The sequence below is a fragment of the Lacipirellulaceae bacterium genome (assembly GCA_040218535.1).
Classification (GTDB): domain Bacteria; phylum Planctomycetota; class Planctomycetia; order Pirellulales; family Lacipirellulaceae; genus Adhaeretor.
In genome coordinates, this window is the sequence record JAVJRG010000008.1 from 345,866 (window position 1) to 392,604 (window position 46,739).

General features: G+C 54.4%; 29 protein-coding genes and 1 tRNA gene (1 of these 30 cut by a window edge). 23 read left to right on the top strand and 7 right to left on the bottom strand.

Translation table 11 applies throughout. From position 1 onward, the window contains the following. Window positions 1-191 carry the final stretch of a DMT family transporter gene (locus RIB44_10895; GenBank protein MEQ8617091.1) on the top strand. 754 nt of this gene lie to the left of the window's left edge, so the window shows 191 of its 945 coding nt (coding positions 755-945); the start codon falls outside the window, past its left edge; it ends in the stop codon at window positions 189-191. Between the two features lie 43 nt (window positions 192-234). On the opposite strand, the gene RIB44_10900 is transcribed toward RIB44_10895, so the two are convergent. Next, window positions 235-672 (bottom strand): VOC family protein, encoded by a 438-nt coding sequence (locus RIB44_10900; protein ID MEQ8617092.1) that lies wholly within the window; start codon window positions 670-672, stop codon window positions 235-237. Window positions 673-965: 293 nt separating this feature from the next. Between RIB44_10900 and RIB44_10905 the strand changes: the two genes are divergently transcribed. The 16 genes from RIB44_10905 (at window position 966) to RIB44_10980 (ending at window position 28,861) form a co-directional block, all read left to right on the top strand. After that, window positions 966-6,005, top strand: a complete 5,040-nt coding sequence (locus RIB44_10905) for a DUF5060 domain-containing protein (protein MEQ8617093.1) — start codon at window positions 966-968, stop codon at window positions 6,003-6,005. 47 nt (window positions 6,006-6,052) lie between these two features. After that, on the top strand, window positions 6,053-7,651 hold the full coding sequence (locus RIB44_10910) for an alpha-L-fucosidase (GenBank protein ID MEQ8617094.1): 1,599 nt from the start codon (window positions 6,053-6,055) through the stop codon (window positions 7,649-7,651). 44 nt (window positions 7,652-7,695) lie between these two features. Next, complete coding sequence (locus RIB44_10915; protein ID MEQ8617095.1) at window positions 7,696-9,612, top strand: FAD-dependent oxidoreductase; 1,917 nt, start codon at window positions 7,696-7,698, stop codon at window positions 9,610-9,612. Further along, window positions 9,609-11,333 carry an FMN-binding protein gene (locus RIB44_10920; GenBank protein MEQ8617096.1) on the top strand — a complete coding sequence of 575 codons (1,725 nt, stop codon included), beginning with the start codon at window positions 9,609-9,611 and terminating at the stop codon, window positions 11,331-11,333. Before RIB44_10915 ends, RIB44_10920 begins: the two co-directional genes overlap by 4 nt. Before the next feature lie 8 nt (window positions 11,334-11,341). Continuing rightward, window positions 11,342-12,859: a sulfatase gene (locus RIB44_10925; protein MEQ8617097.1), complete on the top strand. Its 1,518-nt coding sequence runs from the start codon at window positions 11,342-11,344 to the stop codon at window positions 12,857-12,859. A 159-nt stretch (window positions 12,860-13,018) separates the two neighbouring features. Beyond that, complete coding sequence (locus tag RIB44_10930) at window positions 13,019-14,410, top strand: SLC13 family permease (protein ID MEQ8617098.1); 1,392 nt, start codon at window positions 13,019-13,021, stop codon at window positions 14,408-14,410. A gap of 27 nt (window positions 14,411-14,437) precedes the next feature. Then, complete coding sequence (locus tag RIB44_10935) at window positions 14,438-15,484, top strand: galactitol-1-phosphate 5-dehydrogenase (protein MEQ8617099.1); 1,047 nt, start codon at window positions 14,438-14,440, stop codon at window positions 15,482-15,484. 21 nt (window positions 15,485-15,505) lie between these two features. After that, window positions 15,506-16,297, top strand: a complete 792-nt coding sequence (locus RIB44_10940) for a glucose 1-dehydrogenase (GenBank protein ID MEQ8617100.1) — start codon at window positions 15,506-15,508, stop codon at window positions 16,295-16,297. Window positions 16,298-16,428: 131 nt separating this feature from the next. After that, window positions 16,429-16,512 (top strand) — tRNA-Leu (locus RIB44_10945). Window positions 16,513-16,702: 190 nt separating this feature from the next. Further along, window positions 16,703-17,929 carry a site-specific integrase gene (locus RIB44_10950; GenBank protein MEQ8617101.1) on the top strand — a complete coding sequence of 409 codons (1,227 nt, stop codon included), beginning with the start codon at window positions 16,703-16,705 and terminating at the stop codon, window positions 17,927-17,929. Window positions 17,930-17,975: 46 nt separating this feature from the next. Next, on the top strand, window positions 17,976-20,129 hold the full coding sequence (locus tag RIB44_10955; protein ID MEQ8617102.1) for a hypothetical protein: 2,154 nt from the start codon (window positions 17,976-17,978) through the stop codon (window positions 20,127-20,129). Between the two features lie 321 nt (window positions 20,130-20,450). Then, window positions 20,451-20,783, top strand: a complete 333-nt coding sequence (locus RIB44_10960) for a helix-turn-helix domain-containing protein (GenBank protein MEQ8617103.1) — start codon at window positions 20,451-20,453, stop codon at window positions 20,781-20,783. Between the two features lie 147 nt (window positions 20,784-20,930). Then, window positions 20,931-23,291, top strand: coding sequence for a DUF927 domain-containing protein (locus RIB44_10965; GenBank protein MEQ8617104.1), 2,361 nt, complete (start codon window positions 20,931-20,933; stop codon window positions 23,289-23,291). Between the two features lie 492 nt (window positions 23,292-23,783). Further along, complete coding sequence (locus tag RIB44_10970) at window positions 23,784-26,186, top strand: DNA polymerase (GenBank protein ID MEQ8617105.1); 2,403 nt, start codon at window positions 23,784-23,786, stop codon at window positions 26,184-26,186. A 432-nt stretch (window positions 26,187-26,618) separates the two neighbouring features. Further along, entirely contained in the window at window positions 26,619-27,323 is a 705-nt protein-coding gene (locus tag RIB44_10975; GenBank protein MEQ8617106.1) for a hypothetical protein, read from the top strand. Between the two features lie 320 nt (window positions 27,324-27,643). Beyond that, window positions 27,644-28,861 (top strand): DUF1444 family protein, encoded by a 1,218-nt coding sequence (locus RIB44_10980; GenBank protein ID MEQ8617107.1) that lies wholly within the window; start codon window positions 27,644-27,646, stop codon window positions 28,859-28,861. 96 nt (window positions 28,862-28,957) lie between these two features. Here RIB44_10980 and RIB44_10985 read toward each other — a convergent pair whose 3' ends face one another. The 3 genes from RIB44_10985 to RIB44_10995 form a co-directional block, all read right to left on the bottom strand. Beyond that, window positions 28,958-29,581, bottom strand: coding sequence for a CIA30 family protein (locus RIB44_10985; GenBank protein ID MEQ8617108.1), 624 nt, complete (start codon window positions 29,579-29,581; stop codon window positions 28,958-28,960). A gap of 138 nt (window positions 29,582-29,719) precedes the next feature. Continuing rightward, on the bottom strand, window positions 29,720-29,917 hold the full coding sequence (locus RIB44_10990; protein MEQ8617109.1) for a hypothetical protein: 198 nt from the start codon (window positions 29,915-29,917) through the stop codon (window positions 29,720-29,722). A gap of 259 nt (window positions 29,918-30,176) precedes the next feature. Then, window positions 30,177-30,857 (bottom strand): SOS response-associated peptidase, encoded by a 681-nt coding sequence (locus RIB44_10995; GenBank protein MEQ8617110.1) that lies wholly within the window; start codon window positions 30,855-30,857, stop codon window positions 30,177-30,179. Between the two features lie 53 nt (window positions 30,858-30,910). Here RIB44_10995 and RIB44_11000 point away from each other — a divergent pair, with 53 nt between their 5' ends. Continuing rightward, on the top strand, window positions 30,911-31,756 hold the full coding sequence (locus RIB44_11000) for an HNH endonuclease (GenBank protein MEQ8617111.1): 846 nt from the start codon (window positions 30,911-30,913) through the stop codon (window positions 31,754-31,756). A gap of 19 nt (window positions 31,757-31,775) precedes the next feature. Continuing rightward, entirely contained in the window at window positions 31,776-32,054 is a 279-nt protein-coding gene (locus tag RIB44_11005; GenBank protein MEQ8617112.1) for a hypothetical protein, read from the top strand. 437 nt (window positions 32,055-32,491) lie between these two features. Here RIB44_11005 and RIB44_11010 read toward each other — a convergent pair whose 3' ends face one another. Further along, on the bottom strand, window positions 32,492-33,271 hold the full coding sequence (locus RIB44_11010) for a LamG domain-containing protein (protein MEQ8617113.1): 780 nt from the start codon (window positions 33,269-33,271) through the stop codon (window positions 32,492-32,494). A 142-nt stretch (window positions 33,272-33,413) separates the two neighbouring features. Here RIB44_11010 and RIB44_11015 point away from each other — a divergent pair, with 142 nt between their 5' ends. The 4 genes from RIB44_11015 to RIB44_11030 all read left to right on the top strand — a co-directional run bounded on the left by RIB44_11015 (window position 33,414) and on the right by RIB44_11030 (window position 42,363). Beyond that, window positions 33,414-34,562, top strand: coding sequence for a S1/P1 nuclease (locus RIB44_11015; GenBank protein ID MEQ8617114.1), 1,149 nt, complete (start codon window positions 33,414-33,416; stop codon window positions 34,560-34,562). A 2,473-nt stretch (window positions 34,563-37,035) separates the two neighbouring features. Continuing rightward, on the top strand, window positions 37,036-38,463 hold the full coding sequence (locus RIB44_11020; protein ID MEQ8617115.1) for a hypothetical protein: 1,428 nt from the start codon (window positions 37,036-37,038) through the stop codon (window positions 38,461-38,463). A 52-nt stretch (window positions 38,464-38,515) separates the two neighbouring features. After that, window positions 38,516-39,931: a hypothetical protein gene (locus RIB44_11025; protein ID MEQ8617116.1), complete on the top strand. Its 1,416-nt coding sequence runs from the start codon at window positions 38,516-38,518 to the stop codon at window positions 39,929-39,931. Then, window positions 39,928-42,363, top strand: coding sequence for an ATP-binding cassette domain-containing protein (locus tag RIB44_11030; protein MEQ8617117.1), 2,436 nt, complete (start codon window positions 39,928-39,930; stop codon window positions 42,361-42,363). Before RIB44_11025 ends, RIB44_11030 begins: the two co-directional genes overlap by 4 nt. 148 nt (window positions 42,364-42,511) lie before the next feature. Here the strand turns inward: RIB44_11030 and RIB44_11035 are convergent, their stop codons facing one another. Next, window positions 42,512-43,333, bottom strand: coding sequence for a hypothetical protein (locus tag RIB44_11035; protein MEQ8617118.1), 822 nt, complete (start codon window positions 43,331-43,333; stop codon window positions 42,512-42,514). A 119-nt stretch (window positions 43,334-43,452) separates the two neighbouring features. Next, entirely contained in the window at window positions 43,453-45,969 is a 2,517-nt protein-coding gene (locus RIB44_11040; protein MEQ8617119.1) for an AAA family ATPase, read from the bottom strand. Window positions 45,970-46,739 lie beyond the last annotated feature (770 nt).

The window sequence follows — 46,739 nt, forward strand, 5'->3', positions numbered from 1 at the left end:
TGCTGCCGAGCTTCATGATCAACGAAGCCATCGTCCGCATCGGAGCGACCCGCACGACGGTCATTGGCTGCGTTGGGCCGGTGCTGACCATGCTGCTCGCGATTTCTGTGCTCAGCGAGCCCTCCTCGCCGCAGCACTTTGCGGGGATGGCGGTGGCGGTGGTTGGCGTGAGTTTGGTGGCGAAGAAGTAGAGTAACGAAGGTGATTTATGAGCCGTCAAGTTGTAGCCAATGATTAATCGAGATTATTGACGACTTCGTCAAAGGACAATTTCATGTTGATCGGTTGGAAGAAGGTGAGGCTGTAACCATCTGGGTCCTGCAAGGAAAACTCGCGGGCATTCCAGGGCTGATCTCTGGGGCCCGTGAAATTGACAACCCCTTTGGAGATCGCCTTTTCTGCAAATTTGTCAATGGAACGATTACCCATTGCAAAGTTTAGTGAAACGCCTACTCCCTTGCGTTCCTTTCCAGACTTTCCTTCGGGTAGCAACAAGAGATCGGCATACTTAGCCCAGCGCAAATGTGACAGAACCGGAACGCCTGCAGGCCCAGGCATTTCGAAGATCATCTCGAAAGCAAGCTTGTCGCGATACCACAGTGTTGATGCACTTATGTCATGCACCGACAACTTGGTAAAAGATGGCATCGGGTAGATCTCAGGTGTCGTCACAACTACGCCTTCTTGCTTGGGTGATAAATTCGAGCAGTGCTAAATAGCGACACAATAGCCAGATTGTTGGTTCGAATTATGTTTTCGAGATGAAGCTATAGGGCAATATTCACCCGCTCCTGAGACACTAAGGCCTAGTAGTGAGAATCACGACATTAGTTCACACAAGGGCCCAAAAATTGTATACAATGCATGAGTAGCTCTGAGTGCGGGGCTCAGCCGCATACGGAACAGAGCAAATCCCAGTCAGTAGCCACTCGGCTCCCCTTCTACTCTTTTGCATGTCTCGATCTATGTCTTTCCTTCGCATGAAGCACGCCGCCCGATCTCATCAGTCGGCGAACCTCTCTACGCAACTTCGTTTAGAGCAGCTTGAGCCGCGGCAGATGCTTGCCGGGGATGGGTTGGTTGGTGAGTACTTCAACGGTCAAGACCTTGACCAACCTGCCGGGATGCGGACCGATGCGACGGTCGACTTTGGCAACGATGCGCTGGGGGTTAATGCGTCGGGCATGGTCACCGGCGACGACATCTACTCCATTCGTTGGACCGGTTGGGTGCAGGTCGACACGGGCGGCCAGTGGCAGTTCACGACGTTCAGCAACGATGGCGTCAGGCTGTGGGTGGACGATACTCAAATCATCGACAACTGGACCACGCACACCAGCACGCGCGATGATGGGGCCATTACGCTCGACGCGGGCTGGCATCCAATTCGGTTGGAATATTTCCAGCAGGCCGGCACGTCGGACATGCGGCTTTTGTTCTCCGGTCCTGGTCAGAGCGAAATAATCATTCCGCAGTCGCACCTTTGCACGACACTGCCAGACACCGGCCAACCGATTGCCAACGCCGGGCCGGATCGTGTCGTGCTGCTGCCTGCGAATAGTGTGATTCTTGACGGTTCCGCGACCGACAACGGTTCGATCTCTACTTACGCTTGGTCCCAGCTGAGCGGACCCAGTACGTCGCAACTCGCCGGGGCGAATACTGAAGACCTTACGGCAAGCAACTTGGTTGAGGGTGTTTATCAGTTTCAACTGATGGTGACCGACAACGAGGCGAACACGGACACCGATACCGTCACTGTGAATGTGGTGCCGGAAACCGGCGGAGCCGTCATCACTGGCGAGTTAAAGCAGTGGCACAAGGTCACGCTCGACTTCGAAGGACCGACCACCAGCGAGACAGCCACCAACAATCCGTTCTTGAACTACCGGATGGATGTCACTTTTACGCACGCTGATTCAGGCGAACAATACGTGGTGCCCGGGTATTTTGGGGGTGATGGAAACGCGGCCAACACGGGTGCCAGTTCGGGCAATGTGTGGCGAGTTCACTTCGCACCCAGCGAAATTGGCGATTGGACGTATACCGCGTCGTTCCGCTCGGGGACGAACGTTGCCGTGAGCACCAATCCGCTAGCCGGTGCCAGTGGCGGTTTCTTCGACGGCGCCGGCGGAGCTTTTGCCGTTGCTGCGACGGACAAAACCGGTCGCGATCTGCGTGGTAAAGGTCGACTCGAATACGTGGGTGAGCGGTATCTGAAATTCGCCGGCAACGGTGAGTACTTCTTGAAGCAAGGGCCCGACGCCCCGGAGAATCTGCTCGCCTACGAGGATTTCGACAACACCACGAACGAAGGGGGCCGCCGCAAGTCGTACGCTGCCCATGCGGGCGACTGGAATCCGGGCGATCCTTCCTGGGATGGTGGAAAGGGAACCGAACTGATCGGGGCGGTCAATTACTTGGCTTCTGAGGGGCTTAACGCGTTCTCATTCCTGCCGATGAACATTGAGGGGGACGACAAGAACGTCTTCCCTTACATCTCGAAAGCTGCTGCGGACCGCACGCGCATGGATGTGTCGAAGCTGGACCAATGGGAAATCGTCTTCGAACACGCCACGCAGCAAGGTTTCTTCCTGCACTTCAAAACGCAGGAGACCGAGAACGACCAGCTACTCGATGGCGGTGCGTTAGGCAATCAGCGACGGCTGTACTATCGCGAGTTGATCGCCCGGTTCAGCCATCACTTGGCGTTGAACTGGAACCTGGGCGAAGAGAACACGAACACGACGCAGCAGCGGAAGGATTTCGCGCAGTTCTTCTACGACAACGATCCGTACAACCACCACATCGTGATTCACACGTTCCCGGGGCAGAAGGATGCGGTTTACGATCCGCTGTTGGGCAACGCGTCGAAGCTCACGGGTGCGTCACTCCAGACGAGCAACTCCAGCTTCACGCAAGTGCATGCGGACACGGTGAAGTGGGTGAACGATTCAGCTGCTGCTGGCAAGCCGTGGGCGATTGCAGTGGATGAGCCGGGTGATGCTCAAGCTGCTTTACGTCCCGATAACGACGCTGGAAATAGCCATGAGGATGGTCGCAAGAACGCCCTCTGGGGAACCCTCATGGGCGGTGGCTACGGCAACGAGTGGTACTTTGGGTACGGTCACGCTCATTCCGACCTCACTCTCGAAGACTTTCGCAGCCGGGACGATTGGTGGGACTACACACGCTACTCGCTAGATTTCTTCTACGACAACGAGATCCCGTTCTGGCGAATGCAGAATGATAACTCGATTAGCACGGCTTCGAACGACTACGGCTTCTATGAGCCGGGCGAAGTTTACGTTGCTTACCTGAAGAACGGCGGCACAACGAACATTGACTTGGCTGGTGCAAGTGGGCAATTCGAGGTGAAGTGGTTCGACCCACGCAACGGGGGCGACCTGCAGAACGGCTCGGTCACGACTGTAGCCGGTGGCACTTCCCAGAACGTCGGGCAAGCACCGGACACGACGGGACAAGACTGGGTCGTACTCGTTCGCAAGCCTTTGATCGTCGATCAAGGTCCCTTTGGCGGCACGCCTCATCAGGTTGCCGATGGAACAATTATCCAGTTCGAGGATTACGATGAGGGCGGCGAAGGCAAAGCCTATCACGACACAACGGCCACCGGATTTGGCAACCATGCTCGCGGGGGAAGTGTTGATGCGGGGCCTGCCACGGGGGCAGTGGGAGAACGAATCGGCTGGATTGATGATGGCGAGTGGCTGGAGTACACGGCTGACATTACCGCGGGGACCTACTACGCGACGGTGCGTTACTCTTCGATCGTCAATAACGCAGGCACCGTCCGACTACTATTAGGTGACGGGCCAGACGGAGAGAACTTCACCGAGCTGGCGACCTTCAATTTGCAATCCACGGGCGGTTTCACTCAGTGGGCTGATCTGTCGATTCCAGGGATCACGCTTGCCGAGGCTGATGGCAAGGTTCTACGAGTCGAGCTTGAAGGTTCGCTGTTTGAACTCGACTACTTCCAGTTCACCACAGCACCGCCGACGAATACGGCCCCAGACGTGACGATCGATAGCGTCACGCAGGTGGTAACTGAGAATCCCAGCGATGGGGTTTACCAGGAATCAGGCGGGTTGGTAATTATGGAGATGGAGAACACCACCTCGCCGTTGGGACTCTGGCAGCCGCAGACTGCGTACGCGAATTTTACGGGAGACGGGTACCTGCAATTTACAGGGAATGGCACCGCCAGTGGCCCGCCGAACTCGCCGTTGGAGTTCAAGTTTAAGATCAATCAGCCCGGTTTATACTACCTGCACTTGCGAGCCGCTCGCGACACCACCAACGGTCAGCCCAGCGATCACAGCAACGACGCTTACGTTCGGGTGGAGGGTAACTACGGGGCAGGCCCCAATGCCGGCAATACTCACGGTGACGATGCTCCGCTAAGCATGTTGATGAGCGACACGAAGTTCTTCGGCGGCACAGCGAATAGTTTTTCTTGGAACTCGGGCAATCGCCTCGATCCCGGCGGGCACGACAATAAGCGGGTCGCAGTTTACGATTTCCAAGCGGGTGAGGAGTACACGCTGGTTGTGTCGGGCCGCTCAAAGTTCTTTAGCGTCGATCGCATTATGTTCCGTCACGCGAGCGTTGCCACCGGCACGGCTCAGAGCTTAACCAATCCCGAGTCCTCTCAGTCGGGCGGAGAAGAAGTTGCCGAGCGGACCTTCGAGATTGAAGCGACCGTGACTGATGACGGGCGGACGAATTCTCCACCGATTTTGCAGTGGACGAAGCTATCAGGTCCTGGAACCGTTACCTTTGACGATCCCAATGCGGAAGACGTCACCGCTGAGTTCAGTGCCGACGGAAACTACGTCCTTCGCCTGACCGCCGACGATGGCGAGAATATCACAAGTGAAGATGTCGCCGTGGCCGTGCAAACTGTGGTCGAACCGCTTAGCTTCAACGCGATCGATGATGCCTATCTCGAGAACAATAACCCATTCAATGATGGTTTTCTCAAAGTTGAGAATGCCTCGCGTAATCGAACGAGTTATCTGAAGTTCGATGTTTCTGGCTTGGGTGGGAACGAGGTCACCAATGCGACCTTGCGTCTACAAGTGAACGGCGACGCGGGTTCTGGCGGAGTTACCGCTTACCTTGGCAGTCACAACTCTTGGACAGAAACGACGATTACCAATGCCAATAAGCCGACAGCCGGTGTCGCTCTGGATACCGTCAGTGGCTCGCACAGCATTGGCCAGACGCTTGAGTTTGACGTCACCGATGCCGTGAATGGCGACGGACAAGTGACCTTCGTCTTGCAATTGGCCTCCGGCGGCAATGACGTCTGGTTTAGTTCCAGCGAAGGAGCGGCTCCGCCGGAACTTCTGATTGAAGCGGCCCCCGTGTTGCCCGGACCGGGCGACTTTGACACCGACGACGACGTCGACGGATTCGACTTCCTTACTTGGCAGCGGGGGTACCCGAGCCCTTACAACAGCAATGATTTGGTTGACTGGCGAAACCACTACGGCGTGGCCGATTCGCCTGCCGATGGCTTCCAGTTCCTTGCTATGCAGCGTAGCTATGGGGAACCGTATGACGGAGAAGACATTTCCTCATGGCGAGACGGCTATGGCTCGACGGCGTCGCTAAGTCAGGTAAGTGCCCCAGCTTCATCGGAGACTCCAGCACCCCTCGCAATCGCTTCTGTTGTTGCCGCTGATAGCAGTGAGCTCGCTTGGCTTGCGCAGGCAGCTCTACGCGTCGATGTGCAAACGTCTGTCGGCACCTTAGAGCCACCTGGATCTGAACAACAGCTTAGCAGCCAGATACCGCTTGTTGTCGATTCGTTGTTCGGAGTCTCTGCTTCTGAATCTCAAGACGCTGCTATCGGCGCTGTGGACCATCGAGCCGCCGTTGATCTCGCTCTAGCCGATCTCGATGCCGATTCGCTCGATGCATCAAGCCTTCGAACAAACTCGTCCGAAGCTGAGAGCAAGTCGAGTTTGAAATAGGCTTTCCCACTGAAACGATCACTCCCTTTAACGCTTTTGAGGTATTCATGAGTTCCAGGCTCGTTGTCGTAGCACTCTGCACTGTCGCAATCGGCGGTCAGGCCTTTAGCAAAGCACCCCACGACCCCACCCAACCTCACCCACTCGTCGAGCCCGCTTTGGAGAAGGTGGAAGCAGGAATTGGCGAAGGTCCGTTTGAAGCAAACTGGAAGTCCCTAGAGAGCTACGAAATTCCTCAGTGGTACAAAGCTGCCAAGTTCGGAATCTTCATTCACTGGGGTGCGTACAGCGTGCCCGCTTTCGGTAGTGAATGGTATCCCAGGCAGATGTATATCAAGCACGAGCGACGTGGCGACAATTTCTACGAGCATCACCTGAAAAAATACGGACCGCACAAAGACTTCGGCTACAAAGACTTCATCCCGCAGTTCAAAGCGGAGAAGTTTGACGCCGCAGCCTGGGCCAAGCTGTTCAAGGAGACAGGCGCCCGTTATGTAATTCCGGTCGCTGAGCACCACGATGGCTTTCCGATGTACGACTGTGCGTACACACGTTGGGACTCGACGGAGATGGGGCCCAAACGCGACGTGATTCAAGAGCTTTCCGAAGCAGTTCGAGCGGAAGGCTTAAAGTTCGGAGTAAGTAGCCATCGAGCGTTCAATTGGATGTTCTACGTCCGCGACGAATCGTTCGACAACGCTGATCCGCAGTACGCCGATTTGTACGGCCGTCCGATGCCCTTCCTGTTTGAAGACGATGCGTGGGATTACAAGAAAACCTTTGTACCTCAAGACAAACAGTTCATGGACGATTGGCTGGCTAGAAGCTGTGAACTCGTTGACAAGTATCAGCCTGATGTAATCTGGTTCGACTTCGGCATCACCCCTGGCCGACAGGAAGCGACTTACGACGACAATCCTTTCGGCGAGCACTTGCAGAAGTTTGCAGCGTACTACTACAACCAGTCTTCGAAACAAGCCGACGGGCTTGGCATTATCAATTACAAATGGGGCGCTTTCCCCGAGACGGCCGCTGTGCTGGATAAAGAGCGGTCGAAGATGGCCGAGATTCGTAAGCCGTTCTGGCAGACCGACACGGCGGTGAGCGCCAGTTCCTGGGGTTATACGGAGAACCAACGCTATAAGAAGCCGGGGCGATTGATCAACGATCTGGTCGACATCGTCAGCAAGAACGGTTGCTTGCTTCTCAACGTCGGCCCACGTCCCGACGGGACGATCCCCGAGGAAGATCAAGCGATCCTCCGCGCTATCGGTGACTGGCTGAAGATCAACGGCGAGTCGATCTACGACACCACCTACTGGAAGACTTTTGGTGAAGGGCCAACCGGCGTCTCGACGGGACATGTCTCAGAGTCGAAGGACAAGCCTTTCACGGCTGAAGACCTTCGCTTTACCACGCGTGACGACATCCTCTATGTCACGGGGCTCGCTTGGCCTGAGGACAACAAAGTCACTGTGAAGACGCTGGCCAAAGGCAGCGAACACTATCCCGAGGAGATCGCGGAGATCGTTCTCTTGGGGTCTGATGCCAAACTGAAGTGGAGCCGCGACGAGTCTGGGCTTTCCATCGAGTTGCCTACGGAAAAGCCTTCAGAGTATGCTTATGTCTTGAAAGTGACCAAATAGTGAATCGTTTTTCGTGCGTCGCTTACCCGTTAGCTTGAATCCCCATGAGAAAATCCGTGTCGCCTTTAGCACAGAGACTCCTTAGTTGCGTTCTGATACTAGTCTCTACGGTCGCGCACGCGTCCGTGGCTCATGCCGCGGAAGATTCTCTGCTGGTTGAAGCAGAAGGCTTCGAGAAGCATGGCGGCTGGAAGCTTGATACTCAGTTCATCAACGTGATGGGTTCGCCCTATCTGTTGGCTCACGGACTAGGTCAGCCTGTCGAGAATGCTGCGACGAAGGTCGAGTTTCCCAGTGCTGGAAAGTATCGAGTTTTCGTCAGAACAAAAGATTGGGTTGCCAAGTGGAACGCGCCGGGTGCGCCTGGAAGGTTTCAATTGGTGGTCAATGGTCAGCCACTTGAACACACGTTCGGCGCTCAAGGTAAAGATTGGCACTGGGAATCTGGCGGTGAAGTTGAAATAACCGACACCTCGGCGACGATTGCTCTAAACGATCTGACCGGTTTCGACGGTCGCTGTGACGCAATCTTCTTCACCAAGGGCAATGAGGCTCCCCCCGAGGACTCGAAGATCCTTTCCGATTGGCGTCAGCAGCAACTAGAGCTTCCCGCCGAGCCGCAGGAAAAAGACGGTTATGATTTAGTCGTCGTCGGTGGCGGTTATTCGGGGATGGGGGCCGCGATCTCGGCTGCCCGTTTGGGTTGCAAAGTAGCACTGATCCAGAACCGCCCCGTGCTGGGTGGCAACGGCTCAAGTGAAGTCCGGGTTTGGTCACAAGGGTTAGTACGTCGCGGAAGATATCCCCGTGTTGGCGAAATCGTTGACGAGTTCAGCGAAAACGCGAAGAAATCGCCTGGCACTTACGAGGAGTTCGAAGACGCCAAGAAGGAGTCGATCGTTCGGGCTGAAGAGAACATCGACCTGTTCCTGAATCATCACGCCTATGAGGTTCAGACACAAGGAAATCGAATCACCGCGGTAACAACGCTCAACACAAAGACAAACGAGCGTACCAAATTCAGTGGTCGCAACTTTGTTGATTGCACTGGCCACGCAACCATTGGTTTTCTTGCCAAAGCGGATTGGGAAATGACCCCCAAAGGCCGCATGGGAATGAGCAATATGTGGGCCTGGGCTGAGTCTCAAGGGGAGAAGAGCTTTCCCGAGACACCTTGGGCCCTTCAGCTGACGATGGACGATTTTCCCTATCCTCGCGACCACCACGGACAATGGTTCTGGGAGGGGGGCTTTGATAAAGATCCAATCAACGAAGCCGAGGCAATCCGCGACTGGAATCTACGGGCCGTCTTCGGTGCTTTTAACGCGATGAAGAACGGCGACGGGGCCGAGGAACACAAGACCGCTTACATGACCTGGGTGGCGTATATCGGTGGGCCGCGCGAGTCGCGCCGCCTGCTCGGTGATGTGATTCTCACGCAGGAAGATATTGCCGAAAAGCGCGAGTTCAAGGACGGCTGCGTACCTAGCACGTGGAGCATTGACCTCCACTATCCGAAGAAGGAATACGCGAAGAAGTTTCCCGACAACCCGTTCATTTCGATTGCCGTGCACGATCGCAATATCGATCGGACCTATGGCTACCCCGTTCCGTACCGCTGCTTTTATTCTCGCAACATTGAGAACCTATTCATGGCAGGTCGGTGCATAAGCGTCACGCACGAGGCACTGGGTACGACTCGTGTGATGCGAACCTGCGGCATGATGGGTGAAGTAGTCGGCAAAGCGGCCACGGTCTGTGCGGCCCGGGATTGCACTCCTCGTGAAGTCTATGAACAGCATTGGGAGGAAATGGATCAACTACTCAAGCTTCCCGGTAAAGCGTATCGAGCCAGCTTCGATGACGACTTCACGGTTCCTGAGGATGCGATGCCCCTCGCGCCTGCCAAGGGGCGGACCTACGACGAACGGAAGACTGCAGCAGCGGCTAGTGAAGAATGACGAGCTCCGGTTCGCACCCTCGTCGCATCGCTCATCTGGGCTCTCCGCTTCGAAAATACGTGCTGCATGCAACGCGGGTAGCGATTTTCATCGCGATCATCTGGCTGATCCATGACCGGCATCAGCGACACATGGAGAATGTCGCCGGTGAGGCGGCGATACCCCTCGATCATCTGCAAGAGTATTTCCCTCAGGGCGTTATGGTTGCTGCGGATGCCGAAGGAAGTAGCCTACACTCTGTCATTTTGGATGAGAACGGCGAGATCGTGGGACGGTTTTTTGAGACCTCGCCAGAGGGCGACGACATTATCGGATTCTCTGGCCCAACCAACGCCCTAGTTGCGTTTGATGCTGAAGGCAAGATCTGTGATGTATCGATCCTCTCCAGTCAAGACACCCGCGACCACGTTAATCAGGTAAAGAACGACGAACACTTTCTGAAATCGTTTAATGGCATGACGCGGGAAGAGGCAGCCCAGTCCACTGAAGTGGACAGTGTCTCGGGGGCAACGCTGACGGCCCTTGCCATTCGACAGGCGATCATCAAGCGTCTGGGTGGAGGGCAACGTTCGTTGAAGTTTCCCGAGCCACTTTCCGTCAAGGATGTTCGCCCGTTCTTCCCAGAAGCGATCAGCGTTAGTGTCGATGAGGCTTCCAGAGTTTGGGAAGTCAAAAACGACCACGGTGACACTTTGGGAACCGTCTTGCGTACGGCTGATGCGGCAGAGAACATTATCGGCTATCAAGGACCTAGCGATTCGTTGATCGGATTAAGCACGGAAGGAAAAGTCATCGGGCTGGCGATTCGCAAGTCCTACGATAACCAGCCTTACGTGGACTACGTGCGCGAGGATCGCAAATTCCCCAAGGCGTTTCTTGGACGAACTCGCGTGGAATTGGCAGAACTCAATTTGGAAGAGGCGGGCGTTGAGGGCGTCTCGGGGGCAACCATGACGAGCATGGCCGTGGCAGAGGGACTGATCGCTGCCGCTAAGCATCGAGAACAACCTGGTGGCGGGGCCGATGCTCAGCCCACTTGGCGACAGTCGCCCTCTCTTCACGACTATGGCACGGCTCTTACCATAGCCTTGGGGATGGCAATCGGTCTGACCTCCCTGCGAGCAAATCGAAAGCTGCGGATTGGTTTTCAGATATTTCTGATCGTCTATCTCGGGCTAATTGCCGGTAATCTAGTCTCACAAGCGATGCTCGTTGGTTGGGCTCAGAATGGCGTTCCCTGGCGATCAGCCATTGGTTTGGCCTTGCTCGCAGTTGCCGCCTTCATCTTGCCGATCACGACGAAACGGAACCTCTATTGCTCACATCTCTGTCCGCACGGTGCAGCACAAGAGTTACTCAAGAGACGTGGATTTCGCCAAGTGAAATTACCCGCCAAGCTGAAAGTGGTCCTGAAGCTCTTGCCAGCTTTGCTTCTGCTGTGGTGTCTCTTGGTGGGAATGACCGCAATCGGTTTCAGTCTTGTTGATATCGAACCCTTCGATGCTTATGTCTGGAAGATTGCTGGCACAGCGACGATTGTTGTCGCCATTGTTGGCCTCGTCGCTTCGTTGTTTGTGCCGATGGCCTATTGCCATTACGGCTGCCCAACAGGGGCCCTGCTGAATTATTTTCGTTTCAATGCACGCAGCGATCGTTGGACCAATCGTGATTGGGCCGCGCTGAGTTTTCTTATCATCGCCTGTGTCTTGTGGGCTCGTTGAGAACTATTATGAAACATCGACTTTTGTTTTGCCTAGCCGCGCTATCGGTCAGTTCCGTAGTTCCGAAGTTCGTCGTTGGCGATGATGCTGCCGCGAAACGAAGCATCCAGCCAAATATCGTTCTGATCATCGCCGACGATATGAACTGGAACGATTGCGGCGCTTACGGCCATCCGGCAATTCGCACGCCGAACATCGACCGGCTGGCGGCCGAGGGTTTGCTCTTCAAGCATGCGTATCTCACGACCAGTTCTTGCAGTCCCTCGCGATCAAGCCTGATCACAGGAAAATATCCTCACAACACAGGAGCGGAACAACTCCACTGGCCGCTGCCTGAGGGGACACGCACCTTTGTCCAAGAGCTAAAGCATCAAGGCTACTATTGTGCTTCAGCCGGGAAGTGGCATTTGGGTGATGCCGTGAGGGATCATTTCGATCGAATCTATGACGCTTCGATGGCTGGCTTTGTCTTACCGACCGGTGACGACAACAAGCCCGGCAAGATGGTCGCCAAGAAGCCGAGTGGTTGCGAAAACTGGGAACGCGCCCTGGATGATCGTCCGAAAGACAAGCCCTTCTTCATGTGGCTGGCAGCGCTCGACCCACACCGGTCTTACGAGGAAGGAACGCTCGACCCGCCGCATAAACTTGAGGACGTCATTGTGCCGCCGCACTTGCCCGACGTCCCCGATGTCCGTGAAGACCTGCGCAGTTACTACGACGAGATCGGACGCCTCGACAAGTATGTTGGTAAAGTCATGAAGAAATTGGAAGACCAAGGCGTGGCCGACAACACGCTCGTCCTCTTCATTACCGACAACGGACGACCTTTCCCACGTGACAAAACGACGCTCTACGATGGAGGCATCCGCACGCCGTGGATCGTTCGCTGGCCGGCACGCGTGAAGCCGACTTCAACAACCAACGCGCTGGTTAGTGCCGTGGACTTGGCTCCGACGTTCCTCGAACTGGCCGGGTCGACCGAAGACGCTTCACTCATGGTAGAAGGCGAGAGCTTTGCCAAAGTGCTTTCTCACCCCGAACTTCCTCACCGAGAATTTGCTTTCGGCGAGGATCACTGGCACGACTACGAAGATCATGCACGCTGCGTCGTCACCCATCAGTTCAAGCTCATTCGAAACGACTACGTCGATCTTGCTCCCACTCCCTCTGCCGACGCAGGCCGCGGCTTAAGTTGGCTGGCGATGCAGAAGCTTCATTCGGAAGGCAAGCTGAAGCCCCATCAACAGACTTGTTTCGACGCTCCTAGACCGAAATGGGAACTTTACGACCTAGAGCGAGATCCAGGCGAACTGGACAACCGCATGGACGACCCTGCCTACGAGAGCGTCCGAGATCGCTTAGCTGCAGCCCTTGATGAATGGAGCAAAGCAACCAACGACTTCATGCCATCCAGGCGAACCCCTGACGAGTTCCATCGTTCGACGGGGTTGCCTGATCACAGCGTTCGCATGCGACCGCGCCGTTCGAAGCTTGAAATGTTTGGGACCAATGGCAAGTACTAACAACGTAGAGCGTGCACTCCTGCCCGTTAAGTCGCGGCTTCAATCAAGGAGTCGTCCAGGAGTGGCCATCCTCTAGCCGCTTGCTGCACCATAACGCTGCTGGGTAGCTTCTGCTACATTACTAATTTCCGCTGACACCTTATCCGCAACCCGTCTGCAATGCCGCCGCTTCTCATCCTTGCCATTGCCGTAGCACTTGTCCTGGGGCTGATTCTGGTACTGCGTTTGAACGCGTTCATCGCCTTAATCAGCGTCGCGGTCGTTGTCAGTCTTCTCGCCCCCGGTGAATTGGAAGAGAAAATACCACGGGTAGCGGTCGCTTTTGGTGTTTCCGCTGGCAAAATTGGAATTCCGATCGCCATGGCCGCGATTATCGGCAGTTGCTTGTTGGCGTCCGGCGCTGCGGATCGAATCGTCCGCGGCATGCTGAGCCTGTTTGGTGAGAAGCGAGGGGCGACAGCGCTGGCCGCAAGTGGCTTTACGCTATCGATCCCTGTCTTCTTCGACACGGTCTTCTTTCTCTTGGTACCGTTGGCGAAGTCGCTCTATCAGCAAACCAAGCAACATTACCTGAAATACCTGCTGGCGATCGGGGCGGGTGGTGCCGTAGCGCACACGCTCATTCCACCGACGCCGGGGCCGCTGATGGTGGCTAGCGAACTCGATGTCGACGTCGGCCTCATGATGCTCGTCGGTATTGCTGTCGGTTTACCTTCGATGGGAATTGGCTTGCTCGTCGCCGGCTGGCTTGACCGCCATCTTGTCTTGACGCATCCCCCGAAGTTCGAGCAGAGTGAAGAGTCGCAAGAACCAAATGAAACAGCTGCCGAAGATCCAGGGCTCTTTGTTTCGTCGCTACCGATCGTTTTACCCGTGCTGCTTGTTGCCTCTCAGACGATCCTCAAAAGACTCGCGGAGCGATCTCCAGAGAACCACCAGCTTGAACACATGGTTCAGGTGGCGTCGCTGTTAGGCAATCCTAACTTTGCTCTACTGTTAGCGGCAGCAATTGCCCTAGGGATTTACGTTTTCTTTAAGCGACCGACTCGCAAGGAAGTTACCGAGCTCGTTGATGAGGCGCTGATGAGCGGTGGCGTGATCGTTCTGATCACTGCGGCTGGCGGCGCCTTCGGGGCAATGTTGCAGGTGGCTGAGATTGGAACGGCAATCAAGGATTCGTTTGCCACAGCAGAGGCGGGAGGAATGGCCCTGCTTTGGCTAGCGTTCGGTATCGCCAGCCTAATGAAAGTCAGTCAAGGCTCAGGGACGACTGCGATGATCACCTCCAGTGCGATGCTGGCAGCGATGCTGGAAGGACAATCCTTAGCCTACAATCCCGTCTACCTAGCCCAAGCAATTGGTTGCGGTGCGTTGTTCGGCGTATGGATGAACGACAGTGGGTTTTGGCTCTTCTGCCGGATGGGCGGCCTGACCGAGAGCGAAGGACTCAAGACCTGGACGGTCATCCTGGCTGTCATCGGCATTACCTCCATGCTGCTGACGGTAGGTATGGCCACCGCTTTCCCAATGGCGGAAGTCGCCGCAAACTGAACACTGGCGGAGCGAATCACATCAACCATGAAAGCACTACTCCTCACCGCCGAGAAGCAATTAGAAGTCTCCGAATTGCCGGAGCCAGAATTGACTGCTGATGCTGTGTTGATTCGCGTTGCCGCCTGTGGAATCTGCGGCAGCGACGTGCATGGCTACGATGGCAGCAGCGGACGTCGTATTCCTCCGTTGGTGATGGGCCATGAAGCGGCAGGAGTGGTTGAGCAAGTCGGTAGCGAAGTCACTAATGTTGCGGTTGGCGATCGGGTCACGTTCGATTCGACTGTCTACTGCGGAGCGTGCGAGTTCTGCAAAAAAGGGAAGATCAACCTCTGCGATAACCGTCAGGTGCTTGGCGTCTCGTGCGGGGACTACCGTCGCCATGGGGCCTTTGCTGAATTCGTTACCGTTCCCTCGCGGATTGTTTACAAGCTCCCCGATGGCTTAGCGTTTGAGCAAGCCGCACTCATCGAAGCGGTATCGGTTGCCGTGCACGCCGTCGCGAATCACACGCCAGAGGGTGAGAAGATCGATGCCAACGATGCGGCCGTCGTGGTGGGCGTCGGAATGATCGGGTTGCTAATCGTTCAAGCACTGAAAGCCGCCGGCTGCGAGACGATCTACGCGGTTGACGTTGATGACGACCGACTGGAACTTGCTAAGCAGTTTGGTGCCAGCGAAGGATTCAACGCCAAACAGGTCAATGCCACGGAAGAGATTCTCAAGCTTACCGGCGGTGTCGGCGTGCCAATCGCGTTGGAAGCAGTCGGTGCTACGGCGACGATTCAGACGGCTATTGAGTCGGCGGCCAAAGGAGCCACCGTGACGCTTGTGGGGAATATTTCTCCAACCGTGGAAGTCCCCCTCCAATCGGTCGTGACTCGCGAAATCACGCTTGCTGGCTCGTGCGCATCAGCGGGCGAATATCCCCTGTGCATGGAACTGATGGCGAGCGGAGCGATCGATGTCGCTCCATTGATTTCTGCGACGGCTCCCCTGGAACAAGGAGCCGCTTGGTTCAATCGCTTGTACGATCGCGAGCCAGGTTTGATGAAAGTGGTACTCACTCCTTAACTGATAAAGGTCTATTGGACTGTGACAGAAAATCCGTTTGATCTTTCGGGAAAAGTGGCAATCGTCACGGGCGCAAGTCGTGGCCTCGGGCAAGAGTTTGGTCGCGCGCTGGCCGAAGCAGGGGCAGATCTGGTAATTACCAGCCGGAGTCTCGATTCGCTTGTTGAGTTTCAGAGTGAAATCGAAGCGCTAGGTCGTCGCGCTGTGCCGGTCGAGCTTGACGTGCAAAGCTATGACAGCATTCAGCGAATGGCTGAGGCGGCGAAGAACGCTTTCGGCAAGATTGACATCTTGGTGAACAACGCCGGCTGCAATGTGCGCAAGCCCGCTTTGGATGTCACTTGGGAGGACTGGAATCTGGTCCTCGACACAAACCTCCGAGGCACGTTTTTTGTCGCACAAGCAATCGGTCGCAGTATGGTCGAGCAAGGCTCAGGCCGCATCATCAACATCGGCTCGGTGACTTCGGTCGCCGGGTATGCCGGCTTGGGACCCTACTGTGCCAGTCGGGGCGGTGTAAAACAGCTGACCATGAGTCTCGCTGACGATTGGGGGCCGAGCGGTGTGACCGTCAATTGCCTCGCCCCCGGTTGGTTCCGCACCGAACAGAATAAAGTGCTCTACGAGAACCAAGAATGGCTCGATTACCTCGTCGACCGCATTCCCTTGCGACGCCCCGGCCAGCCCGGCGACCTGCGAGGTGCGGTTGTCTTTCTCGCTTCGGATGCGAGCCAATACGTGACGGGTCAAACCCTCTTGGTCGATGGCGGGATCTCCACAGGAGCCACCCGTGCGACGGTCGCCGATAAGTGAGAGCCGTACGAGAGCAATTCTAGCTCCCTGCCCTTCCCTCGTTGTAAGTCGCTTGGTGACCGGGACTTGAATCGTGTGGCCGTGAATGTTCAAATACTGAGGCCGATTGATTTGAAAGAGTCGATCGACAAGCCAGAGTGGCGGAATTGGCAGACGCGCTGGATTCAAAATCCAGTGAGAGCAATCTCGTGAGGGTTCGAGTCCCTCCTCTGGTACTTCTGCAAAACAAGGGTTTTTGGCACTTGCCCTGCCCTTTTCTAGCGCTACAATGCTCCCCCCAAAACCTCCCTGTGGCGCATATGTGGTGCAACGGGCAGTCGTATTGGGTGGTGTGGCATTATTCGGGTTTCAGCAGCATTCGTCGCTGCTGTGATTTCCCGACTGTCCTATTTAAGGAGCGCACTGGTGGCCCATCTCACCCAACGCAATGGCGTTTTTAATGTTCGATTTCGTGCCGCTGGAAAATACTTTCAGAAGTCTCTCAAGACTCGTGAGCAAGCCGACGCGACGGCCGCACTGCACGGCGTCGAGCAGACGCTTCACTTGCTCAAGATCGGGAAGCTTGTGATTCCCAGCGGCGTCGATGCTGGAGAATATGTCGTTAGCGGCGGTACGGCCAAGGAGCCCTGCCCTCCCAAAGCCACAGTGCCCAGCTATCAGGATGCAACGAGAGCCTACCTGAAGTCCCAAGAAGGGATCTTGGCCGATAGTTATATCAGTTCGCAACGTACCCACCTTTCACATCTAGAATCCTACCTTAACGGCAAGAGTCATTCGCGGGTGGATAAGATCAGTGCCGATCACTTCGAATCGTTCATCGAGAACCGCCGCGGCACCGTCGATAGCACGACCGTTTCGCGGGAGCGAATCACGCTACGCAACTTCGGTCGCTGGCTGGTCGCTAAGAAATACGTCACCGAGTCGCCTGCAGAGGGAATCCCACCAATTCCCAGTAACGGCGATATGCCTCCCTTCCGTACCAAGGCCCAGATTGAGCAGGCAATTGCGCTTGGCAAAATCACTGACCTCAATCGTCAGCGTGAGCTTTGGGAGTGCCTGTTTCTCTCTCCTGTCGAGATCAAGGGCCTGCTGAAGCTCGTAAATAAGAAGTCAGCTCGGGTCGAGAGTTTCAAGCTGCACGCGATACCTGCCTACACGGGAATGCGACGGGGCGAGGTGCTTCGGTTGAGATGGTCGGATGTCGATTTCAACTCCGATTGCCTAATCGCCTACAGCCGCAAGCAGTCGCGACGTCAAAAGATGACAGCTCGCCAGGTTGATCTTCATCCCGAATTACGGACTTTACTCAAGCAATGGTCCAAGTCTTCAAGCGGAGAATTTGTGGTCCCCGGGATCACGGCGGGACAGGAACTCGACTGTGATCGCGCCAATCGTTGGTTCTGGCAGCCTCTGCGAGGGAGTAGCTGGTGCTTGGATACGGGGCGAAACTGGTTCACAATTGGCTTTCATACTTATCGCCACTCCTTTGCGAGCAACATGGCTGCCGCTGGCGTGGATGCTCGGGTGATCGATGCCTACATGGGGCATCGGACCGAGGCGATGCGCAGGCGTTATTTGCACTTGTTTCCGAGTGATCGTAAGGCGGCGATAAGTTCGTTTAGCCTCCAGTAGGCTTTGCTCGTATTCGTACCGATGCTGTGGAAAGTGAGAGTCATTGATGGCAGAGGAAACTGAGAGGCGCCCAATTTTTGCCATTGAAGCCCAGATTGAAGGCGATCAGATCAGAGGGTTTTCTGTATGTGCTGAGAATGGAACCGGCTATGAATTTCATGTACTTGCCGCGACCGATCTGTGTGACTTTTTAGAAAGTAATTCGGAAGCACTTTTCGTAGCTAGCGAAGCTGCGGGATTACACTGGAAAATCATCGAACTACTTCACGAAAGAAGTGAGAGCTGGTGGCAGCTCGTTACCAATCATCGCCTTCATGATGTGGGGCTGCTGTACCAACTAGTGCTGTACGCCAAAGAGGGCTCGCTTACTCAAAGACCAGTGCGAGACAACATTGCAAAACTGTGCCGTGTCAACGCCCAGGACCCAAATGTTTTGACTCTCGACTTACTACTGCGGTCCTACCGGAAGTTGCTCGGAGACGTTGATCTGCTGAAAGTAGAAGTTGCAAATGAAGACCCAAGTCTATATGCGTTACATAGTGAATCGCCCTTCAACGAAGAGCCTTATGGACCGCTCTCCGTAGGACTTGATACCAACGCCGACATCGCCCTCTATCCGATGGGCGAACGGGGCATCGGCATAGAGCTCAATGGCAGAAGAGATGCCCGAGAAAGAGCAGAGAGCCTACTAGCTGAATTGGAGAAGGCAAACAATGAGCCGAGGGGACTTCGAAGCGCCCTCCTACTAATTTCTGAGACCGGGCCTGAATGCCTGAAACAACAAGAACGCGACGCGGCAAAACACTTGACGACTGAGTGGCTTCAGGAGGTGGGTAACCAAACACGACCCTTTGCTGATGTACCGTTGCCTTTACCGTATCAGCGTGTCGGGAAGAAACGAAAGCTATCGCTGGACCCAGTTCGCTGGCGTAACCAAGCATTACATAATGAAAGTATCGATGTCTTTCGTCTAGCATCGCAGGCCGCTCAGTTCGTGAAATTGCTACGCGATAGTCCCCAGCAACTCGATGTTTGTATGCGATGGGAAATCGCACCTCAACTCTGTGCGCGAGACCCCAGCGCCGAGAGTATCCGAAAGCTTGGACCAGGCCTACTTCGTCCGAGCGAGAACAAGAGGTTTTGCGTGGTTACCATTGCTGATCTCTCAGTCAGATGTTTGGCAACTGTGCTTCGTCAGCGTCTCCGAAGCGATTGGCTATACTTATTATTTGCAAATGGGAACTCACCCTATGATGAAGTGGGTGAGAGTTTTCGCAACTGGATTCAATCTCAATCGGAAGAGATTAACAACGCTGCTAACAGTGACTCAGAGACTCACGCTGAGATGTCTACTCTCACACGCAGCAGAGAATTGCAGGCCTCAGACAGAAACTATTTTTTCTACTTAGCATCTCAGGATCTGGGCTGGTCTGAAATTGTAAGAGAATTGCTCAGCGCTATTGCAGAGGGCTCTGTAGGAAAAGCAGCCCTGCTTACCAGGTTAAGTCAGCTAGACTCACCGCTCGTCGCAGACAGCAACGGCAACACCGCCAACTACGGCGAAATGTTGAGTAATGTCGAGCTATTGCTTCAATGGTTCACTCAAGACATTGTTACTGACTTAGGTCAGATGCTGCCTTGGCCCGATTTAATCTATCCAGAGCACAAACTCGGCGTTGAAGAGGGGGCACTATATCAGGAAGTGAAGAATTGCTTGGAGCCTACTGAGCAAGATTCAGATCCCTTTCAAGACGTGCACCACGGTGCCATACATTTTCGCAGAGACTTGGAATCAGAGAACCCTAACGGACGTCTTTTGAGCTTCATGATTGAGCAGGCTGACTTGGGAGGATCTTCGCGCGATGAAGCGATTCGCAAACTCCGGAATAAGATGTTGAATCGCAGGCACTTTTCCCATTATGGTCGAATTGGAGCACCCTTAGCCGACGTGTATTTCAACTTACGACTTGTGTCACAGCTTCAAGACGATGTCATAAAGCGTTCCTCTTTTGCGTTCGTACGCAACGGATTTGAGCTGGTAGCGCTGACTTCGCGTGAGTTCGTAATCGAGGCCCCTCTACACATCGATGAAGACCGGCAAGAGCGCCTGCTGAGTAATTGTCTCCATGACGCACTTCGCCCGCTGTTGGGCCAGGCAGCTAATAACCTCATAAAAGTCACTTTTGTGGACAACTTCTGATGGTGAGCCTGTTTCCAATTCCATAGGGTGAACGAAGACGATAATATTTTATGCCATGGGCTTGAACTATTGTTGCAGTTAGTTAAGATCTTGATGTCGGTAGGCGAGTCGTGGCTACCACCTCGCTGGGCATCCGAGGCCACCGACACCCATCTTCGTGGCGAATTTGGGATTTAAGATTTCGGAACACTTTCTCTAGCAGCGCGACCGGTACGTGGATCGCGCTCCATGGTGCGGCTTTCTTGCCACGCCATTCCCCCCGCTTGGTTTTCTTCCGGAATCTCGCTGCGCCGTCTCTCAATTCCCAACAGGAGGTGCGCTATGCACGATACGAGTGACACTTTTGCTGCCGTTTCAGGTCCTGCGCGGACTGACGATTTTACCGAAAAGGTCCTTGCAATTCTGAACGATATTCAGCGTGAGCTCACGGAAATGCGCGAACGCTCGTCAGGGGCTAGAAAAGATTTTTACACCATCGCCGAATTCGCAGAAATCGTGAAGAGGTCGCCATATACAGCGAGACAGTGGGTTCGCGAAGGACGCGTTGCCGCGACGCGTGTATCAGGCACCGGCCCACGTGGCCGACTTCTGATTGCTCGATCAGAAATTGACAAAATCGTCCGCCATGGCCTCGGCGAGAGCGTGCCGCCATAACGGCGGTGGCAAACAACGAACCGTAACAAGAAACGAGAATTGCCTCGTGCTGAAAAATCAAAAACCCGACGAAATGACGCCCCGGGGGGCAACCCGGAGCGTCGCTGCAAATCCGTCAAATCCCCCTGACCTTAGAGAGAAATGATTATGCCTAATTCTACACCAAACACAGGACCTGAAACACCCGAGAGTCCTGTCCAAATAATCTACCTTGACGACAACGACAGCGCACATGAAATCGATCACATCGATTTACTAGACCGGTATCCTGACGTCCTGGCTGCCGTCCAGGAGAATTCGCTCGGCCAACCGGCACGGTTCCAGCTCTCCCACCACGAGAAACTAATCCCTGAAGAACGCTGGTGTGTTTTCCGCCTGATTGACGAAGCCGGAGGCATAATCATTTCCGACGTTGAAGATGATGGCGAAAGCCTTGATCTTGTTGATTTCACCTTAAATTGTCTACACGACGATTCAATTCCGTCGAGGTGCAAGGAATCAGTAGACGCAGCGATTGAAGCCATCGCCTTACTTTACGGCGACGACCCGGCTTCAGCTTGCAGCAAACTGGCAAGGGAGCTCAAACGGTTAAACGTGAGCGGCTACACGCCGGCAAAGCTTGTCAAAAGAGTTGCGAAGCTAGCCACAGCAATGACTGCCACGGTTCATGAGGATGCCGGGCCTGTGGCGATCCCTGGGCAGTCGATCGAACTAGTACTTGGTGATTGCCCGTATCCAAGCGAAAGCATTGTACCTGCAGGTTGGGTGCTCAGCGGGAATGGCATCTTCGTTCCAGCAAACGACCATCGCGGCAGAATTCTTGTCGCCGCAGCTGCAATCATCATCGTGTCGCTCGCAAGAGAGCCCAACAGCGAAGTTAATTATGTGTATCTTGCGTGGCGCCGCAATGCACAGTGGCAAGGCTGGCTGGCGACTCGCGAAGAAATTTCCGACGCACGGAAGCTGGTCTCACCTTCTAGGGTCGGGCTACCAGTAACGTCTGGAAATGCCAGTCAGATAGTTGAATACCTCGCCGCCTTCGAAACGGTTAACTTTACTACGCTGCCGCGAACTATCTACACAAAACAGCAGGGTTGGACGAAGCCAGTCGACGGTCAGGTAGGTTTTGTGCTCGGAACCGACTTCATTGTTATGACGTCAGAACAAACTGACAATCAGCCGAGTTCAGGAGTGATTTTCCAAGGGAGGGATGACGGGGATGACCAACTGGTCGCAGGATACCGCTCTCAAGGCGAACTGCAGGAATGGAAACGTGCGGTCAGCCTCGTTGCTGACCATCCAACTGCCCTGCTTGTCTTCTACGCCGCGTTTGCCGCGCCAATTCTTGAGTACGTCGGCGTAAGCAACTTCATCGTCGATGTCTGCGGTCCGACGAGCCAGGGCAAGACAACGTTACTCCGTCTCGTCGCCAGCATCTTTGGGAATCCGCGAGAATCTCATGCGGATTGTGTTGTGATGAGTTGGGACGCGACGCCCGTGGGTCTCGAAAGAGCGGCGGCGACACGAACGCATTTGCCCCTGCTCATTGACGACACAAAGCTTGCTCGCTTCAAGGAAGATATCTCTCGGCTGATTTACGACTTTGCGGCAGGTCGCGGCAGACAGCGCGGCTCAGTCACTGGTAGTGCGGCAACATCCATCTTCCGGGGTGTCGCAATTATCACGGGCGAGGCACCAGCCACAAGTTACAGCGGCGACGGAGGAACCCACGCTCGCGTGCTGCCACTTTGGGGTTCACCGTTTGGGCCCGCCAGCCAAGAAATCGGCGTGCAGCTCAGTCGGGCGCTCCAGACAGTTTCGGAAAACTACGGAAGTGCCGGCAGAGTTTTTATAAATTATTTGATTGACAACGATGCAAGTTGGTCGCAATGGAAATGTGAGTTCAACCAGTATCTCACACGATTTCAGGATCTGGCTGCCGACAATCCGATCGCGCAGAGGATGGCTCCAAAGTGCGCTGTCATCTGCTTGGCAGCCCACCTTGTGCATGAGGCTCTCGACCTGCCCTGGGCTTATGCTGACCCTGTCACGCCGCTCTGGGATACGCTCACTGCAGAAAGCTGCCTGGGGGACCGAGCAACGTCAGCAATGAGGTCGCTTCATGAGTGGACGGTCGCCAACCAGCTTAGGTTTTGTAGGGATCGGTCGACGTCGCTTCCTCAGGGTCAGAATGCACCACCGATGTCGGTGATCGATGCACTCGGCCTTTGGCCTGGACTACGGCGAACAAGACCCTATAAGAATGCCGCCGTCAGGTGGTACGGATTCTTGCCAGACAAGTTACGCAAGTTCCTCAATGACGCTGGCTATGAAGCTGATGCGATCATCCGTACTTGGCAGGACAGGGGATGGATCCTGCGCGACACAAGCAGCGGTAAGTTCAGGCTGCGAGGACAGATGAATGGCTCGACTCCTTGGCTCATTGCCATCCCCCAGCCTGTGCTCGAGGGCACCGAGGAGGAAACACGGCCCTGCCAGGCAGAGTAATCGTTGTCCTTAGCCACCCGGCTGGGTAACGTCTACCTGCTTACAGTGACCTTTGCTTTCCCCTAGGGGGGACGGTGGGGGAAAGCTCAGACAATTAATAGACCGAGCGATATAGCTTCTATATTCCATTTTTCCTTTTTTCCCTCATTCCTCTTTCATCAGCAGTTCTCTGAGTCTTTTTCTCAAGCCACCACTCACAAAAAAAACGGTATGTCGTCGTGGGTGGGGGTGCGAGAGAGGGGAAAAGGGGAAAAAAGCCTTCCAACAGTCAGATACTCCTCCTCAACCACCCAACCATATTTCAACCTTTCCTAAGAAAGAAGCAATGCAATGTCCCTACTATTCACCACAAATGCCGTAAAGAACCAGTCCCTCTACCTTGCATTGAAGCAACTTGACGCGTGCGTGGGAGTAACGCATCAAGGCGAGAGCCGGCAGACACATCTGGTCCCGAACCATTCCTCAACGCCAGGCAGGCGAGGAGGTAGCGCCATGCAACGAATGACAGATGTTCATGGTGAACAGTACCAGATCAACTGCCCTTTTTGTGGCGACCGGCGACAACGTTGCAACGTAAGCTATTTGTACGGAGTGTTTGATCCAGCCACGAAGTCTCCTCGGCGACACTTGTTCCATTGCTTTAACGAAAACTGCCATCAGGACCGTCACAATTGGGAGCTGCTCTGGTCGAATCTGACAAAAGCAGGCTACGCGCCGAGTGATTCGCCTACCTGTGGTCGACTCCTTGGCACCAATCCACTAGGAGCCCCTGATCCAGCGCTCCCGACTGGTTATACACCACTTCGCTACCTCCAAGATTCTCACCCCGCACAGGCTTATCTTCTGCAGCGTGGTTTCGATCCCATCCCAACTTCACTGCGCTGGCAACTCGGCTTCTGCGAAGGCAACAAGGGAACTAGGCCTCACTTTCGGGACGCTCGCCTCATTGTGCCACTAGTTGGGGGCTTGCAAGGGGATAGGTTCCTCGGCTGGCAGGCTCGCTCGCTCGAACAGACGCCTCTCGCACCGAAGTACTTCTTATCGAGCGGACTGCGAAAAACGGCAATCCTTTACAATCTGTCACGTGCCGCTCAGTGCAATGGCCCGCTGGTCATTTGTGAGGGAGTCTTCGATTGTATGCGTGTTGGCGAAAACGCGATAAGTCTGCTTGGCTGTACAATCTCGCCGACCCAAGCCAATTTGCTGCGGCGGTACGCGAAAGGCAAAGATGTCGTCATCCTGCTCGATCGCGACGCGGAGGAAAAAGCAAGGGCAATTGCTTGGACGTTGCGAAAGCTGTCAGCAGACACCTTCGGTAAGATCGCTGTAGCCCGTTTGCCCGAACACCGCAGTGATCCCGGAGAGTCAACAAAGGAAGAGGTTTGGCACTCCATCGATGCTGTGCTAGGCAACGAATGGTTTCCTCCGCCAAAATCAAAGTACCGTATAGTCGATGGCACAAAAAACTATCGGCAGAAGTTTGCGACAATGGCGATGGGCTCCAAAGTTAGCCTGAGCTATCGGACCAATAGTCCCAGCGGTGTTTGCCAAGTTGCCACACCACCTCTGCTCATGGCAGTCAGCGGTATTAATCAACAAATCCATGTTGTCTACAACGCGGCGGCGATGTTCTTGAAGCGATTAAATGGCAAGCAACGTCTCTATGAGGATGCCCTGCAGTCGAAGTGTGTTGAACTGGACTACGATCTGCCACCCACGGACGATTTTCATGATCTAGCCACTGCATACAGGCTGCTTGAGGTGGCTAGCGAGAACGGTGCCACTTCTACCGACCCTGAAAGCAGAATATCGTCAGTTGCGGTTCCTAGGCTCGACGGTTCACTTGATGAGTTTAACTCCGCCATAGGGGAAGGACGTCTCGAGGAACAGATGGAGTCCGTGCTGCCAAAGTTAAAGCAGACCGGTCAGCTTGATTGCTACAGGCTTGTCGAACTTCCCTGTTTGCAGCCCATCGCCAGCATGACGCAAAATGGTCTGCGGGTAGATCGCCAGTATTTGGCGAGCTATAAAAAAACTCCTCACGCCAAGCTGGCGGCAGAACTTACGCGCCACATCGATCAGGCCGCCGGCAAGATTTTTCCCAAGCTCAATCCCAATGGCACAGTGACTGGCCGGATCACTTGTACTAGTCCGAGTTTGCAGTCCGTTCCTAAAGAAATGCGAAAGTGCTTCGTCGCCTCACCTGGAAAGGTACTACTTAACGCCGACTACTGCGAATTCGAAATACGCGTCCTAGCGGAACGAACGAAATGCCCGGTGCTCGCCCGTGCGTTAAGTTCCGTACATGGTGTTCACTGCCTGATCGCTGCCGCTCTCTATGGAATCGCCCCTAGCGATGTTAGCAGCGGACAACGGGCAGTCGGCAAGGAGGTTGTCTTTTCCGTGCTCAACGGGATGACGGCAGTGGGACTGGCCAAAAAGCTTGGCTGCACGAAAGGGAAGGCAGAGCGATTTATCGATTCCTTTTTCAAGAACTTTCCAACCGTTGCCGAATGGAGGTCTTCGGTCGTCAATCAGGCGAAATGCGATGCCTTCGCATGCTCACAGTTTGGACGTCGGCGGGCATTAACAGATTTGTCGTCAGCGGACCCTATGCTGTGCGCGAGGGCTGAACGCTCGGCTGTCAGCATGGCCATACAAGGTACTGCCGCGGATTTGTTCAAGATTGCCCTGGCAAGGGTCTATGCGGCTCTGCCCGAAGACGCTCAGCTGCTTCTGCCAGTGCATGATGCCATCCTTGTGGAGGCACCTGTTGAGCTAAGGGAGCAAGTAACTGAGTCAATAAAGGCGAGCATGGAAGCAGCCATGCCAAAGTTTGAAACACCGCTTGCCGTGAAGGTAAAGTCGGGGAATTCCTGGTTGGAGTGCAGCTAAGAAGTTCTCGATTGGCTTGGCGGGAAATGCTCGTGAGATTCTTCTGACGTCAGAACAATCTTCCCAGCAGACCCCCACCAGCTACCAAAACCAAAGCGACACGATGATACATGAAATATCCGCAAGAATGTTGGTGCGAAGTAAGGTACACGACCGCCAGGTTGGTCGAAACCGACAAGGACGTCGGCTATCTAACCATGCACATTCCGCCACTCTGGCTAGGCGCGAGTGGCAGCAGTACCACTCAGAGCGTGTCGCAACCGATTCGAAAACGAAGTTTTTTTCACAATCTCAGTTAGGAGCAAATGGATGTCTTTAATTACACCGCCGTTTAAAACTAAGAAGGCCGCCAAGGAGGCCGGATATCGCACTACTCAAAAGTGGCATTCTTCTCACCAGGGGCGCAAAACACCGAAGCGTGGAGCTACCCCAGTGCTTGTCAAAGGCGAAGAGTTTTATCGCGAGCAAGACTGCGAGGAAATTCTCTCCGCAAGGTCGGCGAAGAAAAGAGATATGCGAGTCTGTAAGAATGCGATTCCGGTCATGCAGAGAAGAGGGCAATACTGTACTTACGACCTCTTTCGCATCTCGGACTGCCAGCCGAAGCAGAAACGGCAGGAAATCCCGCCCGTGGACATCGACCTACTTAAAGCAATTCTTGCGGTCAATCGAGCTGCCAAAAGATACCGTGACAGTTCACAGAGTCATTATCACAATAACCAGCACGGTTTTGCGGGCAGCGACAGCGATAAGAAAAGGCATCTCTATTACCTCAAGGACCGTGGCATCATTGCCGCTTACCTTGAAGGCCGACTCAAGTTTGAGGGCCTTCACGGCGGGCTCGCCATTTATCGTGGGGAGAAATACTTCTTTCACTCAACCCTGATTCCGATTGCCGAGCAAGTAGACTCCGGACAGTGTCAAGTCGAGTACTTTTTCAAAGAATCGCAGCCGAAAGAGGCAAGTGAGGCTAGACTGAAGGACGCTGAACACACCTTGAGCTCCCTCGATGTCACTGAGGAAGGTTTCGATCGATTGGAACCGCCTAATTTTTCGAAGCCGAGCAACGACGGTGTGAACTTGAGAATGGTTGACGAAGTTGACTGCTTCGATGAGGAAGAGGACAGTGGTTTTTAGTCCGTACGGCAAGTATTCCCGAAGCAGTGAATCCCGCACTTGTTAGGAGTGATCCCAGAAGTAAGGGGCAGTTGTCGAGTGAACGATAATAGCCCCCGACACGTTCCTAGCATCTCGACTCATCTGCCAAAATTGTTCTGACGTCCGTGTTATATAACTTGAGTCCGCAGTATCAGCAGCGAAACGGCTGGGCTGCGGATTCTAACCTTTTTATAGCAGCATCAACCAAGCCCCCTGGCTTATTCCCTACACGGCACATCGGCGGAAACGTTGCGTTGCGATCGGCTTAGCTCCACAACCAAATAAGGATCCGCGTCAGTATGGGTTTTCTCAGCCGTTTCTTTGGAAAAGAGTCGAAGCCATCGAAGGAGCACTTTGCCAAAGTCGTCATGGAGCGACTGAGGGCAGCTGGCGAGACGGGGGCCTTGGATTACGACCCCGAGAACTTCCGAATCAATCATGACAGCCTCGTCATGAACCTGGGCAATGCTTTCGCTGACTATTGTCGCTGCGAGGAGTCCGACCGGGAAGAAATATTAGACCAGTATTTATCGGCTTGGATTACTTCCAGGCTGGAGGCCCCCGAAGAGTTCGAGGATGCTCGACCCGATCTCTACCCTGTTCTCCGCTGCCGTTCTTACTTCGAAGTCGAAATGCCGCTGAGTTCGCAATCGGCGGAACCGATTGACCTGCCCTACGAGATTATCGGGGAACACCTGGCCGTAGGGCTCGTTTATGACTTACCCCAATCGATGATGAGTGTCTCGTCGGATCTCCTGGAAACCTGGGGGGTGACTTTCTACGAGGCTATGGAAGTCGCCAAGGCGAACTTGGCCGCATCGACTGAGGGCTACGCGAAGATAGGCGAGCTTTATGCCGTGGCCAACGGAGATGCCTATGATGCGACACGTATCTTACTGGCGGACCTTATCGAAAGCTTTGAAGTAGACGGCGATCGGATTGCCATGGTCCCGAACCGCCATACGCTACTCGTCGCTGGAAGCAATGACATTGATAGCTTAGAGACAATGCTTGATATTGTCGAGAAAGAGTTGGACCACGAGCGCTACATTACCGGAGTAGCGTTTCGTTTATGTGATGGCAACTGGGAGCCCTGGCTTCCGCCGGCGGGACATACCCTGAAGGACCCATTCAGCCTACTGCATACCCAGTCAGTTGGTCGCAACTACCACAATCAGAAGCAACTGCTCGACATGCAGCACGAGAAAGCAGGCACTGATATTTTTGTGGCCTCATACTCAGCAATCGAAGAGGAGTCGACTGGAAGACTGCAAACCTATACGACCTGGTCGAGGGACGTACCGACTCTGCTACCAAAGACCGATCTGCTGATCCTGATGGCTATGAACTCCGCTGGAACCGATGTGGAGCTTGTCGCGAGTGGTACGTGGAAAGAGGTTGAGAGAATCGCTGGTCACCTCCTCGAGAAAACAGAACACTATCCAGAGCGATTCTTTGTCGAGAGTTTCCCCACAGAGGAAGAGCTCTCCGAGATTGGTAAATTGGACTTGGGCTAGAAACCCAGGCTCAGCGATGCTGTGAGAGTCTGGCGGATTGCCCCCATATGAGTTTCTGATCCCACTCGCAGACGTTTGCCATTAATACTGGGAACCCTAGTTCTCGTTACGCTTGCTGCGAGGCTTCGCCGACACGGCGATCTCGTTCTTTGTCGGCATACCGGTCTTGATCCATTCGACCACCAGCTTGAACGGTCCGGCTTGCTTGTCGGCAAGCATCAGGCCGATGCCGGTTACTTCCGGCGGTTTCACTTTTTCTGCTGTTTCGACCTCTCGCCCGAACCAAGTGGCGACGAACTTATCCAGCGGCAACTCGACTTCGAGCCACTTATCTTTCACCGTCTTAAACTCGGAGCGGTAAGAATAAGCAATCTTCCGCGTGGGAACATACAACTGAAGTAGATAGGTCCTCCCGTCACCCCTCACCCGTAACACGATCGAGTCACCATCCTTCAGTTTGAGCTTACTAGACCTAGCCCGCACTGAAGCGAATCCTCCATTGTTTTCCAATGAGAGCGAGCCGGTGAACTCTAGCTGGCCACGCTTGGCTATCGCGAAATCACCTTCGGACAGGCCGCCCATCACACCGTCGTTGACGGCTTGCCAAAACTTGGCGGCATTGGGATTGGAAAAGTCGAACAGAGTCCGCATCGGCTGCTTTTCAGTCGCTACAGCACTGTTGAGACAAAGAAGTACGGCAAGTACTGTGGAACCAGTCATCGAGGAGTCGCTTTCGTTAAGCGAGAGGAAAAGTGGCAGCTGTAATTCAGCAACAAGGCTGGTGGAGGCGAAACCGTGCCCGAACCTGTGACTTAACTTGTTGCCCGGCGGTCCTTGCGGTACTCGTGTCAACCGCTGTCAGCTGGCACCCCAATCAAACGGCTCAGCAGCGTGATCTTGAGCAAACTCATAAGCCTGCCGGAGTGCTTCGTACTCACTCTCAGCTCGCCGCTCCAAAATGAGGCCGTCACGCTCTAGGGTACACGCCCAGCCTGTGCGAGCCCGATGCACGATGACCGAGAAGCCCTGCTGTTCAATCAGTTCCTTGTAGTCCATGTCTAGAGCTTAGCGGCATACAATGGCGGCAGATGGAATCGAGCTATCTTGTGGCCTGCGCAGAAAACCCTCATCAAGAGCTACCACCGCTTTAAGCGACGAAGAGACTCGGATTCGACTGGAACCCTTGGAAGTTCCCACCACCCAAGCACAGCACCATAGAAGGCAAGCCCTGTGAAAACGAACAGGCAAACGAGAACTGCCCTCATTGTCAGGAACGAACGATCCCTTTCCCCATAGACACGACGCTTCTTTCGTTTCATTTATCCGCCGGCTCCAAGCACTCCGGCCCTTCGTTACCTACTTTGTTGACGAAGGTACTGACGGCTTGCGTTACCAACCGATCCGCCGGCGTCGGCTTTAGCAATGAAAGTAGATGCTCCCGGTCCTCAAACTCGGGGTCTAGCCATACAGCGTTGTTCGCAGGGTCGGGGTCAGCGATACACGGCATCCGATGATGCAACCAGTCGATACCAGGGCTGGCATCCGTCGTGATAACTGTGCACGTTGTCAGGGCATCGCGTTGCTCCCACAGCCCGTAGAAGAGAAACGGTTGTTCGTCAGCACGTGTCACGTAGTGTGGCTGCTTGTTTCCCTTCGGGCCTGTCCACTCATAGTAACCAAGGGCAGGAATCAAGCATCGCTTCCGTTTGAACGCACTGCGGAAGGTAGGCTTCGTGGCCACCGTCTCACTGCGTGCGTTGAAAGTGGCGTAGGCTAACTTCTCATCCTTGGCCCATCCCGGAAGCAGCCCCCAGCGCGCGGAGAAGGCGTCGGCAAGGTCTTCGAGCTTTCGCAGCGTGAAGACCTGTTGCTGCGGTCCAATGTTGAACCGCTCCCCCAGCCCCGGTATCCCAGCGCTGGAGAAGCCGCCACCCAGGAACGCATCGTAGAAGTCGATGAGCTGGGCGAAGCCCTGTTGGTGGAAGCGTCCGCACATGGTGTTATCATGGCATGGGTCGGATGCCACTGCAAACACAATAGCCTTCGCAAATGACCAGCCTGTCATCACCACCGCAGCGTGAGGTTGCCGCTCTAGTTCTTCAGGGCAATCCCAAGTACTACGACATGGATGCCTACTTCTCTCGGCAGACTTTCGTGTATTGGAATTGCCCAAAGTTCGCTGATCAGGCAACCGTCGGACTGCCGGTACTGTTCAAACGTAGTGGATCAGACAGCGGTATCGTAGCCGTGGGGGCTGTCGAGGAAGTTCCGAAACCTATCGATCAATTGAATCACCCAGAGATGTTAGGTGGGGACTTGTGGAGTGGCGAAGCTGCCGATGCCAGCTTGAAGGTCGGAGTTCGGCTCGATGACGTCAGGCTGAGCGTCGATAACGGCATGCTTCCTTGGTCTGAATTAAAACAGATTACTAGCCTGACAGACCATCCCTTGGTGAAAACGCGTCTAGGGACAGTTTTTCGGTTGAGTGATACGCAAGCCCTTGATGTACTTCGCCTATGGGGAGCGGATTACTCGCTGCTCGCACCCAATGCCCCCACTGCATCCGAAGGCACACGTTATCTGGCGACTCACCGCCGAATCGAACGCGACCAGGGAATCGTCCTCGCGAAGAAAAACTGCATTCGAAAGGAGAAAGGCTTCTTAGCCTGTGAAGTTTGTGGTTTCCGCTACGACCAAAGCTATCCTAAAGAGTTGGCTTACGGTTTTATTGAAGCCCACCACATAAAGCCATTATCCGAACTCAGAAACCCTACCATTACGACGATGGACGATTTGATTCTAGTCTGCGCTAACTGCCATCGGATGATTCACCGTACGAAAGATGCAGAGAAGAATCTTGAGTTACTGAGCCGTCACTTTAGTAACGTAGACTAGTTCACTGTTCATTTTGCCAATGATTCCCACCACCTTAGCAGCGATTGGCCTACTGACCGTAGCGTGTTTCACGGGTTACCTTGCGTGGACCGGCAGGCCGCTGGACGAAGTTACACCCGACCAGGCGTCTCGTTGGGCCCTGCGAATCACCAACGTGGTGAATGTAGTCGCAATCGGTTTGGCCGTTTGGTACTTCGTTGAACCCACGAGGATCTTGGGCTTCAACCAACTAACATGGTTGGTTGTGCTTTCCATAGGCTATGTTCTGGCGTATGTGGTGTTCGCTGTGAGAGGATAGAAAGTTCCCTGACACTCGCTAGTTGGAGAAGTGCGCTGCTAACATGGCGTTGCAGCATGCTACAAACGACCGTTGTCGAGCATTTTCACAGAATTATCCGGCCGCACCTACCTTAGAGAACCATTTCGTTTCGCCTTTTCGCCGATACCGCCTTCTTCGAGCAACGTTTCTTGGTATTGCGTGCTACAAACCATCAGAATCCTACCCTCGTGGCAGTTCGTTTTTACTCTGCTTGGGTGGAGCATGCCCTACACAGGCGGCCTAACCTGAGCTCTGCCACGCGTGGTCACTATTCCTGCCCAGAATCAGTCGAGGACGAGCGCTGCTGATCCAGAACTTAACGAGTCGGACCTTACACAAAGTCGTAGCTACAGCACTGCGTAACATGGGGCTAGGGTGGCACGTCTTCGTTTCTGCGTTTTAGGCACTAAGCGAGATTAACGTTTAGGTACTCTAGCCACACTCGAGTAGAGAGCTGCAAGTATCAGCCCCCCAACTAACGCTGACGGCTCGGGAATAGCTGCCAAATTCGATATCTCACTCTCTAGTAGAAGCCGATCGTAAATCCGAATGTCATCCAACAGACCGTTCAGGGAATCGTTGTGGTTACTCGGATCCCCTTGGTGCCCAAACACCCAGTTGCCGCTCGGCAATGCGTCATTGAATGTTCCGCTGACTACTTCGGATCCGTTGCGATACACCGCAGCCATTCCAGCGGCGCGATCGTACGTGACCGCGTAATGCTCCCACTCATTTAGTACTGGTGGAATACGATCTTGCACGGTGACGGCCCCGTGGTCGTAGTAGAAGCCAACACCGAAGTTGTCTTCATTACCGATGACCAGCCAGTGGTGGAGGCCGTCAGATGGGCCGACAAGTCGAGGATTAATTCCCTCCGGTGCTCTTACTTTTAACCAAAACGCTATTGTGTACTGGTCGTGTGCGATAGGTGCGTCAGTGAAGACAGCATTGTCCGCATCACCAAAATCTAGGGCACGACCGATCTTGCCTGGCACCCAGCGTCTTTCGGCTATCCCCCAATTGAACAGCGTGCCGTTGTTTCCAGCTACGGAGTCTGTGGCAATATTGCCTGTTGCTTCATCTAACTTCCAGTGGTGAACGGGGCCCGAAAGGCTGGTGATTGCTGCAGTTGGAGCCGGAGTGCAAAACGCAGCCGCAAACATGACTGCCACGACTAACAGGCTTGAGGATCTCATTAGTCAACCTCCTGGCGGTTTGGGAGAGAGATAAGCACAGTGCCATCGGTACACCGACAGCTCAGTGCCACCGAACAGTGACCGATGTTATCATGGTGCTTTGGTTAGATCACGCAATTTCCGCTGCTCCAAGCGCATCTCCATGCCCCAACGCCAAATCCGAATAGCCTTAGCGGCCCTACTACTCCTGACAACGCTCACGCCGCGCGCTGGTGCTTGGTCTGCCTCAGGCCACCACATCATCGCACTAATCGCCTTCGATCTCCTCGACGAAGGCGACCAGCAGAAGCTCCTGGACATCCTCACAGAACATCCTCGCTATGCTGAGGACTTCACACCGTCACCGAAGGTGGCCAACGCCACACGCTGGCGAGTCGGGACTGCCGGCTACTGGCCGGATATTGCCCGCAAGACCAAGTACGATCGACCAACTTGGCACTATCAACTGGCGTCAACTCTGACAATCGGCGACGAATCCAAGCTAGAAGTGCCTGACGACCCAGGTCCGCTGCCGGACAACGCTACACTCAAGACTCAGAAGCTACACATTGCCCAAGCGATTGAACTTTGTCGCAAGGTACTTGGTAGTAAACACAGCAGCGGCGGCGATCGTGCTTTGGCACTGTGTTGGCTTGGTCACTTAGTGGGCGACTCTCACCAACCTTGTCACGCTGGCAGCCTCTACGCGGCTGGTATCTTCCCAAAGGGGGATCGTGGTGCCAACTCGATTCCCACCAAGCAGAGCCGCAATATGCACGCGCTGTGGGATGGTCTGCTAGGTGATCGTTACGACGAGGCACCCGTCCGTCGTCGCTACGTGGACATCGTGCAAGACAAACGACTCCAGAGATTCGCCAACAAAGCGATGGGCAAGGAAGACGCCCTTAATCCTCTTGTGTGGCTTGAAGAGAGTCGCAACGCGAGTAAGCAGTTCGTCTACACGAACGAAGTGCTTACGCCAATCCGACCGGCTGCCGCCGGCGAACTCGTCACCATGCCCCAGCTGTATCTGACGGATCTGTATCTTGAGAACGCTGGCAACGTCGCGAGGATCCGAGCCATTCAGGCTGGCCATCGTCTGGCTGCCATTTGGCGTGAGGGACTGACAGCTGACGGGGACTTTAGGCAGGCTGTCGATCAGTCCCGCAGCAATCCCGAAGGGCTAACTCACTGGCTCAACACGCGAACCGGCTCACGTCACAACTCTACTTGCAAGAACTATGAGAACACGTCACGGGGGCGGTTCTGTGGGCTGGATGAGGGGCGGGCCTGTGGGTTATGCGGCGGATAGCTGAGCTGTGTTGCGTATTGGGTTGATATTGATAAGTGTAAGAGATTGCGAGAGCCGTCGAACCCTTTATGACCTCGACGGCTGGTCACATCAGTATTGCCCCTGGCATACGCGGCTCGCGCTACCGATCGCGCAATTACGGTTCACGCTTGATCGCTGCGAAGAGAGCTTCTCCCAGCCCCTCTGAGTTCAGCAACCCAAAAAGCCTTGCGCAGATACCCCATTGTCAGCCGGCGACCTTCAGAAAGTGGCTAGGTTCCGGTCCTCTGCGAAGAGGCTCACTCGGTCTGCGAAACTTAGAAGTCAAAGTGAAACGCGCCAATAGGACCTTGGGGGACGTTCACTAGGCGGATCAGCAATAAGTGTATGAGTTTTTGGTGTCGGGCCAGAAGCTCACTCTCAGCCCGAGACTTCACGAGCTATTCGGGGGATAGAGATAGCAAATCAGAGCACTGATCCTGCAGCCGAGGCTTCTCGCAGTTTGGGAAGAACTCGGTCACCGCAGTGGGAACAGTTGTAGAAGTCTTGATCGCGATCCTAACGGCCATTGTAGGCGCGACGGCCCCAAAGCCTTTGCGCTACTTTGAGCCGTGGCTGCGGCCGCTTAGAGCACTTCTAAGGCGTGGTAGGCGATGAAGGAACGCTCAATTGAGGACGTGAATCTTCACACGATCGTTTTTCATGTAAACCTTCGCCACACGGTGCCACACAACGCAACACCATGCAACGGTTTGCGTGACTAACACCGCGTAGGACCAGCACGAGAAACGGACTTTTTGCAACTTAGTTCTGACGTCCGTGTCATCTTGAACAACAACAACCGAGTACTCCCTCCAGGACCGCTTCTATTTCGGCTGCGGCTGGGACGGAGGGACGCAGCAAGACCTCTCCGCCTGGCAGGAAGTTCAGCCGTAAAGAGAGTCCTATTCTCGGATGTAGATGCTTGTCCGGTGGTTGGGGAAGCAAAGTTCCGTGTCGGATCCCTAGTAGCAATTGTTCGCGGCTGGACTGCGGGCACGTCTCAAAACTACCGAGTCTTCGGTGTAGTCACCAAACACAACGGCACTCCTTGGACAGAGCGTGTTCTCCGCACCGTTTTTGCTCCGAAATAGTCACTTGCCGGTCTACAAATAGTCGAAAGCGGCGCGAAGATCGCCGCAAAAGTAGTAAAAAACACGGTGAGTCGGCTCTGAGGGAACCGATGGAGCCACGCTTCCGCGTGCAGTAGTCCGGCTAACAACACCGATTGGGTCTGCTAAAACAGTGTTTTTAGCCGATTACCCCCCCCCCTCAGAGGGTTTGTGAGTCGAGCGAAAGACTCGCCAAATCTCGTCTGGCGGGTCAAAAACTGAAGAACTAACGACGTTCTTGCTTCCCTGATATCGCCAAAAACTCGCTAAGACACTGGAAAAGTCGTTGTTTCGGCCAAAAAACGAGTTGTGTCGTTCAAAGGCAAAGCCACTCTGGATAGTTAGCTACGGTTTATCAGGCGGTCTGCTGCTACCGAACCTAAGTAAAACGTCTCGGACTGGCACAAGCCAATCGCGCTTCTTGCCACGCTAAAATGCGATAATTTCGCCCGATGCGTTCCCTTTCTCGATCAGTTTCCATGCCGTCCCAGATGATCCCCAAAATGGGTACGTGGTACGCGAACCCTTCTATTTCGTTCAACCCACGTTTGCCCCTCCCCACTGACAGGGACTACATCCTCCGAGAGCCTGGCCATAGAAAAGCTTCCGCAGAATATCGATGACCTGGCTGGTCTTGACCGGTGATAGCGAAGATTCACCAATCGCAAAGAGGTTGCCTAGGCACTTAGAGCTGCCCAGCTGAATCACCACGTTGCCCCCTGGAACATAGCTAATCTTTGGATGACGGCAGTCTAGTTCTACGTGCTTGATTCTGGAGGAGTTGGAATCGCTGGTTAGACCTGACGATCCATCTGCCTACGGACTTCCCGTCTTCGGACATCGTGTCCCTGGCAGCCGCAAGACTCTTCTGACGTCCAAAGAATCGTTGGGGGACTGCTGCTTAGAGGGCGATCCTAAGGTCCAAAAACTCCGGTGTGGGACCGACGCTATCTAGATTTTGAGCGTCGAAAAGATCCCCCCCACGGCGACTGGCTTCCAGCAGGCTTCTGGATTATCGTTATCGGTAGTCCTAGATCGAACTAGTTTATAGGAGTCATTAGCGACCTAGTTTCCCGATTACCTAGAAGACAACTTGAATTGACGCGTGTGCGTCAAGTTCTGCTTCTCGACGAACTGCAACATTGAGCCGTCAGGCTCCCTATCAGCAGAGGCAGTACTTGGACCGCGCTCCCGAAAGGGGGCGTCGGGCCTTGTGCTGTTCTGCTGTGCCCTGTTGCAGGGGCGTCGAGAGCGCCTTGGTTTCGACGTCCCTGTTTTCGTGCGCGGTGAGTAATGCTATTTCGAGAAACTACTAGGCCCTTCCAAATAAGAGGGGGGCATTGATGACTAGCCATTCATTTGAAGCTCCTGGTCTGAAGACAAAGACTTCCCACCTGGGCAAGAACTGCCTTGGCACCTTATGGGAGGTGGCCGACTCCAGCATCTCAGGTAATCAAACCGATGTACCTCGCATTGCACAGGTGCTCTCGCTCGCTGAGCTGCCCGAAGACCGAAGGGAGCGGGTCGTTGCCGACTTCTGGCGGCGGGCGGAATACCTGCTGCAGAATCCGCTTCCTAACGTCTCTCCCCTATTGAAATCCACCGAAACCGATACTGGTGAGCCCTTGGTCTCAACCTTGCGACCAGCCCACAGTGGCTGGCTTACCGATGAGTTACAGGACTACGCTCCCCACCCGCTGCTCCAGCAGTCACCACAGAACCTCGACCGCTGCATTGACCAGCTGCTTACCGGATTAGCTGCCCTCCACGGCGCGGGGCTCGCCTATGGCGATCTGACGATTGACGATCTGTGCGTCGATGTTGATGAACATGGCAACTTTCAGCGGCTGTGGATCACCAGTGTGGAATTCGGTGGTGTTGCTCACGAATCAGGAAACGCCCTGATTCGTCCCCACGCCAGCGGAGCGCTTCCTCCCGAAGCGGATGGTTCGACTGCTACGCCTTCTCCGCGGGCGGATCTCTATGCGGTGGGCGTGATACTCTGCCAACTGGTCAGAGGAAGGCAGGCGATGGAGTCTTCTGCTGAAGCTCAGAAAGAGTCGTTGCAGAGTCCAGTTGGCAAGCTGATCCCACAACTTATCGCAACCAGACCCCAAGACCGCCCGGCAGATGCCGGAGAGGCCTTGGAAATTCTTCGACGTTTGCGAACGCAATCGTTACGCAAAGGTTGGCAGATGGCAGCCCTTGTCCTGGGGCTCGCCCTGGTCACCGCTGCCGGTTGGGCTTGGCTTTCAGGGCGGTCCTACAAACTTCAGCTCGCACAGTTGACAAACGAGTATACCGAGCCGCAGACGGATTTAGAACCTCAGCAGAAAATGCCTCAGCCAAGTGGCGAGCATGACAGCTTGCCTAGTCGTAATTGGGACTCAAAGTTCCGCAAGGAAAACAAGTACACCATTCAAATCGACAGCATCGAGGTCCCGAAGGAGGACGTGATAATGAATCTCTACGTTGGAAAGGAGCACATCGAGTGGAAGGGCAAGAAAAGCAAACTGAGAGGCGAGCGATTCGAATTTTCATGGAAATCTGGGCAATCAATCCAGGTGCTTCTTGAGCAAGATGACAACACATACAACCCAAACCTGATCGACGAAACCTTCACAGGTCCTCACGCACTGTGGGATCTTCACAAGGCAGGCTGGAAGATCGAGCAGGGAGATAGCTCAATTGAGTTGCGTGTCCTCGATTGCCCAGGTCCTAGTCGCGATTCTTTCAAGGGACTTTACAATCCTGGATCGCCCGCCGACTGATTAATCCTCGAAACTCTTCACCCGCTCTTCATCTTCAATCGGAGCCAAACCTATGAGCCAAGAGACTTCCCCATTATGGAAATCCGCGATCATCCCGGTCTGTGGGCTTCTCCTATTCGCAGCCATCCTATGGGCCGCCTTCTCAGGCGGAGGCGAAAAACAAGAAGTAGACCGCCCGGAGCTCCCGGATCTGTCACCAGCCGCAGCGGAGCGACGAGCCCAAGCTATCGAGCTACAAAGCGATGGGCAGTGGTGCGAAGCACGCGACCAATGGAGGAAGTTTCGAGAGTCAATCGAAGTAGATAGCTCCTTCTGGCTGCCGGAAATCGACGCGAACCTGAAAATTTGCCAACAGCGGTGCGAGCCGGGCGACGTGGAGATGGCGAAAGTCGGTGAAACAATAGCAGTGGAACCGACCGCGGAGCCGATTTCCACCGAGCCGGATGATCTTCTCAAGTACTATCCCGCTGACAAGCAGGTCCGAGCGATCGGCTTCATGGCCATCACCGGCACCGGCTCCAATGCTGATTGGGGAGTGCTGAGAAGCTCAAGCCATTTCGCCCATGAATCGCAAGCTGTGCTCGTCCAGCGCGTCCTCGAGAACGATGGGGACTTTGTCCATTTCGAGCTTCAGCTCCCGATTCTTTCGCAGAAGCTCTTAGTCTCTGACCAGTCGCTGCACCTCGAATTGCCCACCGGCGAGCTGCTGGACGAATTCTATGTGTTACTCGACAAACGTCTGGCGAGAACGATCCAGTGGGGAATTGCCCCGAAGTATATGGCCATACGGAAGACTGCTGAGATCTTCAACCAACTCGATCCGCAAGCAGAGAGCACCCTGAGTTGGCTCGCGAAACGGCTCAGAGCCGCGGGAGTCGAATTGGACCGAGACCGCGACATGCAGCTCGTCGAAAAGATCGAAACTCTAGCGGGCCACACGTTTGAGCTCATCTACCATCGAGAGTTAGGGATGAAGAGTATTACAACAACCGCTGGTGATGCTCTTCCCCTACAGGAACTGACGAATTTCGCTCGCCGCAGCGGTGTACTCGCCGATTTCATCTTCTCAGAGGTACTCGATAAGGAAGTCGGAGAGACGTTCACCGTCGATGTGGAGCATCTCTCCAGTCTGCTGGGGGTCGGTTACGACGTGGAAGCTCGCGGAGAGTTACAGATGAAGCGGACCGAGGACCAAGGAGATCTGGCGGTGATGTCAGTAATCGGCGGTGAAGTCATCCTGGAAGGGACGGTGGAGGGTACTCAGCGGAAAGGCGTCCTGCGACCCAAGTCAGGAGAGGTGGAATACGATCGGCAGTCGCTGTTTATCAAGTCCGCTTTTGTTGATTGGCACGCCGAGGTTAATTTTGTCTCTGAGGATCACCTGCTCTTCAAAGCGACCGGCGTGAAGAACCTCGATGCCAAGAGCTATTACCGCGGGAAGCTCGTCTCTGACGAGGAGCAGCCGTGAGCGAGGCAGAACTCGACCCGCCACCGCAACAGGTCACCTGCTGCCCGAAGTGCCTCACTGTTCAGCAGCCGCCTTCGCAGAGCCACTGTCGGTGGTGCCGTTTCGAATTGCAGTGGCTGTTAGAGCTGCCGGAGTGCCACGCAGCGCTAGCCCGACTGGCGAAATCCCAAGTTGAGCTTAGCCTGGAAACCCGCTGGCCCGGTGGCGAGGCACATGCTCAGCATCAGGGGCGAGAGCCGCTCCCTTTCAACATCGGCGATCAGCCTCTCCTGGTGCATTGGGACGATCATCCAAGCCGTGTGCGGGTTGAGTTCGGTTCCCAGAGTTGGCCTCTGGAACTACCCGGACGCATTAACCCAAAACAAGGCAAGGAAGTCTTCACCGTGCGGGCCGTGGTGACCCCCGACTTTGACAAGCTGGTTCGGCCCGAACAGTTGTGCGAAGGCCGCTTCTCCCCCAAGCGAATCGAGCCGGGAACTCCGTTTCGAATCGGGCGAGACGATGAGGCAGATCTCACCATCTGCCAGCAGCAAGTCGCGATGCAGCACTGCTTGGTCGTTCGCCATCCACGGCGTTCCGAGGAGTTCTGGGTTATCGATCTCCTGTCTCAGCCGGGGACCTTCGTCAACGGACAGCGGGTCCTCACGCAGCAACTTCAGCACGGCGATTTTCTCCAGGTCGGTACCTATGGTTGGCGGCTGAGTGCTTCGGACGGCTTTCTGTTGCCAGAGAAACCGATTACTGGCGGAGAACTCCTCTGGGACGAAGTCACGGTGCCGCAGCGGCTGGAGAACTTCAGCGAATCGCTATGTCCCGGTGAGTTGACCGCGATCGTCGGTCCCAGCGGCGCTGGTAAGTCAACCTTGGTGAAAACGGTTATCAAGCAAGGGTTGGTGAGTCAGGGGGGCATCAAGTTTGACCAATGTGATACAGACCAAGAGCGTGAGACGTTCCGCCAGCGACTCGGCTATGTGTCTCAGCAGCAGGTGCTCCATCGACAGTTGAAGGTGCGTCAGGCGATTGCGTTCGCCTACCGCTTCCGTAAGGGCCAGCCGCCAGAGGCGTACCGCGTTGATCGAGTGCTCCGATCAGTTGACCTCCCGCCACATCGGTGGACTGCTCCCATCAAGAAGTTAAGTGGTGGAGAACAGAAGCGCGTTCAGGTAGCAGCCCAGTTGATTGTCGAGCCCGCTCTGTTCCTTCTTGACGAACCGACTAGCGGGCTCGATCCTCAGCGGGCCGAATCACTCATTCGCTTGCTGCGGACTCTCTGCTATCGCGGCGGAACGGTGGCCGTGGTAACCCATGATGAACGGAGCGAGTGGTTCGATCGTACGATCACCTTGGAGAAGGGCAAGAAAGGCGGAAGACTCGCTAGTGTTCAGCTCGCTGCTGATGATTCCCGTGACGAAGGGGAACAGGCTTTCGATCAGCAAGTGGACGCCGGGGCTTTGCAGGCCGTTGATAAGGTACCTGACGAAAAACCAAATATCGATAACGAGGCTTACGACAGCGCTGCCGAGCTTTCTCAAAGGCAACTATTACGCACGAATCCAACACCTAGGCAGCTATTTGAGGTCTGTGCGAGCCGCGAGTGGCAATTAATGCGTGGCGACTGGCTGTGGCGGATCGTTTTGCCTTTACTGGTGGTGCCCGGTCTGTTCGCGGTTGCTTTACACCTCGCGGTCCCGGCAACCAACCTGTCGCTGTTGGGGTTTCTCTCGGTGATCTCCACGATTTGGATGGGGGCCAGCCTGGGGCTGCTGGCCATTGTCGATGAGCGACACATTGTTGAGCACGAACGCTTACTCTATCTGAAGATTGCCCCTTATCTGACGGCCAAGACGCTCATCTTGTGGGTCTGCTCGCTCTGGCAAGTCTCGGTATTCTTTGGATTGTTATGCTGCTTAAGAAGAATTACGGAGAGTTCCTTCGATATGCTGAAAAGCCCAAAGAGCTGTCTGGGCTGCCTCATGATCCTGGGCTGTGCGTCCGTTGGCCTTGGGCTCTTGCTGTCGGCCGTTTCGGGACTAAGTCGCCACCGGGCGAATTTTTTATTGCCGTTGGTGATGATTGGGCAGATTGTCTTTAGTGTGCAAGTCGCCGATGGGAATAGCACTTTCCTCGCGGCATATAAGAGATTCTCGCCAATATCTCAAGAGGCAGTGGCTGCTCAAACGACTCCAACAGCGAAGGCTCAAACGACGGAGGCAGCGACGGCTCAAACGACAAGCTGTTCGGCTTGGTTTTCATACCTTACACTCTCCCGCTATGGAGATATAACGCTGCGGAGTTTTGCGTACGTGTCGGAGCCACAAACCGACGCCTGGAAATGGCGGTGGCAGGCGCTCTGCGTATTGCTGATCGCCAGCTTGTTACTCCCTGGGCTCGCTTGGGCTTCGCTTCGTTTGAGGACGCTTGAGTATGATTGAGTGCCTGATGACGTCGCAAGTCAAGCTCGCGGCTTGATGCTCCCGGATATCCATAAGTGCCTCAGCGTGTCGGTCCTGGGCAGGTTAGCGTGTCTAACCATAGCCCTGTCGAACGCTGCCGAGTCGCAGGGTCGAATCCAGATAGTGGTTAAATATTGGGCAGCTGCAATGCGGCCATATAGTCTTCTGGTGCCATTGCATTAAAAGCGACTTCAGCCGGAACCTGAACACTCAAGCTCTTGGCAATCTCTACCCCCAATACGAGTACCGCCCTTGAAAGCTGACTTTGAAAACTGTCGAAGTCATATGTTTTGAGCTTGGCGCCGCCGTGGTGTACACAATTGTGCCGCACTTCATCAAACTCAGACAGCATCGTTTCATCAAAGTGCCAGTTCTCGCTTCGCAGAGCGGGCGGGCTGCCAAGCAACCGGACTAAGACCCGCCACTTTTCCGGCAATGGCTTACGGTCGAGTTCATCCAGCCAGCACTCCAACTGGTCATCTGTCGCCTTTTCTACATCGGACGCTCGCAAAGTTGCCAATTCGATCTTTCGCTTAGCAATGCACTCAATCGCCTTTTCGCGATTGGAAATACTAGCAAGACGAATTAATGAAAGGAGATAGTTTTCCGTCGCATCATGTAGCAACACAGTTGCGGCGACCTTGGCAGATTTATCTATGCTCTCCAACTGTTGCTCGGCTGCCGTCTGGATAACAGCCGCATACTCCGACGGTGCTGTTGAGTCGGGTTTGACAATGCCATGAAACTCGGCTAACTGAAGTGCTTCTTGAAACCGGGACTCGAGCACGGATTGCACACCAGCATAGGTTGCATCCACTGGAAACTGGGCAATGGCCACTGCTTGGCTTTGGGACAGATTGAAGTCGCGGTATGCTAGTGCAATGGCCAACCCAAGTTGGCTGGGTTTAGCATCACGTAGGGGGACGGCCATTGGCGGAACTATCGACATGCCACCATTCCTATATTAGAGCAACCTGAGGGCGGTGCCCACGAACCTCCACTGTAGCAGGGCACAGAATTGGAAGAAATGGTTCGCTAGTTCGCACTGCTGAATCAGCCACTCTTGCGTCACTCGGTATTCTCGACGGTTGCTGCTTCGGGACGCTTCTTCTGTTCATTGTTCCCGGTGGGCTTTGAATCCAAGACTACCGATGGGTCATCTACTTCCTGGGCTGGTTCCGGCTCTTGAGTCGCAAGGCGACCGGCGTAACGCAGGTGGTCCAAACGCTGCAGGAAATCGTCGTACCGTGCTACCGGCTCCGTAACGTCCTCTTCGATTTGATACTCTTGCTTGATTTGATGGACGATCAAGCGGATAGCGTTACTCTCATCCGAACTGTCAAGCACTGCGTCGACCTCCTCAAAGAGCAGCAACACCTGCTCACGACTTGCAGATGTGGAATGGTCGTTTGCGAAAGCACTCTTAAGCCTCTCGATTTTCTGCGACACTCGATCGACCTTTGTATCACGCTCTGCCTGCCTTTGACGTAGTGTCAGTGCGGCGAAAAGAACTCTCATGTTTTGGAGGAATGCGAGTGCGTCTGGGTCCTTATCCTGGTCATTGGCAGAGACGATCCGCCGATTGACAACGGAAAGAACTGCTCGTGCGAAACCCATTTTCTCGATGTGCAAAGGCTCTTCCAGCCCTGCAAGCTCCGCTTCGATGGCCTTGAAAACAGAAGTGTTCTCGTTTAGATGCTTTGAAATTGAATCTGCCGTGATCTCCTGGACAGCATTCTCGTCAACTCCATAAACCTCTGCAAAGTACACAGAGACGGCTTCAACGCATATGGAGAGGGGGACCAAGTCCTCCGTCTCAAGCAGGTGTTGATTGTCCGCAAGGTCGATTTCCTCTAGATCGCCAACTTGAAGAATCAGTTTTGAATCGAGGATTACCTGTTGGCGTGCTCCCCCGCGTCGGAGGTCTTTGACGGCCTTGTTGCCCTCTTTATCGCTGTCAAGAAGCACGATTACAGCTGGTTTTACTATGTCGCGGCCTCTAGCCAGATAGACTATGTAGGGGACATGTGAGGCAGAGCCCGCAGGGACAATCGTGATGTGGTTTAGATCGAGGGTTTCACGTTCTCCTGTACCCTCTGCTCGCAGCAACGCCGCAGCTCCTGCTAAGAGCATCTGATCCGCTGGTCCTTCAACCACCAAATTGCAATTACCGATAAACGTTGTTTCACCTACAAAAGCTCCAAATGCAGACCTCAAAGGTTCGTAGTGATTCTTTGACACGTCGCGAACTACTCTCGTCCCTTCGTCACTAACGCCCTTTTCAAGCACACGAATCCGCTCTGCGTGATTTTTATCTATCAAGAATGGCGAGTGGGTAACATACACGACTTGCACAGGAGGGCGGCTCCCCTCGGGGTGCGCGAAAGCATCAAACAGCTTCAGCAGGTCCTGCTGACCTTGGCTTGATAGGTACGCGTCGGGTTCATCCATAAGTAGGATTTCGGGTGTCCGACCTTCAGGCTGGTAGCCGAGATACTGAATGTAATAGCTCAGAAAGTACTTGAGACCGCTGCTTCTCTCTCCAAACGAGTATTCGGTGCCGGTCCGATCTCTGATCGTGAAGACAAGATCAAACTCGCGAGGTGACACCATCAGATGAAAGTCGCGGTCTTGAACCCACCAGCGGGGGAAGTTCAATGCGACGTCGAGTGCATTATTTATCTCTTGAATAATGCCGTTGACGTATGCGTCTTTCTCATCCCGCAGTGCGTCATACAGCTCGCGTAGAGCCTGCGGGTCGACTTTCGCGATGCCACAGATCAGCTTTCTGGCAAGTTCTAGCTCTTTATTCCGTCGCGTCTCACCCTTTACCTGTTCGTCACTGATGTCGGTAGCCTGCGAAAAGAACTTGAACTTGGCCGCTATGGCAGCAGCAGCTTTGGTTATGGACTCAGCAGATTCAAACCACCCAGCCCCATCGTAAAGACCTTCGGCGAGCTGGAATCTTCTGCGTCGTCCGACTTGGTCGAGCTTGTGCGGGTTGTCCAAACCTGCCAAGAAGCGAATCGGCACATTCTCGGGAAGGCCAATGTCGGCATCGATACGAAACGTGGCCGGAAACAGTGCTTGAAGTTTCGCGGGTTCCTTGACTTCGCACTTAACGAAGCCATCTCCATCCGGAATGAAGACTTCGAAACTACTTCGTTCATTTCGAAAAACAATGAACTGCTTCACTTTGTGGGCCGATCGTGGCAGTTCACAAGCCTCCGCTAGCGATTTTGCGTCTTCCTCGTCCAAGTCAGTCCATTCAAGTCCGAAATCAGGCCACCGCATCTTGTCCCGCTCGACAGCAAAGAACTGCGAGTACCGACAGAAGTCGGAACGTTCTATGCCTTCACCTGTGATGCCTTTTTCGATTGCAGAAAGAAGGTGCGACTTCCCAGATTCGTTCGCACCGACAATGGTGGTTACATGAGGGTCGAGTGACACAGCAACGTACGGATACCACAGCGACCCGCCTCCTAAACCTTCCCAATCACGACGCTTGGCTGAAGGATGGAACTTCCGTAGATAGTCGTAGTTGAACGACTTGTAGAAGCGAACGAAAACTGTTTTCAGGATCATGACCTACCCAACTCAGATGGCGATCTAGGGGCAATGCGTAGATTATAGGGCCCAATGGTCGGCTGCACGAGTAGGGCTCTCAGAGCAACTGGGAGGAAGCACTGTAAAATCAGCTTCCCTCAGGGCAATGAGTTGCGTTCAATCACTTGTTCCATGGTGACTAGTCCCTTTTTGCCGTTTGTGTAGAGGATGGGACGCCGGAGAGTTGAATTCAATGAGTCGACGACTAAGACGAGTGTTTCCCCGTAATGCTTTTCCCCAAAGACCTCGGAGAAGAGCACTGGGTTATTTCAGCTATTCCTCGGATTCCTGGGCAGCGTAAATGAAGAGCGCACCAATACAGATGCCGACGGGTCGCCTCGAAACCTACCCAGGACGTAAACGCCGGACGTACCTACAAGTAGGTACTTCGGATGTGCCTCTAACTCGCTGAGGTGTCCAGAGATAGGGACGCCGCTGCATGTTGACAAGAAACCTTCGGCCCCGAAGTTGATGCAACCTCAGCTGATTTGGCATGGGGTAAGAACTGCAGCAGTGTACTTCTGAAGCTCTCTCTGTGGTGGATTTGGACTACTTATCAATCACCACTTGGGTTCCCTGCCGCGGGGATAAATCGTGATTCAGTTGCCACGACCTACTGGAATGACGATAGGCACTACTTGTATCGCTCTTGAGAAGTTTTACATGCAAAGGATGCGGCAACGCGTTTTATCCGATGCCTAAAGATTGATGACTCAGGTTCGTCGCGTCCTATTTTGACCATGGTCGAT

What these genes read in the sequence shown, in the direction of transcription:
- RIB44_10910 (MEQ8617094.1), top strand. Translation starts at nt 6,053, where the DNA reads ATGAGTTCCAGGCTCGTTGTCGTAGCACTCTGCACTGTCGCAATCGGC.
- RIB44_10955 (MEQ8617102.1), top strand. Translation starts at nt 17,976, where the DNA reads ATGGCAGAGGAAACTGAGAGGCGCCCAATTTTTGCCATTGAAGCCCAG.
- RIB44_10995 (MEQ8617110.1), bottom strand. Translation starts at nt 30,857, where the DNA reads ATGTGCGGACGCTTCCACCAACAGGGCTTCGCCCAGCTCATCGACTTC.
- RIB44_10990 (MEQ8617109.1), bottom strand. Translation starts at nt 29,917, where the DNA reads ATGGACTACAAGGAACTGATTGAACAGCAGGGCTTCTCGGTCATCGTG.
- RIB44_11020 (MEQ8617115.1), top strand. Translation starts at nt 37,036, where the DNA reads ATGACTAGCCATTCATTTGAAGCTCCTGGTCTGAAGACAAAGACTTCC.
- RIB44_10985 (MEQ8617108.1), bottom strand. Translation starts at nt 29,581, where the DNA reads ATGACTGGTTCCACAGTACTTGCCGTACTTCTTTGTCTCAACAGTGCT.
- RIB44_11035 (MEQ8617118.1), bottom strand. Translation starts at nt 43,333, where the DNA reads ATGTCGATAGTTCCGCCAATGGCCGTCCCCCTACGTGATGCTAAACCC.
- RIB44_10920 (MEQ8617096.1), top strand. Translation starts at nt 9,609, where the DNA reads ATGACGAGCTCCGGTTCGCACCCTCGTCGCATCGCTCATCTGGGCTCT.
- RIB44_10915 (MEQ8617095.1), top strand. Translation starts at nt 7,696, where the DNA reads ATGAGAAAATCCGTGTCGCCTTTAGCACAGAGACTCCTTAGTTGCGTT.
- RIB44_11005 (MEQ8617112.1), top strand. Translation starts at nt 31,776, where the DNA reads ATGATTCCCACCACCTTAGCAGCGATTGGCCTACTGACCGTAGCGTGT.
- RIB44_11015 (MEQ8617114.1), top strand. Translation starts at nt 33,414, where the DNA reads ATGCCCCAACGCCAAATCCGAATAGCCTTAGCGGCCCTACTACTCCTG.
- RIB44_10935 (MEQ8617099.1), top strand. Translation starts at nt 14,438, where the DNA reads ATGAAAGCACTACTCCTCACCGCCGAGAAGCAATTAGAAGTCTCCGAA.
- RIB44_10960 (MEQ8617103.1), top strand. Translation starts at nt 20,451, where the DNA reads ATGCACGATACGAGTGACACTTTTGCTGCCGTTTCAGGTCCTGCGCGG.
- RIB44_11040 (MEQ8617119.1), bottom strand. Translation starts at nt 45,969, where the DNA reads ATGATCCTGAAAACAGTTTTCGTTCGCTTCTACAAGTCGTTCAACTAC.
- RIB44_10965 (MEQ8617104.1), top strand. Translation starts at nt 20,931, where the DNA reads ATGCCTAATTCTACACCAAACACAGGACCTGAAACACCCGAGAGTCCT.
- RIB44_10980 (MEQ8617107.1), top strand. Translation starts at nt 27,644, where the DNA reads ATGGGTTTTCTCAGCCGTTTCTTTGGAAAAGAGTCGAAGCCATCGAAG.
- RIB44_11000 (MEQ8617111.1), top strand. Translation starts at nt 30,911, where the DNA reads ATGACCAGCCTGTCATCACCACCGCAGCGTGAGGTTGCCGCTCTAGTT.
- RIB44_11010 (MEQ8617113.1), bottom strand. Translation starts at nt 33,271, where the DNA reads ATGAGATCCTCAAGCCTGTTAGTCGTGGCAGTCATGTTTGCGGCTGCG.
- RIB44_10925 (MEQ8617097.1), top strand. Translation starts at nt 11,342, where the DNA reads ATGAAACATCGACTTTTGTTTTGCCTAGCCGCGCTATCGGTCAGTTCC.
- RIB44_10905 (MEQ8617093.1), top strand. Translation starts at nt 966, where the DNA reads ATGTCTTTCCTTCGCATGAAGCACGCCGCCCGATCTCATCAGTCGGCG.
- RIB44_11025 (MEQ8617116.1), top strand. Translation starts at nt 38,516, where the DNA reads ATGAGCCAAGAGACTTCCCCATTATGGAAATCCGCGATCATCCCGGTC.
- RIB44_10930 (MEQ8617098.1), top strand. Translation starts at nt 13,019, where the DNA reads ATGCCGCCGCTTCTCATCCTTGCCATTGCCGTAGCACTTGTCCTGGGG.
- RIB44_10970 (MEQ8617105.1), top strand. Translation starts at nt 23,784, where the DNA reads ATGCAACGAATGACAGATGTTCATGGTGAACAGTACCAGATCAACTGC.